The organism is Actinoallomurus sp. NPDC052308, from assembly GCF_040679195.1.
In the GTDB taxonomy this organism is placed as follows: Bacteria; Actinomycetota; Actinomycetes; order Streptosporangiales; family Streptosporangiaceae; genus Actinoallomurus; species Actinoallomurus liliacearum.
Genome location: NZ_JBFAUM010000001.1, coordinates 399,522 through 454,031, shown reverse-complemented (window position 1 = coordinate 454,031; position 54,510 = coordinate 399,522). Strand labels below are relative to the sequence as shown.

The 54,510-nt window shown below is 71.4% G+C and carries 53 protein-coding genes (1 of these 53 cut by a window edge); 23 read left to right on the top strand and 30 right to left on the bottom strand.

The genetic code is table 11. The features are described 5' to 3' along the window. The first annotated feature begins 679 nt into the window (after positions 1-679). Positions 680-844 (top strand): hypothetical protein, encoded by a 165-nt coding sequence (locus AB0L00_RS02425; RefSeq protein WP_364427237.1) that lies wholly within the window; start codon positions 680-682, stop codon positions 842-844. 141 nt (positions 845-985) lie between these two features. Here the strand turns inward: AB0L00_RS02425 and AB0L00_RS02420 are convergent, their stop codons facing one another. After that, a complete protein-coding gene (locus tag AB0L00_RS02420) occupies positions 986-2,443 on the bottom strand; it encodes a hypothetical protein (RefSeq protein ID WP_364427234.1) in 1,458 nt (485 codons plus the stop codon). Positions 2,444-3,116: 673 nt separating this feature from the next. On the opposite strand from AB0L00_RS02420, the gene AB0L00_RS02415 reads away from it, so the two are divergent. From AB0L00_RS02415 to AB0L00_RS02400, 4 genes are all read left to right on the top strand, one after another. Beyond that, a complete protein-coding gene (locus AB0L00_RS02415) occupies positions 3,117-3,611 on the top strand; it encodes a (2Fe-2S)-binding protein (RefSeq protein ID WP_364427231.1) in 495 nt (164 codons plus the stop codon). 64 nt (positions 3,612-3,675) lie between these two features. Then, positions 3,676-6,144 carry a xanthine dehydrogenase family protein molybdopterin-binding subunit gene (locus AB0L00_RS02410; RefSeq protein ID WP_364427228.1) on the top strand — a complete coding sequence of 823 codons (2,469 nt, stop codon included), beginning with the start codon at positions 3,676-3,678 and terminating at the stop codon, positions 6,142-6,144. Then, on the top strand, positions 6,141-6,986 hold the full coding sequence (locus tag AB0L00_RS02405) for a xanthine dehydrogenase family protein subunit M (protein ID WP_364427226.1): 846 nt from the start codon (positions 6,141-6,143) through the stop codon (positions 6,984-6,986). Before AB0L00_RS02410 ends, AB0L00_RS02405 begins: the two co-directional genes overlap by 4 nt. Positions 6,987-7,102: 116 nt before the next feature. Then, positions 7,103-7,909 carry an SRPBCC family protein gene (locus AB0L00_RS02400; protein WP_364427223.1) on the top strand — a complete coding sequence of 269 codons (807 nt, stop codon included), beginning with the start codon at positions 7,103-7,105 and terminating at the stop codon, positions 7,907-7,909. A 143-nt stretch (positions 7,910-8,052) separates the two neighbouring features. Here the strand turns inward: AB0L00_RS02400 and AB0L00_RS02395 are convergent, their stop codons facing one another. After that, positions 8,053-8,619 carry a helix-turn-helix domain-containing protein gene (locus tag AB0L00_RS02395; protein WP_345353013.1) on the bottom strand — a complete coding sequence of 189 codons (567 nt, stop codon included), beginning with the start codon at positions 8,617-8,619 and terminating at the stop codon, positions 8,053-8,055. A 69-nt stretch (positions 8,620-8,688) separates the two neighbouring features. On the opposite strand from AB0L00_RS02395, the gene AB0L00_RS02390 reads away from it, so the two are divergent. Continuing rightward, on the top strand, positions 8,689-9,561 hold the full coding sequence (locus tag AB0L00_RS02390) for a cupin domain-containing protein (protein WP_364427219.1): 873 nt from the start codon (positions 8,689-8,691) through the stop codon (positions 9,559-9,561). Between the two features lie 37 nt (positions 9,562-9,598). Here AB0L00_RS02390 and AB0L00_RS02385 read toward each other — a convergent pair whose 3' ends face one another. Next, positions 9,599-11,329 (bottom strand): protein kinase, encoded by a 1,731-nt coding sequence (locus tag AB0L00_RS02385; protein ID WP_364427217.1) that lies wholly within the window; start codon positions 11,327-11,329, stop codon positions 9,599-9,601. Positions 11,330-11,447: 118 nt separating this feature from the next. Beyond that, a complete protein-coding gene (locus tag AB0L00_RS02380) occupies positions 11,448-12,434 on the bottom strand; it encodes a LysR substrate-binding domain-containing protein (RefSeq protein WP_364428958.1) in 987 nt (328 codons plus the stop codon). A gap of 105 nt (positions 12,435-12,539) precedes the next feature. Here AB0L00_RS02380 and AB0L00_RS02375 point away from each other — a divergent pair, with 105 nt between their 5' ends. Both AB0L00_RS02375 and AB0L00_RS02370 read left to right on the top strand, forming a co-directional pair. Beyond that, entirely contained in the window at positions 12,540-13,094 is a 555-nt protein-coding gene (locus AB0L00_RS02375; RefSeq protein ID WP_345353007.1) for a peroxiredoxin, read from the top strand. A 109-nt stretch (positions 13,095-13,203) separates the two neighbouring features. Continuing rightward, positions 13,204-13,743 (top strand): carboxymuconolactone decarboxylase family protein, encoded by a 540-nt coding sequence (locus AB0L00_RS02370; protein WP_364427215.1) that lies wholly within the window; start codon positions 13,204-13,206, stop codon positions 13,741-13,743. 57 nt (positions 13,744-13,800) lie between these two features. Here AB0L00_RS02370 and guaA read toward each other — a convergent pair whose 3' ends face one another. Next, on the bottom strand, positions 13,801-15,372 hold the full coding sequence (gene guaA, locus AB0L00_RS02365) for a glutamine-hydrolyzing GMP synthase (protein ID WP_364427213.1): 1,572 nt from the start codon (positions 15,370-15,372) through the stop codon (positions 13,801-13,803). A 97-nt stretch (positions 15,373-15,469) separates the two neighbouring features. On the opposite strand from guaA, the gene AB0L00_RS02360 reads away from it, so the two are divergent. Further along, a complete protein-coding gene (locus AB0L00_RS02360) occupies positions 15,470-16,174 on the top strand; it encodes a DNA alkylation repair protein (protein WP_364427210.1) in 705 nt (234 codons plus the stop codon). A 90-nt stretch (positions 16,175-16,264) separates the two neighbouring features. On the opposite strand, the gene AB0L00_RS02355 is transcribed toward AB0L00_RS02360, so the two are convergent. Beyond that, on the bottom strand, positions 16,265-16,489 hold the full coding sequence (locus AB0L00_RS02355; RefSeq protein ID WP_345353000.1) for a hypothetical protein: 225 nt from the start codon (positions 16,487-16,489) through the stop codon (positions 16,265-16,267). Positions 16,490-16,689: 200 nt separating this feature from the next. On the opposite strand from AB0L00_RS02355, the gene AB0L00_RS02350 reads away from it, so the two are divergent. Next, complete coding sequence (locus AB0L00_RS02350; RefSeq protein WP_364427207.1) at positions 16,690-16,899, top strand: hypothetical protein; 210 nt, start codon at positions 16,690-16,692, stop codon at positions 16,897-16,899. Further along, complete coding sequence (locus AB0L00_RS02345) at positions 16,896-17,300, top strand: type II toxin-antitoxin system VapC family toxin (protein ID WP_364397668.1); 405 nt, start codon at positions 16,896-16,898, stop codon at positions 17,298-17,300. The genes AB0L00_RS02350 and AB0L00_RS02345 overlap by 4 nt, the downstream gene beginning before the upstream one ends. A gap of 15 nt (positions 17,301-17,315) precedes the next feature. Here the strand turns inward: AB0L00_RS02345 and AB0L00_RS02340 are convergent, their stop codons facing one another. Further along, positions 17,316-19,037 (bottom strand): GMC family oxidoreductase, encoded by a 1,722-nt coding sequence (locus tag AB0L00_RS02340; protein ID WP_364427205.1) that lies wholly within the window; start codon positions 19,035-19,037, stop codon positions 17,316-17,318. A gap of 10 nt (positions 19,038-19,047) precedes the next feature. Continuing rightward, a complete protein-coding gene (locus tag AB0L00_RS02335) occupies positions 19,048-20,625 on the bottom strand; it encodes a succinic semialdehyde dehydrogenase (RefSeq protein ID WP_364427203.1) in 1,578 nt (525 codons plus the stop codon). Between the two features lie 201 nt (positions 20,626-20,826). Here AB0L00_RS02335 and AB0L00_RS02330 point away from each other — a divergent pair, with 201 nt between their 5' ends. Next, on the top strand, positions 20,827-21,459 hold the full coding sequence (locus AB0L00_RS02330) for a helix-turn-helix domain-containing protein (RefSeq protein WP_364427200.1): 633 nt from the start codon (positions 20,827-20,829) through the stop codon (positions 21,457-21,459). Positions 21,460-21,516: 57 nt separating this feature from the next. On the opposite strand, the gene AB0L00_RS02325 is transcribed toward AB0L00_RS02330, so the two are convergent. The 4 genes from AB0L00_RS02325 to guaB all read right to left on the bottom strand — a co-directional run bounded on the left by AB0L00_RS02325 (position 21,517) and on the right by guaB (position 27,530). Next, positions 21,517-22,821 (bottom strand): phospholipase D-like domain-containing protein, encoded by a 1,305-nt coding sequence (locus AB0L00_RS02325; RefSeq protein WP_364427197.1) that lies wholly within the window; start codon positions 22,819-22,821, stop codon positions 21,517-21,519. A gap of 156 nt (positions 22,822-22,977) precedes the next feature. Beyond that, complete coding sequence (glpD, locus tag AB0L00_RS02320; protein WP_364427194.1) at positions 22,978-24,723, bottom strand: glycerol-3-phosphate dehydrogenase; 1,746 nt, start codon at positions 24,721-24,723, stop codon at positions 22,978-22,980. Positions 24,724-24,862: 139 nt separating this feature from the next. Next, on the bottom strand, positions 24,863-25,975 hold the full coding sequence (locus AB0L00_RS02315; protein ID WP_364427192.1) for a GuaB3 family IMP dehydrogenase-related protein: 1,113 nt from the start codon (positions 25,973-25,975) through the stop codon (positions 24,863-24,865). A gap of 58 nt (positions 25,976-26,033) precedes the next feature. Next, entirely contained in the window at positions 26,034-27,530 is a 1,497-nt protein-coding gene (gene guaB / locus AB0L00_RS02310) for an IMP dehydrogenase (RefSeq protein ID WP_364427189.1), read from the bottom strand. A 139-nt stretch (positions 27,531-27,669) separates the two neighbouring features. Here guaB and AB0L00_RS02305 point away from each other — a divergent pair, with 139 nt between their 5' ends. Further along, positions 27,670-28,056: a DUF5319 domain-containing protein gene (locus AB0L00_RS02305; protein WP_345352984.1), complete on the top strand. Its 387-nt coding sequence runs from the start codon at positions 27,670-27,672 to the stop codon at positions 28,054-28,056. Between the two features lie 23 nt (positions 28,057-28,079). Here the strand turns inward: AB0L00_RS02305 and AB0L00_RS02300 are convergent, their stop codons facing one another. The 4 genes from AB0L00_RS02300 to groES form a co-directional block, all read right to left on the bottom strand. Further along, positions 28,080-28,835, bottom strand: coding sequence for a hypothetical protein (locus AB0L00_RS02300; protein WP_364427186.1), 756 nt, complete (start codon positions 28,833-28,835; stop codon positions 28,080-28,082). After that, complete coding sequence (locus AB0L00_RS02295; protein ID WP_364428956.1) at positions 28,832-29,455, bottom strand: sigma-70 family RNA polymerase sigma factor; 624 nt, start codon at positions 29,453-29,455, stop codon at positions 28,832-28,834. The genes AB0L00_RS02300 and AB0L00_RS02295 overlap by 4 nt, the downstream gene beginning before the upstream one ends. 262 nt (positions 29,456-29,717) lie before the next feature. Beyond that, entirely contained in the window at positions 29,718-31,340 is a 1,623-nt protein-coding gene (groL, locus tag AB0L00_RS02290; RefSeq protein ID WP_364427184.1) for a chaperonin GroEL, read from the bottom strand. A 91-nt stretch (positions 31,341-31,431) separates the two neighbouring features. Beyond that, on the bottom strand, positions 31,432-31,746 hold the full coding sequence (groES, locus tag AB0L00_RS02285; RefSeq protein WP_252785891.1) for a co-chaperone GroES: 315 nt from the start codon (positions 31,744-31,746) through the stop codon (positions 31,432-31,434). Between the two features lie 278 nt (positions 31,747-32,024). On the opposite strand from groES, the gene AB0L00_RS02280 reads away from it, so the two are divergent. The 4 genes from AB0L00_RS02280 (at position 32,025) to AB0L00_RS02265 (ending at position 36,078) form a co-directional block, all read left to right on the top strand. After that, the gene (locus AB0L00_RS02280; protein WP_364427181.1) at positions 32,025-33,218 is read left to right on the top strand and encodes an SAM-dependent methyltransferase; all 1,194 of its coding nucleotides are present in this window, start codon (positions 32,025-32,027) and stop codon (positions 33,216-33,218) included. 173 nt (positions 33,219-33,391) lie between these two features. Continuing rightward, positions 33,392-33,607, top strand: coding sequence for a zf-TFIIB domain-containing protein (locus AB0L00_RS02275; RefSeq protein WP_364427178.1), 216 nt, complete (start codon positions 33,392-33,394; stop codon positions 33,605-33,607). Positions 33,608-33,872: 265 nt separating this feature from the next. Then, positions 33,873-34,997, top strand: a complete 1,125-nt coding sequence (locus AB0L00_RS02270) for a hypothetical protein (RefSeq protein ID WP_364427175.1) — start codon at positions 33,873-33,875, stop codon at positions 34,995-34,997. Positions 34,998-35,157: 160 nt separating this feature from the next. Further along, positions 35,158-36,078, top strand: a complete 921-nt coding sequence (locus AB0L00_RS02265) for an aminoglycoside phosphotransferase family protein (protein WP_364427173.1) — start codon at positions 35,158-35,160, stop codon at positions 36,076-36,078. Between the two features lie 74 nt (positions 36,079-36,152). Here the strand turns inward: AB0L00_RS02265 and AB0L00_RS02260 are convergent, their stop codons facing one another. After that, positions 36,153-36,599 (bottom strand): hypothetical protein, encoded by a 447-nt coding sequence (locus AB0L00_RS02260; RefSeq protein ID WP_364427170.1) that lies wholly within the window; start codon positions 36,597-36,599, stop codon positions 36,153-36,155. A gap of 202 nt (positions 36,600-36,801) precedes the next feature. Beyond that, complete coding sequence (locus tag AB0L00_RS02255) at positions 36,802-37,233, bottom strand: SSI family serine proteinase inhibitor (protein WP_364427168.1); 432 nt, start codon at positions 37,231-37,233, stop codon at positions 36,802-36,804. A 475-nt stretch (positions 37,234-37,708) separates the two neighbouring features. Here AB0L00_RS02255 and AB0L00_RS02250 point away from each other — a divergent pair, with 475 nt between their 5' ends. The 4 genes from AB0L00_RS02250 (at position 37,709) to AB0L00_RS02235 (ending at position 41,229) form a co-directional block, all read left to right on the top strand. Further along, entirely contained in the window at positions 37,709-38,233 is a 525-nt protein-coding gene (locus AB0L00_RS02250) for a hypothetical protein (protein ID WP_364427165.1), read from the top strand. 67 nt (positions 38,234-38,300) lie between these two features. Continuing rightward, positions 38,301-39,170 carry a DUF4097 family beta strand repeat-containing protein gene (locus AB0L00_RS02245; protein ID WP_364427162.1) on the top strand — a complete coding sequence of 290 codons (870 nt, stop codon included), beginning with the start codon at positions 38,301-38,303 and terminating at the stop codon, positions 39,168-39,170. A gap of 284 nt (positions 39,171-39,454) precedes the next feature. After that, positions 39,455-40,429, top strand: coding sequence for an ATP-binding cassette domain-containing protein (locus AB0L00_RS02240; protein WP_364427159.1), 975 nt, complete (start codon positions 39,455-39,457; stop codon positions 40,427-40,429). After that, entirely contained in the window at positions 40,426-41,229 is an 804-nt protein-coding gene (locus tag AB0L00_RS02235) for an ABC transporter permease (RefSeq protein WP_364427157.1), read from the top strand. The genes AB0L00_RS02240 and AB0L00_RS02235 overlap by 4 nt, the downstream gene beginning before the upstream one ends. A 485-nt stretch (positions 41,230-41,714) precedes the next feature. Here AB0L00_RS02235 and tsaD read toward each other — a convergent pair whose 3' ends face one another. The 11 genes from tsaD to AB0L00_RS02180 form a co-directional block, all read right to left on the bottom strand. Continuing rightward, positions 41,715-42,746: a tRNA (adenosine(37)-N6)-threonylcarbamoyltransferase complex transferase subunit TsaD gene (gene tsaD / locus AB0L00_RS02230; protein WP_364427155.1), complete on the bottom strand. Its 1,032-nt coding sequence runs from the start codon at positions 42,744-42,746 to the stop codon at positions 41,715-41,717. Next, positions 42,743-43,228, bottom strand: a complete 486-nt coding sequence (rimI, locus tag AB0L00_RS02225) for a ribosomal protein S18-alanine N-acetyltransferase (RefSeq protein WP_364427153.1) — start codon at positions 43,226-43,228, stop codon at positions 42,743-42,745. Before rimI ends, tsaD begins: the two co-directional genes overlap by 4 nt. Further along, positions 43,225-43,887, bottom strand: coding sequence for a tRNA (adenosine(37)-N6)-threonylcarbamoyltransferase complex dimerization subunit type 1 TsaB (gene tsaB / locus AB0L00_RS02220; protein WP_364427150.1), 663 nt, complete (start codon positions 43,885-43,887; stop codon positions 43,225-43,227). Before tsaB ends, rimI begins: the two co-directional genes overlap by 4 nt. A 51-nt stretch (positions 43,888-43,938) precedes the next feature. Further along, positions 43,939-44,661: a hypothetical protein gene (locus AB0L00_RS02215; RefSeq protein ID WP_364427148.1), complete on the bottom strand. Its 723-nt coding sequence runs from the start codon at positions 44,659-44,661 to the stop codon at positions 43,939-43,941. A 126-nt stretch (positions 44,662-44,787) separates the two neighbouring features. Continuing rightward, positions 44,788-45,210, bottom strand: coding sequence for a tRNA (adenosine(37)-N6)-threonylcarbamoyltransferase complex ATPase subunit type 1 TsaE (tsaE, locus tag AB0L00_RS02210; protein WP_345353683.1), 423 nt, complete (start codon positions 45,208-45,210; stop codon positions 44,788-44,790). A gap of 29 nt (positions 45,211-45,239) precedes the next feature. Then, positions 45,240-46,319: an alpha/beta hydrolase gene (locus AB0L00_RS02205; protein WP_364427145.1), complete on the bottom strand. Its 1,080-nt coding sequence runs from the start codon at positions 46,317-46,319 to the stop codon at positions 45,240-45,242. Next, entirely contained in the window at positions 46,316-47,464 is a 1,149-nt protein-coding gene (gene alr / locus AB0L00_RS02200) for an alanine racemase (protein ID WP_364428953.1), read from the bottom strand. The genes AB0L00_RS02205 and alr overlap by 4 nt, the downstream gene beginning before the upstream one ends. Before the next feature lie 149 nt (positions 47,465-47,613). Further along, the gene (locus tag AB0L00_RS02195; protein ID WP_364428950.1) at positions 47,614-49,110 is read right to left on the bottom strand and encodes an NAD(P)H-hydrate dehydratase; all 1,497 of its coding nucleotides are present in this window, start codon (positions 49,108-49,110) and stop codon (positions 47,614-47,616) included. A gap of 52 nt (positions 49,111-49,162) precedes the next feature. Continuing rightward, positions 49,163-49,519, bottom strand: a complete 357-nt coding sequence (locus AB0L00_RS02190) for a holo-ACP synthase (RefSeq protein WP_364427143.1) — start codon at positions 49,517-49,519, stop codon at positions 49,163-49,165. 13 nt (positions 49,520-49,532) lie between these two features. Next, on the bottom strand, positions 49,533-50,417 hold the full coding sequence (locus AB0L00_RS02185) for a helix-turn-helix transcriptional regulator (RefSeq protein ID WP_364427140.1): 885 nt from the start codon (positions 50,415-50,417) through the stop codon (positions 49,533-49,535). A 162-nt stretch (positions 50,418-50,579) separates the two neighbouring features. Continuing rightward, positions 50,580-51,494 carry a trypsin-like peptidase domain-containing protein gene (locus tag AB0L00_RS02180; protein ID WP_364427138.1) on the bottom strand — a complete coding sequence of 305 codons (915 nt, stop codon included), beginning with the start codon at positions 51,492-51,494 and terminating at the stop codon, positions 50,580-50,582. Positions 51,495-51,681: 187 nt separating this feature from the next. Here AB0L00_RS02180 and AB0L00_RS02175 point away from each other — a divergent pair, with 187 nt between their 5' ends. Continuing rightward, on the top strand, positions 51,682-53,070 hold the full coding sequence (locus tag AB0L00_RS02175; RefSeq protein WP_364427136.1) for an MFS transporter: 1,389 nt from the start codon (positions 51,682-51,684) through the stop codon (positions 53,068-53,070). A 35-nt stretch (positions 53,071-53,105) separates the two neighbouring features. Here AB0L00_RS02175 and coaA read toward each other — a convergent pair whose 3' ends face one another. Then, positions 53,106-54,044, bottom strand: a complete 939-nt coding sequence (gene coaA / locus AB0L00_RS02170; protein ID WP_364427133.1) for a type I pantothenate kinase — start codon at positions 54,042-54,044, stop codon at positions 53,106-53,108. Between the two features lie 112 nt (positions 54,045-54,156). Here coaA and glmS point away from each other — a divergent pair, with 112 nt between their 5' ends. Then, on the top strand, positions 54,157-54,510 hold the start of the coding sequence (glmS, locus tag AB0L00_RS02165) for a glutamine--fructose-6-phosphate transaminase (isomerizing) (protein WP_364427130.1). Its footprint extends 1,491 nt past the window's final position; 354 of the gene's 1,845 nt are visible here — the first part of the coding sequence; the start codon lies at positions 54,157-54,159; the stop codon falls past the right edge of the window.

The following is a 54,510-nucleotide window of genomic DNA, read 5'->3' as shown; positions in this document are numbered from 1 at the left end:
CGACTCGGGGAGCAGCGGCTCCACCCACCGGACGCTGGAGCGGACCGACTCGGGGAGCAGCGGCTCCACCCACCGGACGCTGGAGCGGACCGACTCGGGGAGCAGCGGCTCCACCCACCGGACGCTGGAGCGGACCGACTCCGGGAGCAGCGGCTCCACCCACCGGACCCTCGGGCGCTAGCCTGCGACCAGGACGGTCTTCGGCGAGCCGAACGAAGGGCCGGCCGATCCGCTGCCTGAGAACGACGAGCGGCCCCCTCCCCCGAGGGGGTCGTTCTTTCGCAGTCGCCGCGATGACGTCCCCGAAGAGCTCATGCGCACCCCAGTCCCGCCGTGCCAAAGATTCGGTGACCGACGGCCAAGGCCGGGACATAACGGCCCGAACAGTCGGCCGGTGCGGCCCTTCGCCGAGCCCTCCGTCCGGGCGACCCACACAGTCGTGATCGTCTCGAACGCCGAAAAGAGCGGCTCCGTCGGCGCGCGACGCCGAGACACGCCGAGCATCGAACTCGCTGTGCGATAACCCCAGGCGTGACATATCGCCCGATAAGCCTATTTTCGGATCATACGGGCAAGAGGGTCCGGCGACTTTCCCAGCGAGAAGTTCTGTATGGCCGTTCGTCCCAGTCGGTGGACTGTCCCTCTTGTCAAGATCCAAACAAATGAAAGAGGTTCTGCCATGCCCGACAGTTTCCTGCGCCCCATCGTCAAGGCTCCCACCTCGGACGAGGCGAAGAAGCAGGTCGCCAAGGAGCTCACCGACGCGGGTGTTCGGTTCACGAACCTGGAAGCCACCGAGAAGGGCGACGGCTACCACTCGGTGTCCGGCAAGTACGTGGGGTAGTGGCCCTCTCTCCAGGGAGGACCACGAAGTAGTGCCCCGGCGGATGGAGACGGCTCGCGCCGCCTCCGCCGCCGGGGCATTTCGGTACATGCCATGTGATATCCGCGAGTCGTTCGGCCCCTGCCGACTCCGGTGGGAGGGTCACACCGCGCGACCCCGGTGGTTCCGGTCGATGACATGACCAGTGTCGCCGTCGCGCCGGGTGAAGGCGAGGGCGGCGGCAATACAGGCGGCGGGTAGGGCGGGGATGACGTAGCGGTAGTCGAACTCGGCCGTGGTCGGCGGCACGAGGATGGCGACCACCGCGATCGTCCAGGGCAGCAGGGCGTCCCACCGCCGGCGCAGCAGCGCGCCGAGCCCCAGCAGCAGGATCAGGCCGAACACCGTGCCGCGCACGAAGAAGAAGCGCTGGTAGACCCGCATGACGGAGGCGTACGGCCGGACCACCTTCGTCTTCACGTGTCCGGGGTCGTACGGTCGCATTCGCGCCACCGCGACGGACGGCGGCTGCGGCGGGTGCGGCTGGAAGAGGTAGTAGTCGTACGTCTCGGGGTCCGGGAACGACGGGTGGTGCCACCGGAACGTCCGCAGCAGGTCGGAGGTCACGGTCTCGGCGTAGTCGCCCGGCTGCGCGATGATGGCCCGCTGGGCGAAGTCGCCGGCCCGCCGCTCGACGTCCGGGGTGAACTTGCGCTGGGCGAACCGGTGGAACGGCGAGATCCGGCCCCAGATGTAGAGCTGCGACCGGCCTCGCTTGGCGGGAGGCGTGTCGATGCACAGCGGTAGCTCGTCGACCGGTGGCTTGATCTTCCGGCAGTCCGCGAACGGCATCGTCCTGCTGTAGAGGAAGATCCCCGTGCTGTACGTCAGCCCGTACCGCTGCGTACGGGAGGAGAACCACCCCGCGTACAACGCCACCGGCAGCAGCCCGGCGACGAGTCCCGCGAGGACGGCGCGGCGCCCGGCCCGTCGTACGGTCAGCCAGGCGAGGGTGAGGACGAGGATCGGCAGGCCCACCGAGCGGGTGATCGCCGCGAGGCCGACGAGCAGGCAGACGAGGGCCATCCGCCGGGCGCTCGGCTCCTTCTCCCACAGCGCGACGGTGACCGCCAGCGTGAGCAGAAACGTGAACGGCGTGTCGGACATGATCAGGTGCTCGAGCTGCATACCGAAGGCGTCGAACAGCGCGGGGACCGCGGCGACGGACGCCGCCCAGCCGGGCAGCCCGAACCGGTGCCGCAGCAGCGCGTACACCATCACGCCCACGGCGACGCCCATCGCGTGCTGGACGAGCACGACGAGGGTGAAACTGTGGAACGGGGACAGCAGCCAGAGGAACAGGGAGTAGCCGCTCGGCCGGATCAGGTTGGGGGTGAGGCTCAGGGCTCCGCTGACGTAGTCATAGGAGTCGGGGAACCACATGGCGCCCTGGAAACCCAGCATCGCGACCAGGCGGAGCACGACGGCCGACGCGAGAACCGGGAGGAAGACGCGGTGCCGACGAGCGAACGTCAGGGCACGGGCCAGGCGGCCGACGGCCTCTCCGCCCGCGACCGCCCGGCCGGGATCACCGGCGACACGCTCCTCGACACTCGTCACGGCCCCTCCGTTCAAACGCGACGGGACAACACAATGCCACCGCTTCGGACAATTCGCTGGAAACCTTCCGACGAAAGCCCGGTCACCGCCGCCTTCCGCTCCTCACGCGGTGCCGAAACGCCGTTCATCCGCGTCGCATTGGGAAAGAGAACCACATCGCGGCGGCCGGTGAGCCACTGCGCCGGATGGTTGCCCGCGGCCCCGACGCGGCCCGGGCGCCGGCTCTGTGGTGACGCGTGTCGGCGGAGGGGTTCGCCGGACGGCCGAGGCAGGGTCAACCCGCCGTCACGTTTCGTTCTCCCTCTGGCCTTTCCCGGCGTTCCGGGCTTACGTTGACAACACGTCATGCCTCCTGCCACTGGAGCAAGCGATGTCGCGAAGCCGTGCGAAACGCATCAGACGAGCCGCCGCCAAGATCCGTCGCAGGCACCGTGAAGGCGCCCGACGCGGCCACAAGGTGAACAGTCACCACCAGTTCAATCACGACTGACGCCCGAGCACCACCCGTGCACCGGGAGCCGGGCGCGCGGCCGGTGAGCGCCGCCTGCCTCGCGTACGCGACCGGCGGGTCCGGCCCGCCTCGCGTACGCGATCGGGCGGCGTTCCGGCATGCCCCCAGGACCTCCCGGGCACGGCCTGCCCGTATCGGAATCCGCACATCCTGGAGGGACGTATGCCGCGCGTGTCGGTAGAGGTCGACGGCGTGAGATACGACGACGACGTCGAACCACGTCTCCTGCTCGCCCACTATCTTCGCGACCGGCTGGGCAAGGTAGGCACCCCGATCGGCTGCGACACGTCGAACTGCGGCGCCTGCACCGTCCTGGTGGACGGCCTCAGCGTCAAGAGCTGTTCCGTCCTGGCCGTACAGGCGGACGGGCACGAGATCACGACCGTCGAGGGCCTCGGCGACGGGCAGAACCTGCACCCGATGCAGCGCGCGTTCCACGAGGAGCACGCCCTGCAGTGCGGCTACTGCACCCCCGGCATGATCATGGCCGCGCTGGACCTGCTCCGGGAGAACGCCGACCCGTCCGACGAGGAGATCCGCGCCGGACTCGAGGGCAACCTGTGCCGCTGCACCGGCTACCAGAACATCGTCCGCGCCGTCCGCCACGCCGCGAACGACATGCGCCAGGCCGAGCGGCCCGAGGAGGTATCTCAGTGAGCGAGCGGAGCGAGCGAATCGAAAGCACAGCGCGCCCGATCACTCCGCCGACGAAGGAGGTCTCATGAGCGAGATAGCCCCCGAGGCCGTCGCCGAGCAGATCACCCCGGGTACGCCCGACGCGAAGGCGGAGGTCGGCCGCGCCCGCAGGCGTACGGAGGACGCCCGGCTGATCACCGGGCGCACCAACTGGACCGACAACATCCAACTGCCCGGCCTGCTGCACGTGGCGTTCCTGCGCAGCCCGATCAGTCACGCCCGGATCACCCGGATCGATGTCGAGGCCGTCCGCGCCCGGCCCGGTGTGATCGCCGTCTTCACCGGCGCCGACCTCGCCGACGAGCAGGGCAGCCTGCCGTGCGCGTGGCCGGTCACCGAGGACATGGTCCTGCCCGACCACCCGCCGATCGCGGTCGACGAGGTGCGCTACGTCGGCGAGCCGGTGGCGGTCGTCGTGGCCCGGGACCGGTACGCCGCAGTCGACGCGCTGGAGGCCGTCGACGTCGACTACGAACCGTTGCCCGCGGTGGTCGACATGGAGCGCGCGGTCGAGGAGGGCGCCGACCTCGTCCACACCGACAAGGGCACGAACAAGAGCTACACCTGGGTCTTCGAGGCGGGTGAGCTCGACGCGGCCTTCCGGGACGCGCCCGTGGTGATCGAGCGCCGGTACGTCCAGCAGCGGCTGATCCCGACCGCGATGGAGCCCCGCGCCGTCGTCTGCTCGGCCGTCGGCGACGAGTACACCCTGTGGTCGGCCACCCAGATCCCGCACATCCTGCGGCTGATGCTCGCGACCGTCACCGGTATCCCCGAGCACAAGCTGCGGGTCGTCGCGCCCGACGTCGGCGGCGGCTTCGGCTCGAAGCTGCAGGTGTACGGCGAGGAGGTCGTCTGCCTGCTGCTGGCCCGGCGACTCGGCCGCCCGGTCAAGTGGACCGAGTCGCGCAGCGAGGGGAACATGGCCGTCCACCACGGCCGGGACCAGATCCAGCGGCTGGCGCTCGCCGCCGACCGCGACGGCCGGATCCGCGGGCTGAAGGTCGACCTGCTCGCCGACATGGGCGCCTACCTCATGCTGGTCACGCCCGGCGTCCCGCTGCTCGGCGCGTTCATGTTCAACGGCATCTACAAGATGGACGCGTACTCCTTCACGTGCACCGGCGTGTTCACGAACAAGACGCCCACCGACGCGTACCGGGGCGCGGGCCGGCCGGAGGCGACGTTCGGCATCGAGCGGCTGATGGACGAACTCGCGAACGAGCTGGGCCTGGACCCGCTCGAAGTACGCCGGCGCAACTGGATCCGGCACGAGGAGTTCCCGTACGACACGATCTCCGGGCTGACATACGACTCCGGCAACTACGAGGCCGCCACCGAGAAGGCCCTACGGCTGTTCGAGTACGACAAGCTGCGCGCGGAACAGGCCGACCGGCGGGACCGGGGCGACCCCGTGCAACTGGGCCTCGGCGTGTCCACCTTCACCGAGATGTGCGGGCTGGCGCCGTCCCGGGTCCTGGGCTCGCTGTCGTACGGCGCGGGCGGCTGGGAGCACGCGTCCGTGCGGGTGCTGCCGTCCGGCAAGGTCGAGGTCGTCACCGGGTCGTCGGCGCACGGGCAGGGGCACGAGACCGCGTGGGCGCAGATCGCCGCCGACCGGCTCGGCGTGCCGTTCGAGGACGTCCGGGTGCTGCACGGCGACACCAGCGTCTCGCCGAAGGGCATGGACACGTACGGCTCGCGCTCCCTCGCCGTCGGCGGGGTCGCGCTGTTCAACGCCTGCGACAAGGTGATCGACAAGGCACGCCGGATGGCCGCGCACCTGCTGGAGGCCGACGAGCGGGACATCGAGTTCTCCGCCGGGTCGTTCGCGGTGAAGGGCGTCCCGGGCCAGGCCCGTACGCTCCAGGAGGTGGCCCTCGCCGCGTTCGCGGCGCACGACCTGCCCGAGGGGTTCGAGCCGTCGCTGGACTCCGAGGCGACCCACGACCCGGAGAACTTCTCCTTCCCGCACGGCACGCACCTGTGCGCCACCGAGGTGGACACCGAGACCGGGTTCGTGAAGATCCGCTCGTACGTCGCCGTCGACGACGTCGGCAAGGTCGTCAACCCGTTGATCGTCGAGGGCCAGGTGCACGGCGGTCTGGCGCAGGGCATCGCGCAGGCGCTGTACGAGGAGGCGGTGTACGACGCCGACGGCAACCTGACGACGACCACGATGGCCGACTACCTGATCCCCTCGGCCGCGGACCTGCCGACGTTCACCACCGACCGTACGGAGACCCCGGCGACCACGAACCCGCTGGGCGTCAAGGGCGTCGGTGAGGCCGGCACGATCGCCTCGACCCCCGCGGTCGTGAACGCGATCGTCGACGCGCTGCGCCCGTACGGGGTCGACGACGTGCCCATGCCCTGCACGCCCGAACGGGTCTGGCGGGCGCTGACCGGCGCGCGCCGGGGCTCGGCCCCGCCCGAAGGCGCGCCCGAACCCGGCGCGGGCGGCGGCCTCGGTTCCGCGGGAGGTGCGGCATGATCCCGGCGACCTTCGACTACGTACGGCCGTCGTCGCTGAGCGACGCGGTCGCGGCCCTGCGCGAGGCGGACGAGGAGGGCAAGGTCATCGCCGGCGGGCAGAGCCTGCTGCCGCTGCTCCGGCTCCGGCTGGCCTACCCCGAGGTGCTCATCGACGTCTCCGCCCTGCCGGAGCTGCGCGGGGTGCGCGACGACGGCGACTCGGTGCTCGTCGGGGCGATGACCACGCACTACGAGGTGATCCGCGACCCGCTGATCCAGGCGCACGCGCCGCTGCTCGCCGCGGCCACCTCCACCGTCGCCGACCCGGCGGTCCGCCACCGGGGCACGATCGGCGGCTCCCTCGCGCACGCCGACCCGGCCGGTGACCTGCCCGCCGTGGCGCTGGCGATGGACGCCGTGTTCGTCACGTCGGCGCGGGAGATCCCCGCCCGCGACTTCTTCGCCGACTACCTGACGTCGGCGCTGGAGCCGGACGAGATCCTCTTGGGCGTACGCCTGCCCAAGGAGTACACCGGCTGGGGATTCCACTACGAGAAGTTCCACCGTACGGCGCAGGCGTGGGCGATCGTCGGCGTCGCGTGCCTCGTCCGGCGCACGGACGGCGAGATCGCCGAGGCGCGCGTCGGCCTGACGAACATGGGCTCCACGCCGGTCCGGGCGTACGCCGTCGAGACGGCCGTCGCCGACGGGCCGGCCTCCCGTCAGGCGTTCCAGGCCGCGGCGCAGGACGCCCCCGAGGGCACGAGTCCGCCGAGCGACCTGCACGGCTCGGCGGAGTACCGGCGGCACCTCGCCCGCGTTCTGACCGCCCGCGCCCTCGCGACGGCCGCGGGCGTCTGACCCCCGGTGTCGCCTCGCTCACCTCGGGTACGCGCCTGAGGTGAGCGGGGCGCGGGTCACCGCCCTATTTGCCCTGTAATGTCACCCGCAGACCGCCGATCACGAGGAGGCCGCGCATGGAACTCGATCACGAGTTCACCGTTCCGGTGCCGGTGGACCAGGCGTGGCGGGTGCTGCTCGACGTCGAGCGGATCGCGCCCTGCATGCCGGGGGCGACGCTGGACGCGGCCGACACCGAAGAGTTCACCGGCCGCCTGAAGGTGCGTCTCGGCGCGATGACCGTGACCTACCGGGGCACGGCCCGCATCGCCTCGCGCGACGAGGAGGCCCGCACGGTCGTGATCGAGGCGTCCGGCAAGGAGGCGCGGGGATCGGGCACCGCCTCCGCCACGGTCCAGGCGCACCTGCACGAGGACGACGGCCGTACGCGCGTCACCGTGCACACCAAACTGAACGTCACCGGCCGGCCCGCGCAGTTCGGCCGGGGCATCCTCGCCGAGGTCGGCGGCAAGCTGATCGGCCGGTTCGCCGACAACCTCGCCACCGAACTGGCCGCCGAGCCGGACACCGGCGCCTCCGCCGAGGCCAGGGTCGAGGAGGCAGCCGCCGGCGCGGCCACGGCCGAAGAGGCGGTCGCCGACCAGGACGCCGCCGGGGCCCCGGCGGAGAGCGCCGCTGCCACCGGGACTCCGGCGGAGAGCGGCACCGGTACCGGGTTCCCAGCGGAGTCGGCGGAAGAGGCCGCGCGCGCCCCGAAGCCGACGACGGCGGCCCGGACCGCCACGACACCGGCCCGGCGTGAGGCGGAGCCGATCGATCTGCTGGAGGTCGCCGGTCCGGCCGTCATCAAGCGGGCCGCTCCGGTCGCCGCCGCCGTGGCGGTGCTGCTGGTCCTCTGGCGTCTCATCCGGCGCCGCCGCTGACCCAGGCCGACCGCATCGGCCCCACCCCGGCAGCCTCAGCCGGGCCAAAAGCTCGGTGAACACCCCGGCGGACGAGCCGCCCTGCGGCATTCGCCCCGCCTCACGACCGCGTTCACCGAGCATTCGTCCCGCCGCCGGCGGGCTCAGGGCCGGGGGCCGAGGCCGTCGAGGGCGATGTCGATGAAGCGGCGCCAGTCGCCCACGGCGTTCCGGCTGATGGCGGCGACCGCTCCCGCGATCATGTAGAGGTCGGCGACGTTGGCATCGGGGCGCAGCGTGCCGTCGGACCGGCCGCGCTCCACCAACTCCGCACCGACCGCCAGCAGGTCGGCGCCGATCTGACCGCGCGGTTCGGTGTCGCCCAGGGCGGCCTCGATGGCACTGGACACCCCGCGTCCCTCCTCGTGCACCCGGCCGATGCGCGCCAGGAAGCCCGCCAGGGCCTGGCGCGTGTCGGGCAGGGGCAGGCACTCTTCGCGCGCGTGCCGGAGGATCTCGGCGAAGCGCACCTCGGCGACCGCCTCGACCAGTGCCTGCCGCGTCGGGAAGTGCCGGTACACGGTGCCGACGCCGACGCCCGCCGCCCGGGCCACGTCCGCCATCTGCACCTGGTCACCGTGCTCGGCGAACAGTTCGTCGGCCGCTTGGAGCACCCGGCCGCGGTTGCGTTCGGCGTCGGCGCGAGACCTGCGAGCCGCGTTCTCTGGCATTCGGGACGTTCCTCACTCTAGACTCAAATACGGAAGCGGATTCCGAATCCGTTTCCGGAAGGATAAATCATGTCCGAAGACCGCTTCATCCTGCTCGACGCCGGCGCGTCACGCCCCACCAGCATCCCCTTGCCACCGGGGACGACCGCCAAGGCGGGCGTCGCCGACACCGACGGGCGCTTCACCCTCATCGAGAACCACGACGGCGACGACGCCCTGCCGCACGTCCACACCTTCGACGAGATCGTCTACGTGCTCGACGGCGAGCTGGGCGTCGAGTTCGACGGCGCGACCCACCGGCTCATCCAGGGCATGTGCGCCTTTCTGCCCCGTGGCGTCACCCACGCCGTACGGCGCCTGTCCGACGCGCCCACGCACGCGCTGCAGCTGTGCACACCGGGAGGCTGGGACGGCCATCACGAGGACGTCGTCCCGTACGGCACGCGCTACGGCGTCGATGGGGAGATCACGGAGAACGGCGACAAGAGCCGCTTCTACGTCCTCGCGAAGGGCGAGGCGAGGCCCGGCCGGCTGCGGGTGCCGCCCGCCTTCTCCTCCAAGGTCCGCTCGACCGACACCGAGGATCGGTTGTCGTTGCTGGAGATGGTCGTCGCCCAGGAGATCCCGCGTCACGTCCATCACAAGGCCGACGAGAGCATCTACGTGCTCGACGGCGAGCTCCTCGTCGAGTTCGCCGACCGGGTCCACCCGGTCACGCCCGGGCGGTTCGTTCTGCTGCCGCACGGCGTCCGGCACGCCCTGCGCCCAGGTTCGACACCGCCTCCGCGCGTGCTGCAGATCTCCTCCCCCGGCGGCTGGGAGTGCTTCGTCGAGGACCTCATCGAGGCCAGATCGCGCATCACGACCGGCGGAAGGTTCGACGCGCGCAAACTGAACCCCATCGCCGCCAAGTACGACATCACCTACGAAGAGCCGTCCTGACGGGATGGATCCGTCCGCTCGGCGCGCGGCGGGGCGGTCAGCCGAGCGGACGGATGCTGCCGATGATCTTTTGTAGCTCGGCGTCGGCCACCTGCCCGGCGCCCTGGTCCGCGATCGCGATGAAGACGATCGGAGCGCCCTGCGCCGCCGGCATCGCGACGGCGTGGACGACGCCGCCCGGCGGCTCACACCGCTTGCGGGCGCCCTTCGTTGTCGCGGTGGCCGTGGACTCGACGGCCTGAGACCCGCGCAGGGTCGCCGTCCGGTCATTTCCCTCGACGACGGACGGTACCCGGCCCGCGGCGGTGGTGTACTCGCCGTTCGCCCACTGGTTCGCGGTCCTCCCCGCGATCCCCGTCAGCTGGTAGCTCTGGGCGGCCGACAGGGAGGAGACCGCGGCGATGCCCTTGCCGCCGGTCAGCCCTGTCTGGGCGTGGTAGTTCAGATCGGCGCCGGTGCACCCGGGATGGGGCAGCTCGGCCGTGCCGTTCATCACCTGAGAGGTATTGCCGCTCGCGTCCGCGTACCCGAGGGTCGTGCTGGACAGCTGGACGTGCCAGCCCGGTGGCACGTCGTACGCCACACCGTGCTCCGGCGACCGTACGAGCCGCCAGCCGGGAACGACGGGCCCGGTGACCGGAGCGGGCGCGCGGGTCGTGCCCGTCCGTCCCTGCGCGCGGGCGGGATGCTGCTGGGCCCCGGAGCCTTTGACGAGGAAGAAGGCGCCGCCGGCGACGAGTGCGACGAGTGCGATCCCCGCCGCCACGACCGGCCCGGTCCTGCGCTTCCGGGAGCGGGGGGCGTCGACCTGTGTAGCGGTCGCGGATCCGGCGGGTCCGGCGCCGGACGGCGCGGCCGAGGGAGACAGGGTCGGCACGAACCCGATGTCGGAGCTCTGGCCGCCCGCCTCCCCGGCACCGCCCCCCGGCCGGCGCAGCAGTTCCGCGACCGCGGCGGCGTTCGCGGGCCGGTGCGCGGGATCCTTGGCCAGCAGGGCGCGCACCAGCCCGTCGAGGTGGTCCGGGATCTCCGGGCGAATCGAGCGCGGCGGCACCGGCGACCGGCTGACATGCTGGTACATCGCGGACGCGACACCCGCGGTGTCGGCGAAGACGGGACCGCCGGTGAGCAACTCGTACAGGACACAGCCGAAGGAGTACAGGTCGGTTCGGTGGTCGACCTGGCGGCCCTCGAACTGCTCCGGCGCCATGTAGCGGGGTGTTCCGATCGAGACGCCCGTCCCGGTGACCGTCGTGGCGTCGGCCAGCCGGGCGATCCCGAAGTCACAGATCTTGACCCGGCCGTCCTTCTGCAGGAACAGGTTGGTCGGCTTGATGTCGCGATGGACGACGCCGCCAGCGTGCGCCGCGGCGAGCGCGTCGGCGATCTGGGTCCCCAGCGTGATCACCTGATCGATGGGGAGGCCGCCGGCGTGACCGGCGAGCACACTGCTCAGGTCGCTGCCCTGCAGCAGCTCCATGACGAGGAACAGCAGGTGGTCGTGCCGCTCGATGTCGAACATCACGGTGATGCCCGGATGCTGGAGTCCGGCCGCGATCTCGGCCTCGCGGCGGAACCGCGCGACCGCATGCTGGTCGGACAGCAGGTGCGCCGGAAGGAACTTGACGGCGACCGGACGGCGCAGGCGCAGATCGACGCCGCGCCATACCTCTCCCATCGCGCCCCGGCCGAGAGGGTCCTCCAACCGGTAACGACCGGCGAGCGTCAGCCCCCCGTGCAGCCCCTGGATCCCCATATCGTCCTGCATGGTCGCCTCCCCGTACGGCGATGATCACGATCGGAGATCATTCAACAACGGATCGCGCCGGAGAGTGCGGATTCGGACAATCAGCCATCGCTCCGGACTCTGGAGAGTCGTCCGCGCCTCAGCCGGAGCCGGCCGGGGCGGCGGCGCGGCCGGCGTCCTCCGGGCCGGCGTCCTCCGGGCCGGTGACGTGCTGTAGCCGGACCCGCCAGCGGCGGGCGCGTACGGCCGCCCGGACCGTCTCGGCGAGGAGCGCGAAGTCGTCGGCGCGCGGGCTCGTCGGCCGATAGGTGATCCCTATCCGGCGGTACGGCGCGGGATCTTCGAACCGGGTCACGGTGAGGCGCTCGTCACGACGCGTCTCGACCGGCAGCGCCGACTCGGGCACCAGCGTCACGCCGAGACCGCCGGACACCAGTTGGACGAGGGTCGCCAGGCTCGTCGCGTACGTGGCGTCGCCGGGCCTGGCGCCGGCCTCCCGGCAGATCTCCAGGGCCTGGTCCCGCAGGCAGTGCCCCTCGTTCAGCAGCAGCACGTCCAGGTCACGGACCACGTCGCGGCGCACCGGCCCGGGACCCAGCCCGTACGACTCCGGCGCGAGCAGGACGAAGTCCTCCTCGTACAGCGGGATCTCGGCGAGCCCATCATCGGCCGGCAGGGCCAGGATCGCGACCTCGAGGCGGCCGCCGCGCAGGTCCTCCACCAAGGCGGCGGTCCGCTGCTCGCGGATGGCGAGCCGCAGGTCGGGGTACCCGCGAACCAGGTCGGGCAGCACGGCCGGCAGCAGGTAGGGCGCGACGGTCGGGATGACGCCGACCTGCAACGGGCCGCTCAACGGGCGGCGCGGCGCGGACACCTCCTCGACCAGGCCGTCGAGTTCGGCCAGCACCCGCTGGGCGCGGCGCGCGACGCGCTCGCCCTCGGGAGTGAGCAGCACCCGCCGCGTGGTGCGCTCCACCAGGCGGGCGTTCAGCGTCTCCTCCAGGGCCGCCACCGCGCCGGACAGCGCGGGCTGGCTCAACCGGAGCGCCGCCGCGGCCTCCCGGAAGTGTAGATGCTCCGCCAGGGCGAGAAACGCGCGAAGCTGGGCGACGGTCGGGCGACTGATAGTAATCTCCTATCGAAATCCTTCGGGGGAGCCGATTTCGCAGATCAACGATACCTAAGGCACCCTGGAACCCATCCAACACCCGTCTGGCAAGGAGGCCTACGAGTGCTCACGGTCGGTGATCACTTCCCGGAGTACGACCTCACGGCGTGCGTCTCGCTCGACCCCGACAACGCGTTCGAGCGGATCAACCACAAGTCCTACGACGGCAAGTGGCGCGTCGTGTTCTTCTGGCCCAAGGACTTCACCTTCGTCTGTCCGACGGAGATCGCGGAGTTCGGCCGGCTGAACGAGGAGTTCGCTGACCGGGACGCGCAGGTGCTCGGCGTCTCCATCGACTCGGAGTTCGTCCACTACGCCTGGCGCAAGGACCACCCGGACCTGCGCGAGCTGCCGTTCCCGATGCTGTCGGACGTCAAGCGCGAGCTGTCCGCGGAGCTCGGCGTGCTCACCGACGAGGGCGTGGCCCAGCGCGCGACCTTCATCGTCGACCCGAACAACGAGATCCAGTTCACGATGGTGACCGCGGGCTCGGTCGGCCGCAACGTCAAGGAGGTCCTGCGGGTCCTCGACGCACTGCAGTCTGACGAGCTCTGCCCCTGCAACTGGAACAAGGGCGAGTCCACGCTCGACGCCAAGAAGCTGATGGCGGGCGCCTGATCGACCGCCTCACAGCCGGCCGGCCGCTGGTACCGCGGCCGGCCGTCGTCATGACGGGGCTCCCGGGGGCGAGCCCCGTCAGCCCGTCTTCGGAGAGTTGGAGGATGACATGAGTGGGGTCGAGACCCTGAAGAGCGCCCTGCCGGCGTACGCCAAGGACCTCAAGCTGAACCTCGGATCGGTGACGTCCACGTCGCAGCTGTCGGAGCAGCAGCTGTGGGGCTCCGTCCTGGCCGCCGCGCTGGCGACCCGCAGCCCGCAGGTCATCGCGGCGCTGTCGGAGGACGCCGCCGACCGCCTGTCCGCGGAGGCGTTCCAGGCGGCCAAGGCCGCCGCGGCCATCATGGCGATGAACAACGTCTACTACCGCGCGACGCACCTGCTCGAGGACGAGACCTACTCGACGCTGCCGGCGAAGCTGCGGATGAGCGTGATCGGCAACCCGGGCGTCGACAAGGCCGACTTCGAGCTGTGGTGCCTCGTCGTGTCGGCGATCAACGGCTGCGGCCGGTGCCTGGACTCCCACGAGAAGACGCTGCGCGAGCAGGGCCTCTCGCGGGAGCTCGTGCAGGAGGGCCTGCGTATCGCCGCCGTCGTGAACGGGGTCGCCGCCACCCTCGACGCCGAGGGCGTGCTCACCCCGGCGTGACCCGCGCCCCAGCCCGGTCGGCGAACGCCGCGCCGGGCCGGGGAAACGGCCGGGGAGTCACTCCCACTCGATGGTGCCCGGCGGCTTGCTGGTGATGTCGACGACCACGCGGTTGACCTCGGCCACCTCGTTGGTGATCCGCGTGGACATTCGCTGCAGCACGTCGTACGGCAGCCGCGCCCAGTCGGCCGTCATGGCGTCCTCGCTGGTCACCGGGCGCAGCACGACGGGGTGACCGTACGTGCGGCCGTCGCCCTGCACCCCCACCGAGCGCACGTCGGCGAGCAGCACGACCGGGAACTGCCAGATGTCGCGGTCGAGACCGGCGCGCGTGAGCTCCTCGCGGGCGATCGCGTCGGCCTCGCGGAGCACCTCGAGACGGTCCCGGGTCACGGCGCCGATGATCCGGATGCCCAGCCCCGGGCCGGGGAACGGCTGCCGCCACACGATCTCGGCCGGCAGGCCGAGCTCCTCGCCCAGCCGGCGCACCTCGTCCTTGAACAGCGTGCGCAGCGGCTCCACCAGCGAGAACTGAAGATCCTCGGGGAGCCCGCCGACGTTGTGGTGGGACTTGATGTTGGCCGCGCCGGTGCCGCCGCCGGACTCGACGACGTCCGGGTAGAGGGTGCCCTGCACGAGGAACTCGACGGCCTCGCCGTGCTCCTCGACGATCTCGCGGGCGGCCTCCTCGAAGACCCGGATGAACTCCCGGCCGATGATCTTGCGCTTGGTCTCCGGGTCGGTGACGCCCTCCAGCGCCCCGAGGAACCGGTCGGCCGCGTCGACGACCTTCAGGTCGACGCCGGTCGCGGCGACGAAGTCCTTCTCGACCTGCTCGGCCTCGCCCTTGCGCAGCAGCCCGTGGTCGACGAACACGCAGGTCAGCCGCGAGCCGATGGCCCGCTGCACGAGCGCGGCGGCCACGGCGGAGTCGACGCCCCCGGACAGCCCGCAGATCGCCCGCTTGTCGCCGACCTGGGCGCGTACGGCCTCGATCGACTCCTCGACGATGTTGACCATCGTCCAGGACGGCCGGCAGCCCGCCGCCTCCAGGAACTGCCTGAGCACCTGCAGGCCGTGCTCGGTGTGCATCACCTCAGGGTGGAACTGCACGCCGTAGAGCCCGCGGGCGGCGTCCTCCATGGCGGCGACCGGGGCACTCGCGGTGCTGGCGGTCACGATGAAGCCGGTCGGGGCGACGCTGCACGTGACGCGGTGCGACATCCACACCGACTGCTCGGTGGGCAGCCCCGCCAGGAGCCGGCCCTGGTCGAGCACCGTGAGCGGCGTCGCGCCGTACTCGGCGATGTCGGAGTTGGCGACCGTGCCGCCGAGCTCCTTGGCCATCGCCTGGAAGCCGTAGCAGATGCCCAGGGTGGGTACTCCGGCCTCGAACAGGCCGGTGGGCACGGCCGGCGCGCCCGGTTCGTACACCGACGCGGGACCGCCGGACAAGATGATCGCCTTTGGCCGTTTGGCCAGCATCTCCTCGACCGGCATGGTCGAGGGCACGATCTCGCTGAACACGTGGCACTCGCGCACGCGACGGGCGATGAGCTGCGCGTACTGCGCGCCGAAGTCGACAACGAGGACCGTGTCGAAGGACTGCTCGACTGACTCGACGGACACCGAGAACGCCTTTCGGAAGTTCGGGATGTCCCCAGTCTAGGGGCCTACTGCCTGCGCGAACGCCGCCACCGTCGGACCAACCCCCCATACTGACCGCGTGAACCCTTCCGACGGCATCGTCGCCGAGCTGCGCACCCTCGGGAATCCCGCCCGCGCCGAGCGGGAGAAGCGCTATCTGAAGAGCGACCTGCTGCACCTCGGCGTCCCGGTTCCCGCCATCCGCAAGGTCGCCGTCCGCGCCGCCGCCGGAAGATCCCGGGAGCAGACCCTGGCCCTCGCCCGCGGCCTCTGGCACGAGCCCGTGCACGAGTCCCGGATGGCCGCCGTCGAGCTCCTGGTCCGCAACTGGGCGCTGCTGAAGGCGAGGGATCTGCCGATCATCGAGCGGATGATCCGTGAGTCGCACACCTGGGCGTACGTCGACGTCCTCGCCATCAAGGTCGTCGGCCGCCTCATCTGGCGGTATCCGCGGCTGGTCACGACGCTCGATCTGTGGCCGGGCGATGAGAACCTCTGGATCCGGCGGACCGCGCTGCTCGCCCTGATCCGGGGCATCCGTACCGGCGAGGCCGACCTGACCCGCCTGTCGGAGTACGGGGACGTGCTCATCGAGGAGCGGGAGTTCTTCGTCCGCAAGGCGCTGGGCTGGGTCCTGCGCGAGCTGTCCAAACGGGACCCCGGCTGGGTGACCTCCTGGGTCCGCGAGCGTACCGACCGGATCTCCGGCGTCACCTTCCGCGAGGCCGTCCGCCACCTCCCGGCCGAGGACCGCGAGTCCCTCCTGACCGCCTACCGAACCTGAGGTGGTTCGGCAGGTCTTCGCCGTCGCCATCGACGGGCACAGCAGGGCGATCAGGAGTCCATGGCGACGGCGATGCGGTACGTCCTGCCGCTACTTACATGCCTCCGCCATGTGGACGATCGCGTAGGCGGCCTGCATGTACTTGTTGCGGCCCATGTCGCCGATCGTCTTGATGCCGAACGCCTTCTTCAGCATCTCCGCGTCACTCTCGCTGACACCGGCCAGAGCCTCCACCGGGGCGTCGACCAGCTTCTTCATGTCCATGTCCTCGTAGTTCCGGTCCAGCACCTTGTTCATGTCCATCGAAATGGCCATCGTCCAACACCTCCGCGTAGTCTGATTACGTAGCGTGCGTATCGCATCGCAGTACGCAACCTTCCCCAGAGCCGCCATTCGGGCACGCCACCCCGAGGAGATCCTTCTTGGACATCTCCCCGAACCGACGACCGGACGAGATTCTGCATGCTTCGTGCATGCAGAAGAGCTAGGCTGGAGTCATGGGAACCGTGGTTCAGGTGCGCGACGTCCCCGACGATGTCGTCGTCAAGCTCAGGCAACGCGCGGAGGCCCGGGGGCAATCCCTCGCCGCCTACCTGCGCGATCTCATGACCGAGGCGGCCGCAAACCCGTCGATCGAAGAGGTCATGGACCGAATCGCGACCCGCGCGCCGATCACTTACAGCCTGGACGACGTGCGAGAGTTCATGAACGACGGCCGTCGATGACCTTCGTCGTGGACTGCTCGATCATCGTCCGACTGCTGGCCAACGTCGAAGGCGACGACCTTTTGCGTCGGCGCCTCGCCCGGCGAGTACATGCCCCCACGCTCATCGACGCGGAGGTGTCCAGCGTTGTCCGGGGCTTCACGATCACGTCCAAGCCCGAGGTCCGGATCAGTGTCGAACGGGCCGGGCAGATGCTCGCGGACTACGCCGACCTGAGCATCACCCGATATCCGATGCAGCCGCTCCAGCCACGAGTCCTGGAGCTGCGGCACAACCTGACGGCCTACGACGCGATGTACGTCGCGCTGGCCGAAGCGCTGGACCTGCCGCTGCTCACCGATGACGCCAAGTTCGCCGCCGCGGCGGGCCATCTCGCCGAGATCCACCACTACCCGAACTGACGACCGGCTCCGGTTTCAGGCGGGGGTGATGGGGAGGTGGAGGGCGGCGGGGGCGTCGGCGGGGACGGCCGGGTTCTTCGGGGCCACGGGGGTGATGCGCGTGTACGCCGCGCCGAGGTCCGGACGGGGGTCCGGTTCGCCGCGGTTGGGCCAGAGGGCCATGGCCCGTTCGGCCTGGGCGGTGATGGTGAGGGAGGGGTTCACGCCGAGGTTGGCCGAGACGGTGGAGCCGTCCACGACGTGCAGGCCGGAGTGGCCGTACACGCGGTGGTACGGGTCGATGACGCCCTCCTCCGGCGAGTTCCCGATCGTGCAGCCGCCGATGAAGTGCGCGGTCGTCGGGATGTTGAAGAGGTCGAGCCAGGTGCCGCCCGGGAAGCCGCCCATCTCCTCGGCGAGCATCCGGACCGCGCGGTGCGCCTGGGGGATCCAGGTCGGACTCGGCTCGCCGTGACCGCGGCGGGCCCGCAGGCCGCGGCCGGACGGCGACGGCTCGACCGTGATCGAGTTGTCGTTGGTCTGCATGACCAGCGCGATGATCGTGCGCCGTGACCAGTTGCGCAGGTTCGGCAGCCGGACGAGGTCCCACGGGTGCGTGACCACCTGCCCGAGGAACCTGCCCCAGCGGGGCACGCGGCCGCCGCCGTCGATGAGCAGGGAGCGGAGGCCGCCCATGGCGTTCGAGCCGGGGCCGTACCGGGTGGGTTCGATGTGGGTGTGCTCGTCCGGGTGGAACGACGAGGTGATGGCCAGCCCGCGCGAGTGGTCCTCGCCCTTGCTCCGGAACCGTTCGACGCCGAGGATCGCCTCGGAGTTGGTCCGGGTCCGTACGCCGAGGCGGTCGGACAGGTGCGGCAGCGTGCCGGAGTTCTTCATCCGGTGCAGCAGGCGCTGGGTGCCGTACGTGCCGGCGGAGAGGACGACCTGCTCGGCGGTGAGCGTGCGCCGCCAGCGCGCGCCGCGCCGTCCGGTCCGCGTCACCTCGACGTCATAGCCACCGCCGGGGCGGGGCCGCACGGCGGTGACGGTCGCCATGGAGATGATCTTCGCGCCGGCGTGTTCGGCCAGGTAGAGGTAGTTCTCGGTGAGCATGTTCTTGGCGCCGACGCGGCAGCCGGTCATGCACGAGCCGCACTCGGTGCAGGTCGTGCGGCGCGGTCCGGCACCGCCGAAGTACGGGTCGTCGACGGCCTCGCCCGGCTCCGCGCCGAACAGGACGCCCACCGGGGTGAGGTGGAACGTGTCGCCGCGGCCCATGCGGTCGGCGACCCGTTTGATCGCCCGGTCGGCGGGGGTCATGGTCGGGTTGACACGGACGCCCAGCATCCGCTTGGCCTGCGCGTAGTACGGCCGCAGCTCGGCCTTCCAGTCGGTGATGTGCCGCCACTGCGGGTCGTCGAAGAACGGCTGCGGCGGCTCGTACAGCGTGTTCGCGTAGACGAGCGAGCCGCCGCCGACCCCCGCTCCGGCGAGCACGAGGACGCGGGAGCCCCGCTCGCCGCGCAGCAGGTGGATGCGCTGGATGCCGGTCATGCCCAGGCCGGGCGCCCAGAGGTACCGGCGGGTGCGCCAGGACGTCTTCGGCAGGTCCTGGTGGCGCCGGCCGGGCGGGCCGTCGGGGTCGTCGAAGCGGCGCCCGGCCTCGAGCACGCCGACGCGGTACCCCTTCTCGGTGAGGCGGAGAGCGGTGACGCTGCCGCCGAAGCCCGATCCGATGACCAGGACGTCGTAGTCCATGCGTGCGCTCCTACCTGAGGCGAAGGCGTTTCAGCAGTTTCTGACCGTTCGTGAGCAGGGCGGCGTACGTCTCGTACGACATGCCGAGGACCGGCTCGAAGCCGAAGCCGTGCTGGCTGGCGACCGTCTGGGCCTCGGTGTAGCGGAGCAGTCCCTCGGCGCCGTGCCGGCGGCCCACTCCGGACTCCTTCATCCCGCCCATGGGCGCGTCGTAGGAGCCGTACGCGGCGGCGTACCCCTCGTTGATGTTCACGGTGCCGGCCTTGATCCGGGCGGCCAGCCGGCGGCCCCGCCCGACGTCGCGGGTCCACACGCTGGCGTTGAGCCCGTACGGCGTGGCGTTCGCCAGGCGTACCGCCTCGTCGTCGGAGGAGAACGGGTACAGCGCGACGACCGGGCCGAACGTCTCGCCCGCGCACAGCTCCATCTCCGGCGAGACGTTCTCCAGGACGGTCGGCTCGAAGAAGTACGGCCCGACGCCGGGGCGCGGCCGCCCGCCGGCGAGGAGCCGCGCGCCCTTCGCCACGGCGTCGTCCACGTGCCGGGTGACGGTGTCGAGCTGGCGCTGGGAGGTGAGCGAGCCCATGTCCGCGTCGAACCCGGCGCCCAGCCGCATGTTCTTGACCCGGTGCACGAAGCGCTCGGCGAACCGGTCGTAGATCTTCTCGTCGACGTAGAGGCGTTCGATCGAGATGCACAGCTGGCCAGCGTTGGTGAAGCAGGCGCGCAGGGCGCCCTGCGCGGCCCGGTCGACGTCGGCGTCGTCGAGCACCAGCATGGGGTTCTTGCCGCCGAGTTCGAGGGAGTAGCCGATCAGCCGGTTCGCGGCCTTGTCCGCGATGGCCCGGCCGCCGCGGGTCGAGCCGGTGAAGGCGACGTAGTCGGCGCCCTCGATCAGCGGGTCGCCGATCCGCTCGGGATCGCCGATCACCACCTGCCACAGCTCTTCGGGCAGTCCGCACTCGATGAGCAGGTCGAGCGCCCACAGGGTGGACAGCGCGGTCTGGGTGTCCGGCTTGTGGACCACCGCGTTGCCGGCGAGCAGGGCGGGCACGGCGTCGGTCAGGCCGAGGGCGAGGGGGTAGTTCCACGGCGAGATGACCCCGACGACGCCCTTGGGATGACGCAGCTCGATGACGCGGGTTGCGGCGGGCATGACGCCCTGGCGGCGGCGCGGCCGCAGCAGGCCCGGGGCCCGGCGCGCGTGGTACAGCGTGCTGCCCGCGGCGTCGAGGAGCTCCTCGAAGGCGTGCCGACGGGCCTTGCCGGTCTCGAGCTGGACGAGGTCGAGGATGTCCGCGCGGCGGTCGAGGATCGCGTCGTGGAACCGCAGGAACGGCTCGGCGCGCCGGGCCGGGGACAGCCGCGCCCACGACTCCTGGGCGGCGCGGGCGCGCTCGTACGCGGCGGTGACGTCCGCACCGGTCGAGACGGGCAGCGTGGCGACCGGCTCTCCGGTGAACGGCGCGGCGATCCGGACCGTCGCGCCACTGGAGGCGACGCGGGAGGTGAGCCGCTCGACCACCTCCGCGGGCAGGTCCGGAACGGTGACGCGTGCGTCGGTGGACGCCGCTGCGGGTGCGTTCATGCACGGAACTCTAAGACGCGAGTCCTCCTCATGGCTACTACCCAGTAATGATTCGCTCGCGTGGTCAGCGCTACATCTCCTGTCCCCAATGCCATTTCGGTGCGTTCCAGAGTCACCTTGTTCTGCATTTGCTGGCTCGGATTGCGGTGCACGGTGTATTCCGGAGAGTGAGGTGAGGATTCGTCGAGACGAGGGGGCAGAATGATCTCCGGCCCGGACCGGTCCGCCGGCAATGAAGAGGTCCGCACACCCCGGCAGGAACGTCGGGCCCAGACGCGGGCCGCTCTCCTGGACGCGGCGGAGCGGCTGTGGGCCGAACGCGGGATCCGCGGAGCCTCGCTCGACGAGATCGCCGCCCTGGCCGGGCTCACGAAGGGCGCGGTCTACTCCAACTTCGCCGGCAAGTCGGACCTGGTCCTGGCTCTGCTGGAGCGCTACACCCAGGCCGAGCCCGGCCTCGGCGCCTGCCCCGCCATGCGCGACTCCGAGCGCTCACCGGACGAGCGGTCCGCCGACATCGGACGGCACTACGCCGAGCGGATGTCGGACGAGGAGACCCGGATGCGGGCGCTCCTGCTGGTGGAGCTGTGGCTGTTCGGGATGCGCGACTTCTCGGCGGGCTGGCGGATCGCCGACTGGTACCACGCCCGCCGCGAGGAGATCGCCGCCGGCCTGTCCACCGGCTCGTCGGAGATGTCCCCCGAGGACCGGGCCTCGCTCGCCATGGCGATCGAGTTCGGGCTGGCGCTGCAGCACCTGCTCGACCCCGACCGGGTGCCGGCCGAGCTGTACGGCCCCGGCGTCGGCCTCCTCCTGGGCTCGTCCTCGGAGTGACGCGCGCCCCGGGCCGTACGTCGGGTGTGGCCACCCGCGACGGCCCGGGGCCCGGCGTCAGTTGTCGCTCTCGGCGGTGTCGTCGGCGTAGTCCGGCTCCACGACGCCGGACGCCTTCATCCCGGCGTCGGCGGACGTGATGGCCTTGCCGCGCCCGAAGACCGTGCCGAAGTTCGCGACGTAGCTCTTCTCAAGAGCGGTGTCGGCGATGGTGATCATCGCCTCGTCGTGGGCGTGGAAGCCGGGGTCGGTGTAGTTGCTGCTGCCGGTGAACACGACCTTCTGCGTCTTGCCCTGGTAGCGGCCGTCGAGCAGCAGGTACTTCGAGTGCTCGTACGCGTGGCCGTTCTCCGGCAGGTACCGCACCTCGGGCCCGCCGTGGCGGCCGCCCTTCTTCGTCAGGTCCCGCAGGGCCGACTGGCCCACGTGCCCGAACACGACCTGGACCCGGCACCCGGCGTCGTCCAGCTTCCAGAGGCGCTGCGCGATCGGCCGCCAGGTGAAGTGGCCCATGACGATCCGGAGGTGGGTGCCGCCGGTGCACGACACCTTGTCCAGCGCCTGGCTGACCGGGTCGCCCGTCGACCAGGGGAAGAAGTCCATCCGGTACTTTCCGGCGCGCACGGTCCGGTGGTAATCGCCGGTGTGGTGCTGCTTCGCGAGGTCGTAGAAGTAGCGCCGGTAGGCCGCGTACACGCTCGCGCTCTTCAGCGTCAGCGCGTCGTTGTACTGCAGGTCGCGCGCGTTGTACGTGGCGTTGGCCGAGGTCTGGACCACGACCTTCTTCGACTTGCGCGTGGTGGAGAAGAGGAAGAACTTGTTGTGGTTGAACTGCGGCCCGATGCAGCCCCGGCCCTTCGCGCACAGGGTGACCCAGGAGGACTTCTTCCGGTTCGTGCCCAGCGCCTTCTTCAGCGTCTTGTACGCCTTGTAGCCCGCGGACTCATTGTCCAGGACCACTCGTACGTTGACCTTTCGCTTCTTCGCCTTGACGAGCTGCGTGGCCAGGTCCTGCGTGGAGAAGTGGTACATCGCGACGTAGATGACCGCGCCCTTGGGCGCGCCGGCGATGAGCTGGGCGACCTGGGTCGCGATCGCGTGCTGCTTGGTCTTGCTGCCGGTCGGGGAGTTGAAGACGGGACCGGTCCGTACGCTCACCGTCTTCTTCTTTTTCTTCTTGGCCTGGGCGCCGAGCAGTTCGGTCTCACTGAGCGCCTGCGCGTCGATGCCGGAACCGGCCGCCCGTACGGCGGCAGCGGCGCGGCCTTGCGTGGAGGGGGCGGCGTCACCCTCCGCCGCGATTCCGGCGACCAGCAGGCCGGTCGTCAGTACTGCCACCGTGCGCGTCAGCGACCTTGCCACGCGGACTCCTGTCCAAGCCGGATTTTTCGGGCATTAGCACCATTAGCCCGGAAACCCTACAGGAGTCACTGCTGTCAAAAGCCGACATATGCCGATATTCAGCGAGGATTGGGCGGCCGGAACCGGCCGCCGAAACGTCAGGCGTTGAGGTAAACCTCAGGGAGTGGCGATCGGGACGATGTCCGGCGCCCCGCGACGGGTCGCGTCGGCGTCCTGGTCGTCCACCTGCGCCTGGGAGTCGCGCTCCGCCTCGACGCGCTTGTGGTAGTACTCGATCTCCCGCTCGGTCTGCTCCGTCGACCAGCCCAGCTCGGGCGCGAGCAGTTCGGCGGCCTCGCGTGCCGCGCCGATCCCCCGGTCCCACGTCTCGATCGCGATCCGCGTCCGCCGGGTCAGCACGTCGTTGAGGTGCCGGGCGCCCTCGTGGGTCGCGGCGTACACGACCTCGGCGCGCAGGTAGTCGTCGGCGCCCTCGAGCGGCCTGCCGAGGTCCGGGCGCTCCTCGATCAGCGCGAGCAGGTCCTCCGTCAGCGTGCCGTAGCGCCGCAGCAGGTGCTCGACGCGCGCGACGTGCAGCCCCGATGACTCAGCCAGGCGGTGCCGGGAGTTCCACGCCGCCTGGAAGCCGTTGCCGCCGACCAGGGCGATCTGGTCCGTGCAGGACTCCGGGACCTTGCCGTCCAGCCCGTGCGCGACCGCGTCCACGGCGTCCTTGGCCATCACCCGGTAGGTGGTGTACTTGCCGCCGGCGATCACGACCAGGCCCGGCACCGGGTGCGCGACCACGTGCTCGCGGGACAGCTTCGAGGTCTCCTCCGACTCACCAGACAGCAGCGGGCGCAGCCCGGCGTACACCCCTTCGACGTCGTCATGGGTGAGGGGCGTGTTCAGCACGGCGTTGACGTGCTCGAGGACGTAGTCGATGTCGGCCTTGGACGCGGCCGGGTGGTCCTTGTCCAGGTCCCAGGCCGTGTCGGTCGTGCCGATGATCCAGTGCCGGCCCCACGGGATGACGAACAGCACCGACTTCTCCGTGCGCAGGATCACCCCGCTGGAGGAGTGGATGCGGTCCCGGGGCACCACCAGGTGCACGCCCTTGGACGCGCGGACGTGGATCTGACCGCGCCCGCCGACGAGCTCCTGGATGTCGTCGGTCCACACCCCGGTCGCGTTGACGACCTGCTTGGCGCGCACCTCGAGCTGCCGGTCGGACTCCAGGTCCCGCACGCGTACGCCGGTCACCCGCTCACCCTCGCGCAGGAAGCCCACGGCCTGCGTGCGGGAGGCGATCTGCGCGCCGTACGCCGCCGCCGTGCGCAGCGCCATCATGACGTAACGGGCGTCGTCCACCTGGGCGTCCCAGTACTGGATCGCGCCGACGAAGGAGTCCCGGCGCAGCGACGGGGCGATGCGCAGCGCCTGGGTGCGCGTCAGGTGCCGGTGATGGGGCACGCCACGGTCCTGCCCCATCGAGAGCGACAGCGCGTCGTACAGGGCCACGCCCGCCCCGATGTAGGCGCGCTCCCACACGTGGTGGGTCATCGGGAACAGGAACGGCACCGGACGTACGAGGTGCGGCGCGATCCGGCCGAGCAGCAGCCCACGCTCGGTCAGCGCCTCGCGAACCAGCTCGAAGTCGCGCTGCTCGAGGTAGCGCAGGCCCCCGTGGATCAGCTTGGACGACCGGGAGGAGGTGCCGGCGGCGAAGTCACGGGCCTCCACCAGCGCCACGCTCAGGCCCCGGGTCGCGGCGTCCAGGGCCACGCCGGCACCGACGATCCCGCCGCCGACGACGACGACGTCGAACTCCTCGCCGCCGCCGATCCGGTCCAGCGCCGCCGCGCGCTCGGCCGGGCCGAGGCGCGAGCGGTTCACCTGGTTCTCAGAGTCCTCAACCGCCATGCCCTACTCCCTCGACGTCTGCGTCACCACGCTACGTCGGTACCCCGGCCGTCACAAAACACTTACCGGCCGACGCACTGCGTCAAAGGGACGGATGTGAGCTTCGGCACGCGTCTCCGCGCGGAGGGATCGGTACGGCTTAGTGCGGCGCCACCACGACCTGGACGCGCTGGAACTCCTTGAGGTCGGAGTAGCCCGCGGTGGCCATGGCCCGGCGGAGCGCGCCGATGAGGTTCATCGAGCCGTCGGCGACGTTCGACGGGCCGTACAGGATCTGCTCCAGCGTGCCGATCGACCCGAGCTCGACGCGCTTGCCGCGCGGCAGCTCCTCGTGGTGCGCCTCGCTGCCCCAGTGGTAGCCCCGGCCGGGGGCCTCCGTCGACCGCGCGAACGGCGACCCGACCATCACCGCGTCCGCGCCGACCGCGAGGGCCTTGGCGATGTCACCGGACTGGCGCATGCCGCCGTCCGCGATGACGTGGACGTACCGGCCGCCGGACTCGTCGAGGTAGTCACGGCGGGCCGCCGCGACGTCGGAGACGGCCGTCGCCATCGGCACCGCGACGCCGAGGACCGTACGGGTCGTGTGGCCCGAACCGCCGCCGAACCCGACGAGGACGCCGGCCGCGCCGGTGCGCATGAGGTGCAGGGCCGCAGTGTACGTGGCGCAGCCACCGACGATCACCGGGACGTCGAGGTCGTAGATGAACTGCTTGAGGTTCAGCGGCTCGGCCCGCCCGGAGACGTGCTCGGCGCTGACCGTCGTGCCGCGGATCACGAACAGGTCGACCCCGGCATCGATGACCGCCTTGTGGTACTGCGCCGTGCGCTGCGGCGACAGTCGCGCCGCGACCGTCACGCCCGCGTCCCGGATCTCCTCGATGCGCCGCCCGATCAGCTCCTCCTTGATCGGCTCGGCGTACAGCTCCTGCAGCCGCCGCGTCGCGGTGGCGTCGTCCAGCGAGGCGATCTCGGCCAGCAGGGAGTCGGGGTTCTCGTACCGGGTCCACAGCCCCTCGAGGTCGAGCACGCCCAGGCCGCCGAGGCGCCCGATGGCGATCGCCGTCGCCGGGCTGACCACGCTGTCCATCGGGGCGACGACCAGCGGCGTCTCGAAGCGGTACGCGTCGATCTGCCAGGCGACGTTGACCTCCTCCGGATCCCGCGTGCGCCGCGACGGGACGATGCCGATCTCGTCGAGCGCGTACGCCCGACGGCCGCTCTTGCCCCGCCCGATCTCGACCTCAGCCATGTACGTCCTCTCCCATGCGCCGGCCGTGACCGCAGCGGGCCACGGCCGGAAGAAACTCTCAGCGAACCTGGTAGTTGGGCGCTTCGACGGTCATCTGGATGTCGTGCGGGTGGCTCTCCCGCAGTCCCGCCCCGGTGATCGGCATCAGCACGCCGTTCTCCTGCAGGTCGCCGATGGTGCGCGAGCCGGTGTACCACATCGCCTGGCGCAGGCCACCGATCAGCTGGTGCGAAACGGCGGCGATCGGCCCGCGGTAGGGCACCTGGCCCTCGATGCCCTCGGGGATCAGCTTGTCCTCGCCGGCCACGCCCTCCTGGGAGTACCGGTCCTTGCTGAACGAGCCGCCGCGCTCGCGGTTCTTCATCGCGCCGAGCGAACCCATGCCCCGGTAGGTCTTGTACTGCTTGCCGTTGATGAAGATCAGCTCGCCGGGGCTCTCCTCACAGCCCGCGAGCAGCGACCCGAGCATCACCGTGTCGGCGCCCGCGGCGATCGCCTTCGCGATGTCGCCGGAGTACTGCAGGCCGCCGTCGCCGATCACCGGTACGCCCGCGGGCCGGCACGCCAGCGCCGCCTCGTAGATCGCGGTGACCTGCGGCGCCCCGACACCGGCGACCACGCGGGTCGTGCAGATCGAGCCGGGGCCGACCCCGACCTTGACCGCGTCCGCACCGGCGTCGACGAGCGCCTGCGCCCCGGCCCTCGTCGCGATGTTGCCCGCGATGACGTCGGCGCCGCTGTTGGCCTTGAGCTTGGCGACCATGTCGAGCATGCCGCGGGAGTGACCGTGCGCGGTGTCCACGACCAGGACGTCGACACCGGCCTCGACCAGCGCCTTAGCGCGCAGCTCGGCCTCCTCGCCGACACCGACGCCCGCGCCGACCACGAGGCGGCCGGCGGAGTCCTTGGTGGCGAGGGGGTACTGCTCGCTCTTGGTGAAATCCTTCACCGTGATCAGGCCGCGCAGCCGGCCGGCGCCGTCGACGAGCGGAAGCTTCTCCACCTTGTTGGCGCGCAGCAGCGCGAACGCCTCGTCACGGGAGACCCCGACCGGGGCCGTCACCAGCGGCATCCGGGTCATCACCTCGCGCACCGGGCGCGCGGCGTTGGTCTCGAACCGCATGTCGCGGTTGGTCACGATGCCGACGAGCACGCCGTCGGCGTCGGTCACCGGAACACCGGAGATCCGGTAGTGCGCGCACAGCGCCTCGACGTCGGCGAGGGTGTCGTCCGGCGAGCAGGTCACCGGGTTGTTCACCATGCCGGCCTCGGAACGCTTGACGAGATCGACCTGCTGGGCCTGCTCGTCGATCGGCAGGTTGCGGTGCAGCACGCCGAGCCCGCCCTGGCGGGCCATGGCGACGGCCATCCGCGCCTCGGTGACGGTGTCCATCGCGGCGGACACGAGCGGGATGCGCAGCGTGATCGATCGCGACAGGCGGCTGGTCGTGTCGGCGTCGCCCGGTCCGAGATCGGAGTACGCGGGCACGAGCAGCACGTCATCGTAGGTGAGCCCCTGCGGGGCGAACTTGGCGGGCTCGGGCGCGAAAGTCATGGGCATCATCCGGAAGGGGTCGCGGTGTCGGGCCTGATCAGCGAAGCGTTCCTCCCATCCTAGTCGGCCGCGTCGAACGACCGGCCAAGCGCGGCGACAAGGCACGAATCGGCGGCCGATACTCGGGTAGCGTGGGTTTGTGCACGATGACGCTCCGCTCGATCCGTTCGCGAATGATCCCGAGGACCCGGCGGCCGCGCTCGGCGACCCGGGCGACGAGACCGCTCCGCTGAGCACGACGGAGCGGGAGGACGTGCTGGCCGACCTCGCCGACCTGGAGGTCTTCCGCGCTCTCCTGGAGCCTCTCGGCATCAAGGGCCTCACCGTCGAATGCGGCGACTGCGGTCGCGCGCACCACATCGACTGGGACCTCCTGCACGGCAACCTGCGCCACCTGCTCGACGAGGGGTTGCCCCGGGTCCACGAGCCGGCCATCGCCGCGGCCCCCGAGGACTACGTCAGCTGGGAGTACGCCCGCGGGTACGTCGACGGCGTCATCGACAGCGAGGAAGGCCAGTCGAGCTAGGGCCTGTCTCCGGTTCCGGCGCCTTACCGGCCGCGTACGGTCCGGTTCGGCGCGCCCGTTTTCGGCCCGGTGACCTGGCGCTGCGCCCGGCGCTGCGGGGCGATGGCGGTGTCGTCGGGCTGCGGGGTGGCAGGCGTCGGGGTCGAGACCGGCGAGGGCGACTCGGTCGGCGCCCCCGCGGACGGGCTCGGGGTCGGGGTCGGGGTCGCCGAGGGACTGCCGGACGGCCGCGCCGACGGATGTCCGGCGAAAGCGGAGCCGCGCCCCTTCTCGGGGGTGTGCGACCTGGACGCCTTGGTCGTGGTCGGCGTGGGGTCCGTCTTGTCGGCGGGGGTCCGGCCCACCGTGCGCCGGGGCCCGCTGGGGAGCGGCCTGCCGACCGACTCGATGCGGGTCTTGGAGCGTTCCGTGAGCTGGTGCCGGGCCGATGGAGCGTGCGCCTTCGGCCCGCCGCCTCCCCCGCCGACCGCGACCGCGGCCCCGGCCGTCGTCAGCATGACCGCGACCGCGCCGAAGGTGACGAACGCCCGGACCACGGGGCGCCCGGAGGTCTTGGACGTCGCGCGGGAGACGCGGGCGGGGCCGGGCAGCGGCGGCGCGCCCGTGTCGACGTCGGCGACCAGGGCGGCCAGCAGGCGGGCGGCCGGGTCGTCGGAGACGGCGAATCCGGAACCCGGATCGGTGACGCGGCGTGCGGCCAAGGCGTCGAACAGATCGCCGCTGCGGGTGATCTCACTGAGGTCGAGCGGCTCGGGAGTGGCGGAACCCCCTTCGGTCAAGCGATCGACTCCTCACTCGCCATCGCTCGAAGACGGGCGAGAGCCCGGTGCTGGGCGACGCGTACGGCCCCGGCTGACATGCCCAGTACATTACCGGTCTCCTCGGCGGACAGACCCGCGACCACCCGCAGGAGAACCAATTCCCGTTGATGATCCGGCAACCGGTCGAGAAGGCCCCGCGCGCGCTCCGCCTCGGTGTAGCGGACGACCGTCTCCTCCGGGCCCGGGCCCTCGTCGGGGCCGTCGGGCAGGTCCTCGGTCGGCACGGCCGCCCGGATGGCGCTGCGCAGCGCGTCGGCGATCTTGTGCGACGCGATACCGAAGACGAAGGACGCGAAAGGGCGGCCCATGTCGCGGTAGCGCGGCAGCGCGCCGAGGACGGCGATGCACACCTCCTGGGCGACGTCGTCCGCGATGTGGTATTGCCCGGACACCCGGCCGAGCCGCGCCCGGCAGTAACGCACGACCATCGGGCGGACCCGTCCGATCAGGGATTCGACCGCTTCGGGGTCTCCCTGAACGGCAAGGATCGTGAGTTCCCTGAGGTCATTGTCGTCCGCCTTAGCCGGTCGTCTCCCCCGTAGTTCGGCGGTGCCACCCCGAACCGCGGCCCCGGCGATCGCTCCCTCGGTCACGAAAGCATGATGCCCACCGAGATCGCGCCTGTCTGCATCGTTGACGACAACGGAATGGTCACAGTGCTGATCCCAACGCAATTGCGGTCGCTGAGTGTGACCACGCCAACGATCACGGTCGCTGAGTGTGATGACGGCGACGACCGCCGTCACCGAGCGTGCCTGATGAACGACGGATGCCCCCGCCAGGCGCGTGGCGAGGGCATCCGTGTGATCCGCCGGCCGCAGTGTCGCGGCCGGTCGATGATCAGTGACCGTGGCCGTGGCCGTGGCCGCCCGCGGCGGCGTCCGGCTCCTCCTCGGGCTTGTCGGCGACGAGCGCCTCCGTGGTGAGCAGCATGCCGGCGATCGACGCGGCGTTGCTGACCGCGGAGCGGGTCACCTTCACCGGGTCGATGACGCCCTGGGCGATCAGGTCGCCGTACTCACCGCTGGCGGCGTTGAAGCCGGAGCCGACCGGCAGCGACTCGACCTTGGAGACGACGACGTAGCCTTCCCAGCCGCCGTTCTCGGCGATCCAGCGCTGCGGCTCGACCAGGGCGCGGCGGACCGCCTCGGCGCCGGTGGCCTCGTCACCGGACAGGCCGAGGGCGTCGAAGCCCTCCTTGGAGACGTGCACCAGCGCGCTGCCGCCGCCGGAGACGATGCCCTCCTCGATCGCCGCGCGGGTGGCGGAGATGGCGTCCTCGAGGCGGTGCTTCTTCTCCTTGAGCTCCACCTCGGTGGCGGCGCCGACGCGCAGGACGCAGACGCCCCCGGCCAGCTTGGCGAGGCGCTCCTGGAGCTTCTCGCGGTCCCAGTCGGAGTCGCTGCCCTCGATCTCGCGGCGGATCTGGCGGATCCGGTCCTCGATCGCGGCCGCCTCGCCCGAGCCGTCCACGACCGTGGTGGCGTCCTTGGTGACCGTCACGCGCCGGGCGCGGCCCAGCACGTCGAGGTCGACGCTGTCGAGCTTGAGGCCGACGGCCTCCGTGACGACCTGGCCGCCGGTGAGGACGGCCATGTCCTCCAGCATCGCCTTGCGGCGGTCGCCGAAGCCCGGTGCCTTCACCGCGACGCTGACGAACGTGCCGCGCAGCTTGTTCTGCACGAGGAGCGCCAGGGCCTCGCCCTCGACGTCCTCGGCGACGACCAGCAGCGGCTTACGGGTCTGGGCGACCTTCTCCGCCAGCGGCAGGAACTCCGTGACGTTGGAGATCTTGCCGTCGTGGATGAGGATGTAGGCGTCCTCGAGGACCGCCTCCATGCGCTCCGGGTCGGTCACCATGTACGGCGACAGGTAGCCCTTGTCGAACTGGAGGCCCTCGGTGAACTCCAGCTCCAGGCCCATCGTGTGGGCCTCCTCGACGGTGATGACACCGTCCTTGCCCACCTTGTCGAACGCCTCGGCGATGAGCTCGCCGATCCTGGCGTCCTGGGCGGAGATGGTGGCGACGTGCGCGATCGACTCCTTGTCGGTCACCTCACGGGCCGACTTGAGCAGCTGCTCGGAGACGTAGTTGGCGGCGGCGTCGATGCCCCGCTTGAGGCTGATCGGCGACGCGCCGGCGGCGACGTTGCGCAGCCCCTCGCGTACGAGCGCCTGCGCCAGGACCGTCGCGGTGGTGGTGCCGTCACCCGCGATGTCGTTGGTCTTGGTGGCGACCTCCTTGGCGAGCTGCGCGCCAAGGTTCTCGTACGGGTCGTCGAGCTCCACCTCACGCGCGATGGTGACACCGTCGTTCGTGATGGTGGGGGCGCCCCACTTCTTGTCGATGACGACGTTGCGGCCGCGCGGGCCGATCGTCACCTTGACGGCGTCCGCGAGGGCGTTGACGCCACGCTCAAGGGCGCGGCGCGCTCCCTCGTCGAACTCCAGGATCTTCGGCATTGGGAAGCTCCAAGTATGGATGTCCGTGGACGTGCGCAGCCCCGGCCGCCCTCATCGGGCGGAACCGGGGCGGCGCATCTGTTCGGGTGTCTTACTTCTCGACGACGGCGAGCACGTCGCGGGCCGACAGAACGAGGTACTCCTCGTTGTTGTACTTGACCTCGGTGCCGCCGTACTTGCTGTAGAGGACGACGTCCCCGACCTTGACGTCGAGCGGTACGCGCTTCTCGCCCTTGTCGTCGAAGCGGCCCGGCCCGACGGCCAGGACGGTGCCCTCCTGGGGCTTCTCCTTGGCCGTGTCCGGGATGACCAGACCCGACGCGGTGGTCTGCTCGGCCTCGAGAGGCTGGACGACGATGCGGTCCTCGAGCGGCTTGAGAACAACCTTGGTGGCGGTCGACACGATCTGACCTTCCCCTTCGATTGCGTATCCTCGGCCGACCAGATCGGCCAGCCGCATGTTGGAGACGCGACGATGGTGGCCTGCCGTCGCGGGTGCCAGACCAGCCTGTCGCTTGATTGGCACTCTCATAGGGAGAGTGCCAGTTGGAGATTATGCCGGGGTCCGGGAACCCGTCAACACGGGCCCCCGCGTGCCGCCCACCTGTCGTTATATGAGTCGTTTGTGAATCTTCGCCGGTGGTCAGGTGCATCCCTGGTGCGTCCGGCGACTACCGTCTTCGGGTGGACATCGCCGCGTTCGAGGAGCTCCTCACCTCCGCAGGTCAAGAGCTGCTCGGCGAGATCGGCGCCGCCGGTGCCGAGGAGCGCACGCTGCCGGCCATGGTCGCCCGCCTGCGGGCCCGCCACCCGGCCGACCTCGTCGGCGCGGCGCTGACGCAGGCGCGACTCCGGGAGCGCGGCCGGGCGAAGTTCGGCGCCGACGCGGACCGGATGTACTTCACCCCGCAGGGCCTCGAACAGGCCACCCGGGCCAGTGTCGCCCGGCACCGGGCGCGGCGGTTCGCCGACCGGCTCTCCCAAGGTGGCCGGGTGCTCGACCTCGGCTGCGGCATCGGCGGCGATCTCCTCGCCCGCGCCCGTGCGGGCGTCGGCGGCGTCGGCGTCGAGCTCGATCCGCTCACCGCCGCCGTCGCGCGGGCCAACCTCCGCGCCTTCGGCCTGGCGGACCTGGCGGACGTACGGACCGGCGACGCCGCCGCGCAGGACCCCGGCGGGTACGCCGCCGTCTTCGCCGACCCCGGCCGCCGTACGGCCCGCGGGCGGGTGTTCGACCCGGACGCGTACCTGCCGCCGCTCGGCACGGTGCTGGACCTCGCCGGCCGCGCGCCGGGCGCCTGCGTCAAGGTCGCCCCGGGCATCCCGCACGAGGCGGTCCCGCCGGGTGCGGAGGCGGAGTGGATCTCCGACGCCGGGGAGGTGAAGGAGGCGGCGCTGTGGCTCGGCGACCTGGCGGGCGAGACGCCGCGCCGGGCGACTCTCCTGCGGCAGGACCGGGAGCCGGCGACCCTGGTGACCGATCCGGACCTGGGGGCGCCGCCGGTGGCCGGCTGGCGCCGTTATCTGTACGAACCGGACGGCGCCGTGGTCCGGGCCCACCTCGTCGCCGAGGCCGCGGCCCTGCTCGACGGAGCGCTGGCCGACCCGCGGATCGCCTACATCACCTCCGACGCGTTGCGCGCGACACCGTTCGCGCGCCCGTACGAGATCCTGGACGTCCTGCCGTTCGGCGTGAAGCGGGTACGGGCGGCGCTGCGCGCCCAGCGGACCGGCACTCTGACGATCATGAAGCGCGGCTTCGCCGGAGACGTCGAACGGCTGCGCCGCGACCTGCGCACCGACGGCACCGAGACGCGCGTCCTGGTGCTCACCCGCGTGGGCGACGCCCCGACCGCCCTCATCTGCCGCGAGACCTGAGCGCGCGGACACGCGCGGACCGGGCAGGCACGCGCGCGGCGACACGCCAGCGTCCGGCAAAGACCACGGTGACGGCCGTGTCCGCCTGGCTACTCTTGGCGACCGGTAGGCCGCGCCGTGGGCGCGATGACGGGCGCCCGCGATCCGGGTGCGGGCGAAGACGGGGGACGACGATGGCCGACGCCGTACTGCGGTGTCCGAAGTGCGGTGCCGGAATGGTGACCTTCCAGCGGGGCGGCATCGTGTTCGAGGAGTGCTCCCGCTGCCGTGGAGTGTTCCTCGGACGGGGCGAACTCGACCGCCTGATGTGGCGCGGCACCTCCCACACCCCCGCCGTCTGCGGCCACCCTGCCGGGATCTCGTACGAGGGCCGGCATCGCCGCGCCTGAAAAAGGGCGCTTTGCCGCACCGGACATAATCTCTTTCCCCTGAATTTCTTTTCTCCGGCTCGATGACCTTGGTCCGCTCAATAGAGTGTCTCCTCGCGATCCATGCCGCCGCTATTTCCGGCAGGGCAGACGAAGGAGTACCCGGGTGGACACCAATCACAACTTCCTGCAGACAGGGGGTCAGCCGGTCTCGGACCGAATGCGAGAATTGCTAGCCCGCGCGGCACAAGATCATGTCTATGAGCAGCGTTCGACGGGCCAGCTGATGGACGAGATCCACCAGCGGCTGGAGGGAATAGAGTGGCTGCTCCGTGAGGTACGGGAGCGTGAGCTCACCGGGCTGACGACCCAGCTCGACACCGTCCGCGGGCAGGTCGACGAGCTGTCCGGCAAGCCCCCGGAGTGGGCCGAGGGGCTGGCCGAGCACATCGAGTCGGTGGGCGAGAAGGTCAAGCCGGTCGCCGAACTGCCCTCCCTGTGGGCCGACGTGGGCGTCATCGCCGAGAACGTCGACGAGGGGCTGGCCCGGATCCAGGCCGTACTGGACTCCAGCCGGAGCATCACCGAGGCGACGCTGCAGGCCGCCCAGCAGATGGACGACTTGACCAAGCGGCTCGACCGGCTCGCCGGCACCATGGAGGCCGCGTCGGTCCGGTTCAACCGGCTGGACAAGACGCTCGCCGACCTCGGGCACCGGTCCGAGAAGCTCGAGCACGAGATCAACGGAGTGGCCGGCAAGGTCGACCAGTCGCTGCACGACATGGCCGAGCGGGTCGAGCAGGGCCTGGAGGCCGTCAACGGCCGGGTCGAGGGGGTCGGTGGCCGCCTCGACGGCATCGACGGCCGGCTGGAGGGCCTGTCCGGCAAGATCCGCGGCGTCGAGGGTCATTTCCCGGCACTGGAGGCGAAGGTGGACGGGGCCTGTGACCGCGTCGAAGGGGTCGGTCAGCAGCTCGACCGGCTGCCCTCGACGCTGGAGATCAACGAGTTGCACCGCAAGATCGCCGCGATCGGCGACCGCCCGTTCATCGACCCCACCGACCGGTTCGACGCCCTGGAGAAGCGCCTGTCCGAGGCGGTCGACCCCCTCCTCGACGAGTTGCGGGCGCGACCCGATCGAGACGAGACCGAGGAGACGCTGTCCAAGATCATTGAGGCGTCCCGCGTCGACCTGACCAAGCACATGGAGATCCTTCGCGAGGACCTTCTGCGCCAGGTGGTCGGGGTGCACGACGACGTCTCCCAGCGGGTCGTCGGCGTGCAGCACGACGTGACCAAGCAGGTGACGACCGTCCATGAGGACCTGATGAAACGGCTCGTCACGCTGGAGGAGACGATGCTGGCACTGGCCGAGGCGCTCTTGCGGCCGCGACGGGACGGCAAGGACTGAGGGGATGGCCGCTCGCAATTCACCCCAGAGCGGCCACTCTCCATTAATTGCATCATTAACGGCAATTCACTCGCCGAGCCTGCAATGACATGCCGTTCGGTCTGCCTCCTATCGTCAAAATCACTACCGATCCTCGGCCGAATCCGTTTTCATGGAGGCCGTGACCTTCCCCACGCTCTCCGATCCGCCGAGCACCGCCACGCTGCGCTGGATCGAAAAATGCCTGGGGCCCGGCAGTGAGGTGAAAATGGTCCGGCCCATGATCGGCGGGCTGGCCCATGTCAACCACGCGGTACTCGCCGAGAGCCGCTCGGGCACCGTGCATCGCCTGGTGCTGCGCCGCTGGGCGTCGTCCGGCTGGCCGGTGCTCGACATCGACTTCTCCCCCGAGCTGGAGATCGCGGCCCTGACCCTGCTCACCGCGTGCGAGATCCCCACCCCCGCGCTGGTGGCGGCGGACCCCTCCGGGGCGCACTGTGATGTCCCCGCGCTGCTGATCACCCGGCTGCCGGGCCATCCGCCCCGCCCCTCCTGCGCCGAGCTCTCCGAATACCTCATCCAGTTGGCCGCCGCGCTGCTGCCCGTCCACGCCGTCGCCGGAGCGTCGACCATGCCGCCCTACCGGCCGTACAACCGCCTGGAGATCCGGCTCGCCCCGCGGCACGCCCGGCGACCGGCGCTGTGGGAGCACGCCCTCGATGTCGCCGCCGGTCCCACGCCGGGCGCCGCGGCACACTTCATCCACCGCGACTACCACCCCGACAACACGCTGTGGGCCGGCGGCCGCCTCACCGGCATCGTCGACTGGTCCAACGCGTCGTACGGTCCGGTCGCCATCGACATCGCCCACATGCGCCGCGCGCTGGCCCTCCGCTACGACGTCACGGCCGCCGACCGCTTCTCGGCCTCCTTCGACCAGGTGTCCGGTGGCTACCGGCACGACCCGTACTGGGACCTGCGCACGGTCCTCGACCTGCTGCCCGAGCAGCCCGATCGGACGATCGCCGCCCGCGACATCCCCGCCTTGGAGGATCTGCTCGACCACGCGCTCGCCGACCTCGGCGCCCCGGCCCGCTTCTGAGCCTCCGTTCGTCGCGGGCCCGGGGGTGGGTACGGCGCCGTACCCACCCCCTGCGTGGCGACCGGTCCGCGCGGTCAGGCTCCCGTGGGCCCGACCGGACGCACGCGGGCCAGCAGGCCGTCGAGCCGCGCGACGGCGGGCCGCCAGTCGCCGGGTACGACGTGGCACCTGCGCGCCCGCCGGTCGCCGTAGGTGATGGAGTAGGCGATGTGGTCGGCGATGTCGCATCCGGCCGGAGAGGACCACCAGGTCCGGATCCGGTCCAGATCGGCGCGGAGACCGTCGAGCTCCTCCGTGCTGAGGGAGATCGTCGCCTGCCCGGACGAGATGTGCGCCACGCCGGTGGCGTCAACGGTCACGGTGTCGTGGAGCCCGGCGAACCCGCCCGTCCGCGTGTAGGTGACGATCGGATCCTGGCGCGGGGCCTCCGCGGGGGGCCTGGCGCTTGCGGCGTTCGCGCTCGTGGCCGTAACGGCCGCGGCGGCCGATAGCGTGCAGCCGAGAAGAATGAAGCGTCGCATGTCCACCTCTTTGTGGCGTGCGCCGACGAATTGCGGCGAAAGAATAAGAACAGGGGCAGTGAAACCGCGTCCGGCGTTTACGAACCGACGCGGGAAGGGAGTTCCGTCGGCTCGGGGCCCCGCCAGTCCCGAGCCGACGTCCAGGGGAAGCTCGTGAAAGTTACAACCGAGTGATGGCTCGGTGTACCTGGAATGTCTCCCGTCAGAAGGCGAAGATGACGCCTCCGGTCGCGCGGATCGCCGCGCATCGATTGAAGAAGGTCCGGGTGTAGCGGCGGGAGCCGCCGTTCCACCGGCCCGCAGCGGTCACGCGCACGGGCGCGTAGACCAGCGTGCATGCGCCGGATGCCTCCGGCAGGTCGGCGATCCGGCCGTCGACGGCGCGCAGCTGGTCGCACGCCGCCGCGGGGGCGAGGTGCGTTCCCCCGTCAGGGTCGCAGGTCAGAACGGTCGTACGGGCGGGGTCTCCGCCCTCGATCGTCCTGACGGACAGGGTGTAGACCCCCACCGGACCGATCTGGATGGTCATTGGCGCCGCCACCGCGGCGGGGCCGGTGACCAGGGCCAGCAGCCCCAAGGCGGCCACCGTGATGGTCCGCCGGCCCCCGCCTCGCAGCGAATCGGGCATGCGCATTTCAGCCTCCTTGCCGAGTCGAGCTGTGTTCGATGGCCATTTCGGCGTGCGCGAGTCGGCCTTTTGGGCGTTCCCTCGCCTGCCGATGAGACCTTCCCTCAAGGGATCTGTCGCGACGCGCTAAGTCGCGAATCCCTTTCGCTCACGGACGTTATTACGGCGAAATCTACGGTTCAACCCCTGCCGCCCTGTCCACACCCGGCCACACGATCACAAGAGAACATTTGAAAGATGTACTTCCTTCGAGCGCCCGCCATCCAGCCCTCATCAGCACTTCTGTCATCCACTTCGCAGTGGGAATTTATTATTTTCCCAATAATCGAAGAGGACAGTGGGGTAGATCACAGTCGGCGGCCGAGTCGCGCAGCACCGGGAGGACGCCCCGCGAGACGGTGCGCGCGGGGAACCACTGTGACGTCAAAGTGACGTCACATGACGCTTGCAGTGACGCCATCTTGCGTGCCATGCTGACGTCATGCACCTGGAGTTGTACGTCGCCCAGCTCCGCCAGGAGCTCGCGATCGCCGCCGAAGCGGGCGGCCAAGAGGCCCGCGAGCTCGCCGAGCGGCTCACCGCTCCGTTGGAGTCGGCGATCCGCCTCGCCCTGCTGGACGCCCTGTCGGCCGCCGCCGAGGAGATCACTCGAGAGCTCGCCCCCGGTTCGGTCGACGTGCGCCTCCGCAGGGGTGAGCCCGAGTTCGTCGTGGAGTCGCCCCCCGGCGGCTCGGAGGGGGAGGCCGCCGCCGCGGTGGCGCCACCGGCGGAGCCCGCCGCGCCGGTGTCCTACAGCACCAAGGAGGGCGCCGTCTCACGGATCAGCCTCCGCCTCCCCGAGGAGCTGAAGACCAGAGCCGAACAGACCGCCGACCGGGAAGGACTCTCGGTCAACGCCTGGCTCGTCCGCACCATCGCCGAGGCCGTGGAGCGTACGAGCCCCACGCAGGACGTCCGCAGGCGCTCGGCTCCACGCGGCAACCGCTACACCGGCTGGGCCCGCTGACCCGGACCCCTTCACCATCACCGACCAGCGGCGGGGTCCTCGCCCCTGAGACCAGAGAGGCAGCATCATGCCCACATTCGCAACCCCCGAGCCGATCTCCGCGACGCTCGACGCCTCCATCGCCGAGTTCCGCGTCACCGCGTCCGATCGCGGCGACACCGTCGTCGAGGTGCGGCCCGCCGACGCGTCGAAGGCGAGCCACGTCCGAGCCGCGGAGGAGACCACGGTCGAATACGTCGACGGACGGCTGCTGGTCAAAGGGCCGAAGCGGCGCGCCAGTTCGATCCTGGGCCCCGGCAAGGACGCCGCCGTCCAGATCGACGTCGGGCTCCCTACAGGCTCCGACCTGCACGCCTCATCCGGGTTCGGCAGCATCCACTGCGCGGGACGGCTCGGCGACTGCGAGCTCTCCAGCGGTGCCGGCGTCATCTGGATGGAGGACGCCGGCACGCTGCAGGCGAAAACCGGCGGCGGGGACGTCACGGCCGGCCGTGTGGCGGGCGACGTGAAGATCACCACAGGTGTCGGCACGATACGTCTCCGCCACGCCGGCGGCGCCGTCACGCTCAAGACCTCCTCCGGAAACACCTGGACCGGTGAGGCCTCCGGTGATGTCCGCGTCCGCTCCGCCAGTGGTGACATCGAGATCGACCAGGCGCATGCCGACGTCGAGGCAAAGACCGCGGCGGGCAGGATCCGCATCGGTGAGATCTCTCAGGGCACCGTCGTCATGCAGACCGGCGCCGGTCAGCTCGAGGTCGGTGTCCGCGAGGGCACAGCCGCCTGGCTCGACGTGCACGCCACCGCCGGAAGCGTGCACAACATGCTGGACGAGACCGACGGCCCCGGCGAGGCCGACCGGACCGTGGAGGTCCGCGCCCGCACCGGACTCGGCGACATCGTGATCCGCCGGGCCACCCTGCCTTCTCAGGACTGAGCCGTACGGCGCCGCCCCGGCGCCCGGCCATGAGACGGCACCGATCCGCCGACCGACCCTCTTCCCTTCCGACCGGGCTCCGGGCCTCCCTCCGTGACCCTGCCGAGTCACGAGTCCGGTAACGCGCCCGCCGCGCCCACGTCCCGCCAGAGACCCGGGCGATTCCCCACTCTTCGATCCCCCCGCCTCGGGAGCGGTGTGGCGCATCCGCGTCATACCGCGCCCTGACGCTGCCTGACGATTTTTACCGCCCCTGACCCCCGAACACCAGCGAGGAGACCCTCATGAGCGACGCGATCACAGCCGAAGGGCTGGTCAAGAGATACGGCGAGGTGACCGCCCTGGACGGCCTGAGCTTCTCGGTCCCGGAAGGGACGGTGCTCGCCCTGCTCGGCCCGAACGGCGCCGGCAAGACCACGACGGTGCGGGTCCTGACCACGCTCCTGCGCCCCGACGGCGGCCGCGCCACCGTCGCCGGATGTGACGTCGTCGGTGACGCCCAGCGGCTGCGCTCGTACATCGGGCTGTCCGGCCAGTACGCGGCCGTCGACGAGCACCTCACCGGCGCCGAGAACCTGGAGATGGTCGGGCGGCTGTACCACCTGGGCGCCAAGCGCAGCAAGGCCCGCGCCCGCGAGCTGCTCGAACGCTTCGACCTCGCCGACGCCGCCGACCGGCCCGTGAAGGGCTACTCCGGCGGCATGCGCCGCCGCATCGACCTCGCCGGCGCGCTGGTCGCCGACCCGCCGGTGCTGTTCCTGGACGAACCCAGCACAGGGCTGGACCCCCGCGCCCGCGCCGCGCTGTGGGACACCATCTCCGAACTCGTCGCAGGCGGCACCACGCTGCTGCTCACCACCCAGTACATGGAAGAAGCCGACCACCTCGCCGACCAGATCCTGGTCGTCGACCACGGCCGCGCCATCGCCCACGGCACCGCCGACGAGCTCAAGGACCAGGTCGGCGGCAACCGCATCGAACTGACCGTGACCAGCGCCACCGAACTGGAGACCGCCCGGCAGGCGCTCGCCTGGGTCGCCGTCGGCGCCATGCGGACCGTGCCGGAGTCACTGCAGATCACCATCCCGGTCACCGACGGCCCCGAGGCGCTCCGCCAGGTTCTCGGCCGGCTGGCCGACGAGGGAGTCCGGATCCGGGACGCCGGGCTGCGGCGGCCCACCCTCGACGACGTCTACCTCACCCTGACCGGGCACCAGGCGTCCGGCACCGACCCGCAGGCCCAGGAGGCCACCCGATGAACGCGCTCACCCTGCCCATCGCCGACGGCTGGACCATCGCCAAGCGCAACACCCTGAAGATCCGCCGTTCGCCGGACCTGCTCGGTGCCGCGATCATGTTCCCAATCGTGTTCGTGCTGCTGTTCGCCTACGTCTTCGGCAGCGTCATCGACATCCCGGGGATGTCGTATCGGGAGTTCCTGCTCCCCGGCATCTTCGTCCAAGCCGTGATCATGGGCGCGCAGGCCACCGGTTACACGCTGACCCTGGACCTGCAGAAGGGCATCTTCGACCGGTTCCGCTCGCTGCCCATGGCCCCGTCCGCGGTGCTGATCGGCCAGACCGTCAGCGACCTGCTGATGAATCTCGCCAGCCTGGTCGTCATGGCGGTGATGGGACTGATCGTCGGCTGGCGGGTGCACACCTCGCCGTTCGAGGCCATCCTGGGTATCGGGCTACTGCTGCTGTTCGCCTACGCGTTCTCCTGGGTCACCGCCACCGTCGCGCTGGCCCTGCGCACCCCGGAGAGCTTCAACAACGTCGCGACCATGGTCTCGCTCCCGCTGATCTTCATCTCCAACGCCTTCCTGGACAGTTCCAAACTGCCCACCCCCCTCCGCGTCGTCGCCGAGTGGAACCCCGTCTCCACCTTCACCCAGGCCGCACGTGAGCTCTTCGGCAACACCAACGCCGCGCTGAAGACCTCCGGCGCCTGGCCCATCCAGCACGCCATCCCGGCATCACTGCTCTGGATCGCCGTCATCCTGATCGTGTTCATCCCGCTGGCGACCCGCCTCTACAAGAAGGCGGTCAGCGCCTGACCACGGACGCGGCGCGAAGGCGACCCCGGGTCCCCGCCGTTCATCGGCGTCGGCGACCCGGGCGATCGCCGTTCCGAACGTCGCCGCCGCCCCGGACGGCTCCCGGGCCGTACGGGCTGCTCGGTGAAGACCCGAGTCGAGCCTCAGGTCTGCGAAGTCCGCCCCACTTCGCGCCGCCGCTCACCGAGCATTCGGCATGGCCGGCCGCGCGTCCGAGCCGTATGGGGCACACAGCCCAGGTGCGCGCGTCGGCCGCGCGAACACGGTTGTCCGCCGTCTCGGTACGACGTTAGCTTGCCGAAGTGGATCTGTTCTCACGCTCTTGGACGGCATTGCGCACGACGGTGGACGAGCTCTCCGGTCAGGATTGGGAACAACACAACCGGACCGAAACCCGGCCCGGCGTCGAAGTTCGGGGAATCACCGAGTTCCGCTGCCAACGGAACTCCGGGATTTCGCGAACTCCGGGAGGAGGCCGGAAGGCCCTAGACCAGGACCTGGGTGATGGGGAGGGAGGAGTCGGCGGGCAGGCCGAGGTCGGAGGGGGCGAGGCCGGCGGCGACGAGTTCGGACCCGAGGGCCGCGACCATGGCGCCGTTGTCGGTGCACAGTTTCGGCCGGGGCACGCGCAGCTCGATGCCGGCCGCCTCGCAGCGCTCCTGGGCCATGGCGCGCAGCCGGGAGTTGGCCGCGACGCCGCCGCCGATGAGCAGGTGGGACACGTCGTTGTCCTTGCAGGCGGCGATGGCCTTCTTGGTCAGCACGTCGACGACCGCCTCCTGGAAGGCCGCGGCGACGTCGGCGACCGGGACCGGCTCGCCGGCGCGCTCACGGGCCTCGACCCAGCGGGCCACCGCGGTCTTCAGACCCGAGAAGGAGAAGTCGTAGGTGCCGTCGTCGTACTTGCCGCGGGGGAAGAACACCGAGCCGGGGTCGCCCTCCCGTGCCGCGCGGTCGATGTACGGGCCGCCGGGGAAGCCGAGGTCGAGCACCCGCGCGACCTTGTCGAACGCCTCCCCCGCCGCGTCGTCGACGGTGGCGCCGAGCGGGCGCACGTCCGAGGCGACGTCGGGGACGAGCAGCAGCGACGAGTGGCCGCCGGAGACGAGCAGCGCGACGCACGGCTTCGGCAGCGCGCCGTGTTCGAGCTGGTCGACGGCGACGTGGGCGGCGAGGTGGTTCACGCCGTACAGCGGCTTGCCGAGGCCGAGGGAGTAGGCCTTGGCGGCGGCGACGCCGACGAGGAGCGCCCCGGCGAGTCCGGGGCCGGCGGTGACGGCGATCGCGTCGATGTCGTTCAGGGTGATGCCCGCGTCGGCCAGGGCGCGGTCCACGGTCGGCGTCATGGCCTCCAGGTGCGCCCGCGACGCGACCTCGGGGACGACCCCGCCGAAGCGCGCGTGCTCGTCGACGCTGGAGGCGATCGCGTCGGCGAGCAGCGTGTGACCGCGGACGATGCCGATGCCCGTCTCGTCGCAGGACGTCTCGATCCCCAGGACCAGGGGTTCGTCCTTCATGCTTGCACTCCCTGTCCGGCGGGCACTTCGCTCCGCCGCGAGTCACGGACCATCACGATGGCGTCCACGCCGGAGGGCTGGTAGTAGCGCTTGCGGACGCCGACCGGGGTGAAGCCGAATCGTTCGTACAGCCGCCGCGCCCGGTCGTTGTCGGCGCGGACGTCGAGGAACACCTCGGGGCAGCCACGGGCGGCCGCCTCGTCGAGGAGCGCGGTCAGCAGCCGGGCGCCGAACCCCCGCCCCTGCAGCTCCGGCCGGACGCCGATGGTGAGGACGTCGGCCTGGCCGCCGACGGCGGCGAGCCCCGCCCAGCCGGCGAAGCGGCCGTCGCCGTCCTCGATCACGACATAGTGCCGCGTGCCGGTCTGGTCGGCCAGCTCCTCGAGGTAGGCCTGCTCCGACCAGGATTCCTCGGGGAACAGCACGGGCTCGAGCGCGAGGACGTCGGACAGGTCGTCGGCGCTCATCGCGCGCAGCGTCATGGCTGCGTCACCCGTTTGCGCGGGCCGGGCTCGCGGGCGTCGGGCTTGCGGAGGTACAGCGGGACGGGCTCCACGAGGTCGGGCCCCGCGCCGCCGGACAGCCGGGTGAGGACCAGGTCGGCGAGCGCGGCGGCGGACGGCAGCGCGGGCTCCTGACCGGCGAGCGTGTCGGCGTAGAGCAGCGCGCCCTCTCCGATGGCGGGCAGGCCCGGCTCGGCGGCCTCGGCGGGCTTGCCCACGGCGGGACCCGTGCTCCGGGCGCGGGACGAGGCGTAGGAGGCCCAGTAGACCTCCTTGCGCCGGGCGTCGGTCGCGGCGACGAAGGGACCGGTCCGGCCGGACTGCCAGGCGAGGACGTCGAGCGTGCAGACACCGTGGACCGGGATGCCGAGCACGGCGCCGAGCGCGCGGGCGGTCGTGAGGCCGACGCGCAGGCCGGTGTACGGGCCGGGCCCCACGCCGACCGCGATGGCCGACAGGTCGTCCCGGGTCACCCCGGCCTCATCGAGCACGGTCGCGATCGCGGGGGCGAGCACCTCGGCGTGCCGCCGCCGGTCAACCGCGTTGGACTCGGCGCGCAGCCGAACGCCGCCGGCGGTGCCCTCGCTCAGGGCGACGGTGACCGCGGCGGTCGCAGTGTCAAAAGCCAAGACCAGCACGACCTATGAGCGTAGCGTGCCCACGGCATCACCTCAGCCGGTCGGCCCCCGTCAGGACTGGGACTGGAGCTTGGAGATCACGTCGCGGGCGGCGGAGAGGGCGCCGTTGGCGGCGTCCGAGGAGGAGATCGGCTTGGCGTCACCGTCTTTCTCGTCGCCGCCCGAGAAATGGACGGTGACGAGGACGTTCGCGAGGCGGGCGTTGGCGACGGCGTCGCCGATCCCGGAATCGTCGACCGTGTAGACGACGTACGCCTGTTCACCGACGCCGCTCACGCCCCGGCTGTCCCGCACCTTGACCGTGTCGGCGAGCTCCTTGCCCGCGCGGTCGGACTCCCACTCCTGGCCGAACGTCCGGGTCGCCACGCCGGTCGCGCTGGTCGCGCCGTCGGCGGTCAGGGCGCGCAGCTCGACGGTGAGCTGCCGGCGGTCGTTCCCGAAGAGGCTCCACGCGCATTCGCTGTGCTGGTCGGACTGGGCGCCCTGGGTCATTCCGGTGGCCTCGGCGCCCGGGGTGAGCTGGTCGGCGACCTTCTGGCTCAGCGCCGTGCAGGCGTCCGGGACGACGTCGCGCTCGGAGCCGTCGGGCGCGGTCATCGGCGAGCTCTGCGGTCCGGTCCCGGCCTTGGCGGCCGTGGTCCGGGCCTTGCCCGGCCGCAGGAGTGCGAGGGCCGCGACGGCGCAGACGGCGACGACCAATGCGAGGACGCCCGCGACGGCCCAGACGCGTCTGCGGCGTCCGGCCGGGCGGGGGGCGCGACGGCGGCCACTCACCAGATCTCCCCCTCGTCGAGCTGTATGTCCTGATTCGCCAGGAAGGTGAGATTTACTGGTGAGGTTATTGCAAGATCGCGTTTACGTCTGCGTCCAAACAGGAAGGGACCGGTCCAAATCCGCCGATCACAGCAGGTGGTCGACCGGCGAGTCCGCCCAGCGGGCGCCGACGCCCGTGATCCGGACGGTGCGCTCCTCCGTGTCCCCACGCTCGATCGTGACCTCGAGCCGGTCCTCGGACAGCTCCTCCACCATGCCCTCGCCCCACTCGACGACGGTCACGGCGTCCTGCAGGTCGAGGTCCAGATCGTCGACCTCGTCCAGGCCGCCGAGGCGGTAGGCGTCGACGTGCACCAGTGCGGGTCCGCCGGCCAGCGACGGGTGGACCCGCGCGATCACGAAGGTCGGCGACGTGATCGGCCCGCGGACCTTGAGCCCGTCGCCCAGGCCCTGGGTCAGCGTGGTCTTGCCCGCGCCGAGCGGCCCGGACAGCACGACCAGATCGCCGCCGCGCAGCGCGGCGGCCAGCCTCCGGCCCAGCTCGCGCATGACCTCATCGGTGGGCACCGGGATGGGTTTCACGCCGACCGCTCCTCCTCCGCGACAGGGCGCACCCGGTCGATCAGCCGGATGAGCGCCCGGGTTACGACCTCAGGGTGCTCCATCATCGTGACGTGGCCCGCCTCGGACAGCTCCACGAGCTCGGCGTCCTCCAGCACGGCCGCGATCGCCCGCCCGTGCGCGGCGGGCGTCAGCCGGTCCTCGTCGCCGACGACGACCAGCGCGGGCAGGTCCTTGATCACCTGCAGCGCCGCGAGCTTGTCGTGGGCGGCGAGCGTCGGGTAGAACTCCGCGATCACGTCGATCGGCGTCGAGCGGATCATCTGCTCGAGGAAGTCCACCACCGTGGGGCTGACGTGCTTGTCGCCGAACGCGATCCGGCGGGTGACCATGAAGGCGACGTCCGCGCCGACCTTCCGGCCGCGCTCGATCAGTTCCGCCCGCTTGCCCAGGCTGCGCGTCACCCGGGGCAGCGCCGCCTTGAAGACCTTCCCGAACGCCATCGGCAGGCCCAGGCTCAGCTCCGCCAGCTCGCCCGACGACGTGTTGATCAGGGCGACGGCGACGATCCGGCCGTCCTCGAACAGCTCCGGATGGCTGTCGGCCAGCGCCATGATGGTCATGCCGCCCATGGAGTGGCCGACCAGGACCACCGGCGCGCCGGGGTCCACGGTGGCCTCCAGGACCGCGAACAGGTCCGCGCCGCACTGGTCGACGGTGGCGTGGGTCAGGTCGCTGCGGCCGGACCGGCCGTGGCTGCGCTGGTCCCAGAAGACCATCCGCAGGCCGTCGTCACGGCCGAGGTCGCGCCGCTGGTAGTGCCAGCAGTCCTCGTTCAGGCAGTAGCCGTGGCAGAAGACCACGGTGAGGGGGGCGTCGTCCGGGCCATCGATCTCGACGTGCAGGGGCACGCCGTCGCTCGCCTCGACGGTCAGCGGCCGCCCGTGCAGCTCGCCGAACGGCTCGCCGGCGTCGGGGTCGGGGGTCAGCCGGGCGCGTCCGACGGCGTACTTGCGCGCGGCGACGACCGCGCCCACGCCGACCGCGCCGGCCGTGCCGACCGCCGCGCCGATCAGCCCGATGCGCTTCTTGTTCATGCAAGGGTTCCTTCGTACGCGCGGGGGACGCGTGCGCCGATGCGGGTGACGATCTCATAGGAGATCGTGCCGAGCAGGTCGGCCCAGTCCTGAGCGGTGGGCTCGCCCCGGTCGCCCGGGCCGAAGAGGATCACCTCGTCGCCCGCGTGCAACTCGTCGTCGCCGACGTCGATGACGAACTGGTCCATGCAGACCGTTCCGGCGATCCGCCGCCGGCGGCCGGCCGCCCAGACCTCCAGGAGGTTGGTCCCGCCCCGCGGGATCCCGTCGGCGTACCCGAGGGGCACGACGCCGAGGGTGGTCTCCCGGTCGGTGGTGTACCGGTGCCCGTACGAGACGCCCGTGCCGGGGGCGACGCGCTTGGTGACGATCAGCCGCCCGGTGAGCGTCATGGCGGGCCGGAGGCCGAAGTTGTGGTCCTCGCGCCCGTCGGAGGCCGGGTGCGACGGGATCGGGCTCAGGCCGTACACCGCGATGCCGGGCCGTACGAGGTCGTAGCGGGCCTCCGGGATCGTGAGCGTCGCGGCGGAGTTGGCGATGTGCCGGACCTCGGGGCGCACGCCGGCCTTCTCGGCGAACTCGACGGCCTCGTCGAAGGTCCTGAGCTGAGCGGCGATCGACGGGTGGCCCGGCTCGTCCGCGCACGCCATGTGGGACCAGATCCCCACCACCTGGACGCGCCCCTCCGCCTGGGCGCGGAGCGCGGCGTCCACGACCGACGGCCAGTCCTCGAGCGTCGCCCCGGCGCGGGACAGCCCGGTGTCGATCTTCAGGTGCAGGCGCGCCGTACGGTCCGCGCGGGCGGCGGCGGCCGCGATGTCCTCGACGACGTGCACCGAGCTCGCGGCCAGGTCGACGTCGGCGGCGACGGCCTCGTCGAACGGCTCACCCGCGCCGTGCAGCCAGCACAGCAGCGGTGCGTCGACGCCGGCCCGCCGCACGGTCAGCGCCTCGGCCAGCGTGGCGACGCCGAGCCGGGAGGCCCCGCCCGCCAGCGCGGCGCGAGCGGCCTGGATGATGCCGTGCCCGTACCCGTCGGCCTTGACGATCGCCATCACCTCGGCGCCCGCGGCCTTCTCGCGGAGGACACCGACGTTGTGGCTGATCGCCGCCAAGTCGACGTGCGCTGTTGCGGGGACGTTCATCATCATGACCTCCAGTGTGGCAGCCGCCGGGGTGAGCTCCGGCCATCCGCGCCGACGTGACGGCGGTCGGCCCGCACGACGGGCTCCAGCCGTCCGCGCCGACGTGACGCGGTCAGCCGCTCCGGCCGTACGCGCCGAGGTGACGGCGGTCAGCCGGACACGACGCGGAACGCGTCGGGCAGCGCGTCCAGGACGTCGTACGCGCTGATCGGCGCGGCGCCCTCGCCGTACGGGTCGGCCGACAGCCGCGCGGCCAGGCCGTGGAGGTACGCCCCGGCGGCGGCCGCGTCGATCGCCGGCATGCCGCCGGCCAGGAGCGTGCCGGTGAGCCCGGACAGCACGTCGCCGCTGCCCGCCGTCGCCAGCCAGGGCGTGCCGGTGGGGTTCACCCGCACCGGCCGGTCGGCCTCGGCGATGAGCGTCGTGGAGCCCTTGAGCAGCACCGTCGCGGCCAGTTCCGTGGCGGCGCGGCGCACGTGCTCCAGCCGCCGCGCCTCGACCTCGTCGGCGTCGGTGCCCAGCAGCCGGGCCAGCTCCCCCGCGTGCGGGGTCAGGACGGTCGGCGCGCTCCGCCACAGCAGGTCGCGGCGCCGCGCCAGCACGGTCAGCCCGTCCGCGTCGACGAGCACCGGCAGGTCCGTGGCGAGGACCTGGGCGAGCAGCGCCTCGGCCCGCTCGTCCGTGCCCAGCCCGGGGCCGGCGACCCACGCCTGGACCCGCCCGATCTTGTCGATGGAGTCCCCGATGACCGTGGTGATGGTCTCGGGCCATCGGTGCCGGACCAGCTCCACCGGGTGTTCGGAGGAGGCGAACCGCACCATTCCGGCCCCGGCGCGCACCGCCCCGCCGACCGCCAGGACGGCGGCCCCGGTGAACGTCTCGCTGCCCGCCAGGATGCCGACGACGCCCCGCCGGTACTTGTTCGACTCCCCGGTCGGGCGGGGCAACCGGGCGGCGACGTCCTCGGCGACCGGCGCGCACACGTCCGGGTCGGGCAGGTACGGGCCGAGCCCGATGTCGATCAGTTCGACCACGCCGGCGTGGTCGGCGCCCGGGTCGACGAGCAGGCCGGGCTTGTACGTCCCGAAGGTGACGGTCACGTCCGCCCGGACCGCCGGGCCGGCGACCTGGCCGGTGCTCGCGTCGATGCCGCTCGGCAGGTCGCAGGCCACCACGATCGCCCCGCTGTCGGCCGCGCGCCGGGCGAGACCGGCGTACGGCTCGCGCAGCCCGCCCCGGCCGCCGATGCCGAGCATGCCGTCGATGATCAGGTCGGCCCGGTCGATCCCGTCGGCGACCCGCTCCTCGTCCGCGACGGGCAGCACGCGGCCGCCGGCGGCGCGCAGCTCGGCGAGCCCGCCCTCGTGGGCCTTGGTCCCGGCGAGGACCGCGGTGACGCCGGCGCCGCGCCGCGCCAGGCCCGCGCCCGCGTACAGGGCGTCACCGCCGTTGTCGCCGCTGCCGACCAGCAGGACGACCCGCGAGCCGTACACCCCCAGGCCCGGCTCGCTCCGCGGCCGCAGGACCCGGGCGCACACCGAGGCCAGGCCGGCCGCGGCCCGCCGCATGAGCGTCCCGCCGGGCAGGCGGGCCATCAGCGCCTGCTCGGCGGCCCGGACCTTGTCGACCTCGTGCGCGTACCGCATCACGCTCGCCTCCTCTTGGGACGTTCTCGCCACGACCACCGCCGTGAATCCCTCATCGGGCGTTCTCCGCCATCACCACCGCGACGGCGACGCCGCCGTCATGGCTGAGCGACACGTGCCAGGTGGTGACGCCCAGCCGTTCGGCCGCCTCCTGGACGGTGCCCGTCACGTGCAGGCTCGGGCGGCCGTCCTCGGCGCGGCGCACCTCCGCGTCGGTCCACCGCAGCCCGCGCGGCGCGCCCAGCGCCTTGGCCAGGGCCTCCTTGGCGGCGAACCGCGCGGCGAGGGACCGCGGGGGCAGCCCGCGTTCCCGGTCGGTGAAGAGCCGGACCGCCAGGCCCGGCGTGCGCTCCAGCGACCTGGCGAACCGGGCGATGTCGACGACGTCGATCCCCACTCCGACGATCACTCGACCAGGTTTATCACTCCGGGAGGACGGGGGCCGCGTGGACGTGGTCGACGGCGGGCGCGCCAGGGTGGTCGACCAGCCACCCGACGCGCTCACGGGTCTCCTCGTCGGCCGGCGTGTAGACCGCCATCCGGGTCTCCGGCGCGGCGGTGACCGCGAAGTTCACCACCGACAGCCGGATCTCGCCGACGGAGGCGTGCCGGAAGATCTTCACGCGCGTCGAGGGCACGGCGACGTCATGCGCGGCCCACATCCGCGCGAACTCGGGGCTCGCCGCCGACAGGCGCTCGACCAGCCCGGTCCAGGACGGCTCGCCGAGGTGCCGGGCGAACGCCGCCCGGAACATCCCCACCATCTGCGGCAGCTCGGTGTCCCGGTTGAGCATCTGGTTGCAGCACTCCGGGGTGACGAACATCCGCCACAGCAGGTTGCGGGGCTTGGTCTCGTCGGCCTGCTGAATGGCCGGCCACACCGCGGCGTAGGCGGAGTTCCAGGCGAGCACGTCGTACCGGCTGGACATGACGGCGGCGGGCAGCGGGACCAGGCCGTCGAGGACGGTCTGCACCTGGGGTTCGAGCCGGTCGTGCGGCGCCCGGCCGGGCATCGCGGCCACGTCCGCCAGCCGGTACAGGTGCTCACGCTCGGTCTGGTCGAGGCGGAGCGTACGGGCGATCGCGTCGAGGACCTGGCCGCTCACGTTGATCGGGCGGCCCTGCTCGAGCCAGGTGTACCAGGTGACGCCGACCCCGGCGAGCTGGGCGACCTCCTCGCGGCGCAGCCCGGGGGTGCGCCGGCGCAACCCCGCCGGAATGCCGACGTCGGCGGGGGTGATGCGGTCCCGTCGGCTGCGCAGGAAGGCGGCCAGTTCGGTCCGTCTCCGGATGGTCGTCGCGCTCACCCGTCCATGGTGCGGCATGCCGGACGGCCGTGCCAGGTGCTGTCAACACCAGTATCAGTGGGCTCTCACCACCCGTACCTCGCCGCAGGGCGCTGGAGACGGGTGGGGTCCGGGGAAGGCTGATCCTTTAGTTCTGACCGGGGGCATGGGAGAAACTCCGGCTCACCTCTTGGCGCGGCTCCAGCGATCCGCGGCGGTGAAGATCTTGCCGAAGGTGTCAGGGCGGAGGCGGGCCCCCATAGCGCCTTCAGGGAAGAGGGCGCCGGCCGAGGTAACACCGAAGACCGTCGCGTCGGCACCCGAGCCGGAGAACCAGGGTCCGCCGCTATGTCCGGGGCCTGGCACACATGCGGCTGAGTACAGCGCGCCCGGGCCGCTCTTGCCCGAGGCCGGGGCCGCCTTCCCACTGCAGGCGCTCAGAATGTTCCCGCGCAGCTTCCCGGTCTGCTCATCCGGATATCCGATGGTGGTGAACTTCGGGAACGAGACCTTGGCGGTCATCTTCGGCGTGAGACCGCCGACGACATCCTGGATCTTTCTGTCGCGCTTGTCGGGAGCCACGCTCAGAACGGCGACATCGATGTAGGAGAACCGGTTCGGGTGGCCATCCCACAGGGATGCGTTCGAGGTCTGCCATGCATGCGACACCCAGGCCTTTTTGACGTCCCAGATGCCATAGGGCGCCTTGATGTCGTACTTGTCGCCGGTCTTGGGATCGGCCTTGGCGCTGAAGGCGGGGATGAACTGAAATTTTTTGTAGTACTTGGCCTTGGGGCCGATTCCGGACTGCACGCAGTGGGCCGCCGTAAGAATCAGGCTTCGGCTCGGTGACTTCACGACGGAGGCCGTGCAGAAGCTCGGGGTCTTCTTACCAGGCTTATAGATCCAGAGAATACCGGTGGCCCGGGAAATGGGGTCCTTGCCGTACGGCGTGGGCCACGGACGATAGTCACCCGGCTTGGCGGCCGCCTTCGCAGCGGTAGGCACCGCATGGGTGGTCTTGCCCGGTAGTTCGACCAGCGTCCACGTGGCGGCGAGCGCGGCGGCCGTGGCGACGGCGAGGATGCGTGAGTTCACGGCGTCCACCTCAAGGGGGGAATAAGAGGTACGTCCCGGTTGCCCGGGACTCAGCGTTGATGATCATGACACCTTGATCACCAAGACCGGTCAGGAACCGGAGAATCCAGACACGGTGGCAGGTGCTGGCAGCACCGGTATCACTGGGCTCTCACCACCCGTACCGCTCCGGCCGCAGGCTCGGCGCATGGCCCAGATCACCCTCGACGCCCCCGCGGCGCACGCGCCGGTCCGCCGCGGCGGGCTCCTGACGCTCATCATGCTCGGGCAGTTCATGGCGGTCCTCGACGTGACCGTGGTCAACGTCGCCGCCCCCACCATCCGTACCGACCTGCAGGCGTCCGGCGCGGGGCTGCAGCTCGTCATCGCCGGCTACACGATCGCGTACGCCGTGCTGCTCATCACCGGGGCGCGGCTCGGCGACATCCTCGGGCACCGGCGCGCCTTCCTCGGCGGGCTGGCGGTCTTCACCGCGGCGTCCCTGGCCTGCGGACTGGCCGGGAGCACCGGCCTGCTCATCGGGTTCCGGCTCGTCCAGGGCGCGGGCGCCGCGCTGATGGTGCCGCAGGTGATGAGCCTGATCCAGCGCAACTTCACCGGCGCCGCTCGGGCCCGCGCGCTCAGCGTCTACTCGGCCGTGCTGTCCGGCGGCGCGGTCGCGGGCCAGGTCATCGGCGGGGCCCTCGTCAGCGCCGACCTCTTCGGCACCGGTTGGCGGCCGGTGTTCCTGGTGAACGTCCCGATCGGCGTGGCGCTGCTCGTCCTCGGGCCGCGCGTCCTGCCGGGCGACCGCGGCGAGCGGGGCCGCCGGCTGGACGTTCCCGGCGTGCTCGGCCTGTCCGCGGCCGTCGTCTGCTTCGTCGTGCCGCTCGTGCTCGGGCACGAGGAGGGCTGGCCCGGGTGGGGCTGGGCCATGCTGGCCGGCAGCGTCGTCCTGTTCGCGATCTTCGTGGTCCTGCAGCGCCGCGCGACCGCGCCGCTGATCCCCGGCCGGCTGCTGCGCACGCCCGGCGTCCTCGTCGGCGGTGCGACGATCTTCTTGGCCATGGGGACGTTCGGCGGCTTCCTGTTCAGCCTGGCCCTGCACCTGCAGGGCGGCCTGGGCGACAGTCCGCTGCACGCCGGGCTGTCCTTCATCCCCGGTGCGGGCGGATTCGCCCTGGCGAGCCTGTACTGGCGGCGGGTGCCCGCCCGATGGCACCGCCTGCTGGTCCCAGCGGCGTTCCTCGTCGCGGCCCTCGGCTACCTGGGGCTGGCGGTCTTCCAGCACGGCGGCGCGGGGCTGGAGGCGGCGATGGCCCTGACCGGCCTCGGCCTGGGCGGGGCGTTCAGCCCGATGCTGACGCTCGCGCTCGCGCAGGTCCCGGTCGCCGACGCGGCGGACGCCAGCGGCCTGCTCGTCACGATGAACCAGCTCTCCCAGGTCGTGGGGGTCGCGACGTTCGGCACGGTGTTCCTGAGCATCGCGCCGCCGACCGGCCACGCCCTGGCGGTGACGAGCGTCGCGCTGGCCGCGACCGCCGTGCTGGGCGGCTGCTGCTCCCTCCTGGCCGTACGTCCCCGGCGTGCCGGCTGAGGTCGGACCCGCCGGGCGGCCGCCGCCGGCCGGGGTCAGATGCGGCGCAGGCGTACGCGGTGGATCCGGTGGTCGTGGTCCTTGCACAGGACGAGGGTGGCGCGGTCCCGAGTGGGCAGGATGTTGGCGACGAGGTTGACCTCGTTGATCTCCCGCCACATCCGCTCCGCGTACGCCGCCGCCTCGTCCGGGTCCACCCGCGCGTACGGGTGGAAGTAGGAGCGCTCGTCGGTGAAGAGGGTGCGCCGGAGCGCGAAGAAGCGGTCGATGTACCACTGGCGGACGTCGTTCACCCGGGCGTCCACGTAGATGGAGAAGTCGAACAGGTCCGACAGCGCCAGACCGCCCGGCCGGGCGGTCTGCAGCACGTTGAGGCCCTCCACGATGAGGATGTCGGGCCGCCGGACGACCTGCCGGGCCTCGGGGACGATGTCGTAGGACAGCGGGTCGTACACCGGGACGGACAGCTCCGCGGCGCCCGCCTTCAGCGCGGAGACGAACCCCAGCAGCGCGCGGCGATCGTACGACTCCGGGAAGCCCTTGCGGTTCATCAGCCCGCGCTCGGCCAGCGTGGCGTTCGGGTAGAGGAAGCCGTCGGTGGTGACGAGTTCGACCTTGGGCTCGCCGGGGCCGCGGGCGAGCAGCGTCCGCACCAGGCGGGCCACGGTCGACTTGCCGACGGCGACGCTCCCGGCGATGCCGATGACGAACGGGGTCGGGGCGACCGGGTCGCCAAGGAAGGCGCCGACCGCGTCCCGCAGGCGGCCGTCGGCCGCGGCGAACAGGCCGATGAGCCGCGCCAGCGGCAGGTAGACCTCCTCGACCTCGGCGAAGTCGGTTCGGTCGTTCAGGCCGCGCAGGGCCTCCAGGTCGTCCGGGGTGAGCGACAGGGGCGTCTCGGCGCGCAGCGCCCGCCACTCCTCGCGGCCGAACTCCACATAGGGGCTGGGCATACCCTCCCCTTCAGCGATCATGGAGGAAACCTTAGCCTTTACTGAAGTTAACTTCTGGTGACCTTTGCCGGAACCGGACGGTCGGGGCGGCACTGGTCTACCCGCTCACCTGGAGCCATTAGGGTGGCGTGCCATGTGCGGAATCGTGGGGTACGTCGGGTCGCAGGCCGCTCTCGACGTCGTCGTCGACGGGCTCGCCAGGTTGGAATACCGAGGGTATGACTCGGCCGGCGCGGCGGTGCTGGCCGACGGGAAACTGACGGTGACCAAGCGGGCGGGCAAGCTCGTCAACCTGCGGGACGCGCTCGCCGAGAGCCCGCCGCCGCGGAGCCGCGCGGGCATCGGCCACACCCGCTGGGCCACCCACGGGCCGCCCAACGACCGCAACGCCCACCCGCACGTCGACTGCACCGGCGCGGTCGCGGTCGTGCACAACGGCATCATCGAGAACTTCGCCGCCCTCCGCGTCGAGCTGGAGGAGCGCGGC

What these genes read in the sequence shown, in the direction of transcription:
- AB0L00_RS02425 (WP_364427237.1), top strand. Translation starts at nt 680, where the DNA reads ATGCCCGACAGTTTCCTGCGCCCCATCGTCAAGGCTCCCACCTCGGAC.
- AB0L00_RS02415 (WP_364427231.1), top strand. Translation starts at nt 3,117, where the DNA reads ATGCCGCGCGTGTCGGTAGAGGTCGACGGCGTGAGATACGACGACGAC.
- AB0L00_RS02410 (WP_364427228.1), top strand. Translation starts at nt 3,676, where the DNA reads ATGAGCGAGATAGCCCCCGAGGCCGTCGCCGAGCAGATCACCCCGGGT.
- AB0L00_RS02405 (WP_364427226.1), top strand. Translation starts at nt 6,141, where the DNA reads ATGATCCCGGCGACCTTCGACTACGTACGGCCGTCGTCGCTGAGCGAC.
- AB0L00_RS02400 (WP_364427223.1), top strand. Translation starts at nt 7,103, where the DNA reads ATGGAACTCGATCACGAGTTCACCGTTCCGGTGCCGGTGGACCAGGCG.
- AB0L00_RS02395 (WP_345353013.1), bottom strand. Translation starts at nt 8,619, where the DNA reads ATGCCAGAGAACGCGGCTCGCAGGTCTCGCGCCGACGCCGAACGCAAC.
- AB0L00_RS02390 (WP_364427219.1), top strand. Translation starts at nt 8,689, where the DNA reads ATGTCCGAAGACCGCTTCATCCTGCTCGACGCCGGCGCGTCACGCCCC.
- AB0L00_RS02385 (WP_364427217.1), bottom strand. Translation starts at nt 11,329, where the DNA reads ATGCAGGACGATATGGGGATCCAGGGGCTGCACGGGGGGCTGACGCTC.
- AB0L00_RS02370 (WP_364427215.1), top strand. Translation starts at nt 13,204, where the DNA reads ATGAGTGGGGTCGAGACCCTGAAGAGCGCCCTGCCGGCGTACGCCAAG.
- AB0L00_RS02355 (WP_345353000.1), bottom strand. Translation starts at nt 16,489, where the DNA reads ATGGCCATTTCGATGGACATGAACAAGGTGCTGGACCGGAACTACGAG.
- AB0L00_RS02345 (WP_364397668.1), top strand. Translation starts at nt 16,896, where the DNA reads ATGACCTTCGTCGTGGACTGCTCGATCATCGTCCGACTGCTGGCCAAC.
- AB0L00_RS02340 (WP_364427205.1), bottom strand. Translation starts at nt 19,037, where the DNA reads ATGGACTACGACGTCCTGGTCATCGGATCGGGCTTCGGCGGCAGCGTC.
- AB0L00_RS02335 (WP_364427203.1), bottom strand. Translation starts at nt 20,625, where the DNA reads ATGAACGCACCCGCAGCGGCGTCCACCGACGCACGCGTCACCGTTCCG.
- AB0L00_RS02330 (WP_364427200.1), top strand. Translation starts at nt 20,827, where the DNA reads ATGATCTCCGGCCCGGACCGGTCCGCCGGCAATGAAGAGGTCCGCACA.
- glpD (WP_364427194.1), bottom strand. Translation starts at nt 24,723, where the DNA reads ATGGCGGTTGAGGACTCTGAGAACCAGGTGAACCGCTCGCGCCTCGGC.
- AB0L00_RS02315 (WP_364427192.1), bottom strand. Translation starts at nt 25,975, where the DNA reads ATGGCTGAGGTCGAGATCGGGCGGGGCAAGAGCGGCCGTCGGGCGTAC.
- guaB (WP_364427189.1), bottom strand. Translation starts at nt 27,530, where the DNA reads ATGACTTTCGCGCCCGAGCCCGCCAAGTTCGCCCCGCAGGGGCTCACC.
- groL (WP_364427184.1), bottom strand. Translation starts at nt 31,340, where the DNA reads ATGCCGAAGATCCTGGAGTTCGACGAGGGAGCGCGCCGCGCCCTTGAG.
- AB0L00_RS02275 (WP_364427178.1), top strand. Translation starts at nt 33,392, where the DNA reads ATGGCCGACGCCGTACTGCGGTGTCCGAAGTGCGGTGCCGGAATGGTG.
- AB0L00_RS02270 (WP_364427175.1), top strand. Translation starts at nt 33,873, where the DNA reads ATGGACGAGATCCACCAGCGGCTGGAGGGAATAGAGTGGCTGCTCCGT.
- AB0L00_RS02260 (WP_364427170.1), bottom strand. Translation starts at nt 36,599, where the DNA reads ATGCGACGCTTCATTCTTCTCGGCTGCACGCTATCGGCCGCCGCGGCC.
- AB0L00_RS02255 (WP_364427168.1), bottom strand. Translation starts at nt 37,233, where the DNA reads ATGCGCATGCCCGATTCGCTGCGAGGCGGGGGCCGGCGGACCATCACG.
- AB0L00_RS02250 (WP_364427165.1), top strand. Translation starts at nt 37,709, where the DNA reads ATGCACCTGGAGTTGTACGTCGCCCAGCTCCGCCAGGAGCTCGCGATC.
- AB0L00_RS02245 (WP_364427162.1), top strand. Translation starts at nt 38,301, where the DNA reads ATGCCCACATTCGCAACCCCCGAGCCGATCTCCGCGACGCTCGACGCC.
- AB0L00_RS02240 (WP_364427159.1), top strand. Translation starts at nt 39,455, where the DNA reads ATGAGCGACGCGATCACAGCCGAAGGGCTGGTCAAGAGATACGGCGAG.
- AB0L00_RS02235 (WP_364427157.1), top strand. Translation starts at nt 40,426, where the DNA reads ATGAACGCGCTCACCCTGCCCATCGCCGACGGCTGGACCATCGCCAAG.
- tsaD (WP_364427155.1), bottom strand. Translation starts at nt 42,746, where the DNA reads ATGAAGGACGAACCCCTGGTCCTGGGGATCGAGACGTCCTGCGACGAG.
- rimI (WP_364427153.1), bottom strand. Translation starts at nt 43,228, where the DNA reads ATGACGCTGCGCGCGATGAGCGCCGACGACCTGTCCGACGTCCTCGCG.
- tsaE (WP_345353683.1), bottom strand. Translation starts at nt 45,210, where the DNA reads ATGCGCGAGCTGGGCCGGAGGCTGGCCGCCGCGCTGCGCGGCGGCGAT.
- AB0L00_RS02205 (WP_364427145.1), bottom strand. Translation starts at nt 46,319, where the DNA reads ATGAACAAGAAGCGCATCGGGCTGATCGGCGCGGCGGTCGGCACGGCC.
- alr (WP_364428953.1), bottom strand. Translation starts at nt 47,464, where the DNA reads ATGAACGTCCCCGCAACAGCGCACGTCGACTTGGCGGCGATCAGCCAC.
- AB0L00_RS02195 (WP_364428950.1), bottom strand. Translation starts at nt 49,110, where the DNA reads ATGCGGTACGCGCACGAGGTCGACAAGGTCCGGGCCGCCGAGCAGGCG.
- AB0L00_RS02175 (WP_364427136.1), top strand. Translation starts at nt 51,682, where the DNA reads ATGGCCCAGATCACCCTCGACGCCCCCGCGGCGCACGCGCCGGTCCGC.
- coaA (WP_364427133.1), bottom strand. Translation starts at nt 54,044, where the DNA reads ATGATCGCTGAAGGGGAGGGTATGCCCAGCCCCTATGTGGAGTTCGGC.